This is a genomic window from Citrobacter sp. Cf116 (genome assembly GCF_030336505.1).
Lineage (GTDB): Bacteria > Pseudomonadota > Gammaproteobacteria > Enterobacterales > Enterobacteriaceae > Citrobacter > Citrobacter freundii.
On record NZ_JAOWEQ010000037.1, the window covers coordinates 693,759 to 750,293 of the forward strand.

Annotated in this window: 58 protein-coding genes and 1 pseudogene (2 of these 59 running past the window's edge); 24 read left to right on the plus strand and 35 right to left on the minus strand. The window is 50.3% G+C overall.

The window, feature by feature from the left end; all coding sequences use genetic code 11:
• Together OGV74_RS12725 and OGV74_RS12730 are read left to right on the plus strand one after the other, a co-directional pair.
• Positions 1-232 carry the final stretch of an ATP-binding cassette domain-containing protein gene (locus OGV74_RS12725; protein ID WP_071697236.1) on the plus strand. Its footprint begins 401 nt before the window's first position, so only the last 232 of its 633 coding nucleotides appear in the window; its start codon lies off the left edge, out of view; the stop codon is at positions 230-232.
• 88 nt (positions 233-320) lie between these two features.
• Positions 321-1,628: a sulfurtransferase gene (locus tag OGV74_RS12730; protein ID WP_003840887.1), complete on the plus strand. Its 1,308-nt coding sequence runs from the start codon at positions 321-323 to the stop codon at positions 1,626-1,628.
• A gap of 44 nt (positions 1,629-1,672) precedes the next feature.
• On the opposite strand, the gene OGV74_RS12735 is transcribed toward OGV74_RS12730, so the two are convergent.
• The gene (locus tag OGV74_RS12735; protein ID WP_086504248.1) at positions 1,673-2,296 is read right to left on the minus strand and encodes a CDP-alcohol phosphatidyltransferase family protein; all 624 of its coding nucleotides are present in this window, start codon (positions 2,294-2,296) and stop codon (positions 1,673-1,675) included.
• Positions 2,289-2,858 (minus strand): carboxymuconolactone decarboxylase family protein, encoded by a 570-nt coding sequence (locus OGV74_RS12740; protein WP_286520896.1) that lies wholly within the window; start codon positions 2,856-2,858, stop codon positions 2,289-2,291. The genes OGV74_RS12735 and OGV74_RS12740 overlap by 8 nt, the downstream gene beginning before the upstream one ends.
• A 79-nt stretch (positions 2,859-2,937) precedes the next feature.
• Between OGV74_RS12740 and OGV74_RS12745 the strand changes: the two genes are divergently transcribed.
• Positions 2,938-3,351: a pyrimidine (deoxy)nucleoside triphosphate diphosphatase gene (locus OGV74_RS12745; RefSeq protein ID WP_003840884.1), complete on the plus strand. Its 414-nt coding sequence runs from the start codon at positions 2,938-2,940 to the stop codon at positions 3,349-3,351.
• On the opposite strand, the gene OGV74_RS12750 is transcribed toward OGV74_RS12745, so the two are convergent.
• Positions 3,311-3,586, minus strand: coding sequence for a YnjH family protein (locus OGV74_RS12750; RefSeq protein ID WP_003840883.1), 276 nt, complete (start codon positions 3,584-3,586; stop codon positions 3,311-3,313). The genes OGV74_RS12745 and OGV74_RS12750 overlap by 41 nt on opposite strands.
• A gap of 237 nt (positions 3,587-3,823) precedes the next feature.
• Here OGV74_RS12750 and gdhA point away from each other — a divergent pair, with 237 nt between their 5' ends.
• Positions 3,824-5,167, plus strand: a complete 1,344-nt coding sequence (gene gdhA, locus OGV74_RS12755) for an NADP-specific glutamate dehydrogenase (RefSeq protein ID WP_086504250.1) — start codon at positions 3,824-3,826, stop codon at positions 5,165-5,167.
• An 88-nt stretch (positions 5,168-5,255) separates the two neighbouring features.
• Here gdhA and OGV74_RS12760 read toward each other — a convergent pair whose 3' ends face one another.
• From OGV74_RS12760 to OGV74_RS12770, 3 genes are all read right to left on the minus strand, one after another.
• Positions 5,256-7,202: a DNA topoisomerase III gene (locus OGV74_RS12760; protein WP_086504251.1), complete on the minus strand. Its 1,947-nt coding sequence runs from the start codon at positions 7,200-7,202 to the stop codon at positions 5,256-5,258.
• A 4-nt stretch (positions 7,203-7,206) separates the two neighbouring features.
• Positions 7,207-8,250 (minus strand): selenide, water dikinase SelD, encoded by a 1,044-nt coding sequence (selD, locus tag OGV74_RS12765; protein ID WP_003840882.1) that lies wholly within the window; start codon positions 8,248-8,250, stop codon positions 7,207-7,209.
• A 116-nt stretch (positions 8,251-8,366) separates the two neighbouring features.
• Entirely contained in the window at positions 8,367-8,918 is a 552-nt protein-coding gene (locus tag OGV74_RS12770) for an NAD(P)H nitroreductase (protein ID WP_003030670.1), read from the minus strand.
• A 175-nt stretch (positions 8,919-9,093) separates the two neighbouring features.
• On the opposite strand from OGV74_RS12770, the gene sppA reads away from it, so the two are divergent.
• Genes sppA through pncA form a run of 3 tightly spaced genes read left to right on the plus strand, consistent with a single transcriptional unit; the run spans position 9,094 to position 12,672 of the window.
• On the plus strand, positions 9,094-10,947 hold the full coding sequence (gene sppA / locus OGV74_RS12775) for a signal peptide peptidase SppA (RefSeq protein ID WP_086504252.1): 1,854 nt from the start codon (positions 9,094-9,096) through the stop codon (positions 10,945-10,947).
• A 55-nt stretch (positions 10,948-11,002) separates the two neighbouring features.
• Positions 11,003-12,019: an asparaginase gene (gene ansA, locus OGV74_RS12780; protein WP_003030673.1), complete on the plus strand. Its 1,017-nt coding sequence runs from the start codon at positions 11,003-11,005 to the stop codon at positions 12,017-12,019.
• Between the two features lie 14 nt (positions 12,020-12,033).
• On the plus strand, positions 12,034-12,672 hold the full coding sequence (pncA, locus tag OGV74_RS12785; protein ID WP_003840880.1) for a bifunctional nicotinamidase/pyrazinamidase: 639 nt from the start codon (positions 12,034-12,036) through the stop codon (positions 12,670-12,672).
• Positions 12,673-12,709: 37 nt separating this feature from the next.
• Here the strand turns inward: pncA and OGV74_RS12790 are convergent, their stop codons facing one another.
• From OGV74_RS12790 to OGV74_RS12825, 8 genes are all read right to left on the minus strand, one after another.
• Positions 12,710-14,068, minus strand: coding sequence for an MFS transporter (locus OGV74_RS12790; protein WP_086504253.1), 1,359 nt, complete (start codon positions 14,066-14,068; stop codon positions 12,710-12,712).
• Positions 14,069-14,208: 140 nt separating this feature from the next.
• The gene (locus OGV74_RS12795) at positions 14,209-14,967 is read right to left on the minus strand and encodes a DeoR/GlpR family DNA-binding transcription regulator (protein WP_003030679.1); all 759 of its coding nucleotides are present in this window, start codon (positions 14,965-14,967) and stop codon (positions 14,209-14,211) included.
• A 136-nt stretch (positions 14,968-15,103) separates the two neighbouring features.
• Positions 15,104-16,087 carry an NADH-dependent methylglyoxal reductase gene (gene ydjG, locus OGV74_RS12800; RefSeq protein WP_008320453.1) on the minus strand — a complete coding sequence of 328 codons (984 nt, stop codon included), beginning with the start codon at positions 16,085-16,087 and terminating at the stop codon, positions 15,104-15,106.
• Positions 16,088-16,096: 9 nt separating this feature from the next.
• Complete coding sequence (locus tag OGV74_RS12805; RefSeq protein ID WP_057064641.1) at positions 16,097-17,044, minus strand: carbohydrate kinase family protein; 948 nt, start codon at positions 17,042-17,044, stop codon at positions 16,097-16,099.
• A gap of 4 nt (positions 17,045-17,048) precedes the next feature.
• Positions 17,049-17,885 (minus strand): ketose-bisphosphate aldolase, encoded by an 837-nt coding sequence (locus OGV74_RS12810; protein WP_048219048.1) that lies wholly within the window; start codon positions 17,883-17,885, stop codon positions 17,049-17,051.
• 24 nt (positions 17,886-17,909) lie between these two features.
• Positions 17,910-18,953, minus strand: coding sequence for an NAD(P)-dependent alcohol dehydrogenase (locus OGV74_RS12815; RefSeq protein WP_003030683.1), 1,044 nt, complete (start codon positions 18,951-18,953; stop codon positions 17,910-17,912).
• Between the two features lie 17 nt (positions 18,954-18,970).
• A complete protein-coding gene (locus tag OGV74_RS12820) occupies positions 18,971-20,350 on the minus strand; it encodes an MFS transporter (RefSeq protein WP_286520901.1) in 1,380 nt (459 codons plus the stop codon).
• Between the two features lie 26 nt (positions 20,351-20,376).
• Positions 20,377-21,453, minus strand: a complete 1,077-nt coding sequence (locus OGV74_RS12825; RefSeq protein ID WP_003030686.1) for a zinc-binding dehydrogenase — start codon at positions 21,451-21,453, stop codon at positions 20,377-20,379.
• A 296-nt stretch (positions 21,454-21,749) separates the two neighbouring features.
• Between OGV74_RS12825 and chiD the strand changes: the two genes are divergently transcribed.
• Both chiD and yajD read left to right on the plus strand, forming a co-directional pair.
• A complete protein-coding gene (gene chiD / locus OGV74_RS12830; RefSeq protein ID WP_086504254.1) occupies positions 21,750-23,003 on the plus strand; it encodes a chitinase ChiD in 1,254 nt (417 codons plus the stop codon).
• Positions 23,004-23,097: 94 nt separating this feature from the next.
• Positions 23,098-23,442: an HNH nuclease YajD gene (gene yajD, locus OGV74_RS12835; protein WP_003030690.1), complete on the plus strand. Its 345-nt coding sequence runs from the start codon at positions 23,098-23,100 to the stop codon at positions 23,440-23,442.
• Positions 23,443-23,492: 50 nt separating this feature from the next.
• Here the strand turns inward: yajD and OGV74_RS12840 are convergent, their stop codons facing one another.
• Together OGV74_RS12840 and msrB are read right to left on the minus strand one after the other, a co-directional pair.
• Positions 23,493-23,768, minus strand: a complete 276-nt coding sequence (locus tag OGV74_RS12840) for a YeaC family protein (RefSeq protein ID WP_003030693.1) — start codon at positions 23,766-23,768, stop codon at positions 23,493-23,495.
• A 42-nt stretch (positions 23,769-23,810) separates the two neighbouring features.
• Entirely contained in the window at positions 23,811-24,224 is a 414-nt protein-coding gene (gene msrB / locus OGV74_RS12845; RefSeq protein WP_003030695.1) for a peptide-methionine (R)-S-oxide reductase MsrB, read from the minus strand.
• A gap of 341 nt (positions 24,225-24,565) precedes the next feature.
• Between msrB and gapA the strand changes: the two genes are divergently transcribed.
• Positions 24,566-25,561: a glyceraldehyde-3-phosphate dehydrogenase gene (gene gapA, locus OGV74_RS12850; RefSeq protein WP_003030697.1), complete on the plus strand. Its 996-nt coding sequence runs from the start codon at positions 24,566-24,568 to the stop codon at positions 25,559-25,561.
• An 83-nt stretch (positions 25,562-25,644) separates the two neighbouring features.
• The gene (locus OGV74_RS12855) at positions 25,645-26,529 is read left to right on the plus strand and encodes a D-hexose-6-phosphate mutarotase (protein WP_003846660.1); all 885 of its coding nucleotides are present in this window, start codon (positions 25,645-25,647) and stop codon (positions 26,527-26,529) included.
• A gap of 105 nt (positions 26,530-26,634) precedes the next feature.
• Here OGV74_RS12855 and OGV74_RS12860 read toward each other — a convergent pair whose 3' ends face one another.
• Positions 26,635-27,489: an aldo/keto reductase gene (locus tag OGV74_RS12860; RefSeq protein ID WP_086504255.1), complete on the minus strand. Its 855-nt coding sequence runs from the start codon at positions 27,487-27,489 to the stop codon at positions 26,635-26,637.
• A gap of 160 nt (positions 27,490-27,649) precedes the next feature.
• Positions 27,650-28,396 carry a MipA/OmpV family protein gene (locus tag OGV74_RS12865; RefSeq protein WP_003030706.1) on the minus strand — a complete coding sequence of 249 codons (747 nt, stop codon included), beginning with the start codon at positions 28,394-28,396 and terminating at the stop codon, positions 27,650-27,652.
• Positions 28,397-28,829: 433 nt separating this feature from the next.
• Between OGV74_RS12865 and yeaG the strand changes: the two genes are divergently transcribed.
• Together yeaG and OGV74_RS12875 are read left to right on the plus strand one after the other, a co-directional pair.
• On the plus strand, positions 28,830-30,764 hold the full coding sequence (gene yeaG / locus OGV74_RS12870; protein ID WP_003030707.1) for a protein kinase YeaG: 1,935 nt from the start codon (positions 28,830-28,832) through the stop codon (positions 30,762-30,764).
• A gap of 121 nt (positions 30,765-30,885) precedes the next feature.
• On the plus strand, positions 30,886-32,169 hold the full coding sequence (locus OGV74_RS12875; RefSeq protein WP_286520904.1) for a YeaH/YhbH family protein: 1,284 nt from the start codon (positions 30,886-30,888) through the stop codon (positions 32,167-32,169).
• Between the two features lie 65 nt (positions 32,170-32,234).
• Here the strand turns inward: OGV74_RS12875 and OGV74_RS12880 are convergent, their stop codons facing one another.
• Positions 32,235-33,005 carry a class I SAM-dependent methyltransferase gene (locus tag OGV74_RS12880; protein WP_032949093.1) on the minus strand — a complete coding sequence of 257 codons (771 nt, stop codon included), beginning with the start codon at positions 33,003-33,005 and terminating at the stop codon, positions 32,235-32,237.
• Positions 33,006-33,169: 164 nt separating this feature from the next.
• Here OGV74_RS12880 and dgcJ point away from each other — a divergent pair, with 164 nt between their 5' ends.
• The 3 genes from dgcJ (at position 33,170) to OGV74_RS12895 (ending at position 35,792) form a co-directional block, all read left to right on the plus strand.
• The gene (dgcJ, locus tag OGV74_RS12885) at positions 33,170-34,660 is read left to right on the plus strand and encodes a diguanylate cyclase DgcJ (protein ID WP_003030710.1); all 1,491 of its coding nucleotides are present in this window, start codon (positions 33,170-33,172) and stop codon (positions 34,658-34,660) included.
• A 43-nt stretch (positions 34,661-34,703) separates the two neighbouring features.
• Positions 34,704-35,207 carry a YbaK/prolyl-tRNA synthetase associated domain-containing protein gene (locus OGV74_RS12890; protein ID WP_086504256.1) on the plus strand — a complete coding sequence of 168 codons (504 nt, stop codon included), beginning with the start codon at positions 34,704-34,706 and terminating at the stop codon, positions 35,205-35,207.
• A gap of 138 nt (positions 35,208-35,345) precedes the next feature.
• Positions 35,346-35,792: a DUF441 domain-containing protein gene (locus OGV74_RS12895; RefSeq protein ID WP_003832453.1), complete on the plus strand. Its 447-nt coding sequence runs from the start codon at positions 35,346-35,348 to the stop codon at positions 35,790-35,792.
• On the opposite strand, the pseudogene OGV74_RS12900 reads toward OGV74_RS12895, so the two are convergent.
• Positions 35,775-36,567: pseudogene (locus tag OGV74_RS12900) on the minus strand (AraC family transcriptional regulator); the annotation flags it as partial. The gene OGV74_RS12895 and the pseudogene OGV74_RS12900 overlap by 18 nt on opposite strands.
• A gap of 99 nt (positions 36,568-36,666) precedes the next feature.
• Between OGV74_RS12900 and OGV74_RS12905 the strand changes: the two are divergent.
• Positions 36,667-37,854 carry a CynX/NimT family MFS transporter gene (locus OGV74_RS12905; RefSeq protein WP_003030718.1) on the plus strand — a complete coding sequence of 396 codons (1,188 nt, stop codon included), beginning with the start codon at positions 36,667-36,669 and terminating at the stop codon, positions 37,852-37,854.
• A 36-nt stretch (positions 37,855-37,890) separates the two neighbouring features.
• On the opposite strand, the gene OGV74_RS12910 is transcribed toward OGV74_RS12905, so the two are convergent.
• Positions 37,891-38,598 carry a CTP synthase C-terminal region-related (seleno)protein gene (locus OGV74_RS12910; protein WP_003846671.1) on the minus strand — a complete coding sequence of 236 codons (708 nt, stop codon included), beginning with the start codon at positions 38,596-38,598 and terminating at the stop codon, positions 37,891-37,893.
• Between the two features lie 177 nt (positions 38,599-38,775).
• On the opposite strand from OGV74_RS12910, the gene OGV74_RS12915 reads away from it, so the two are divergent.
• Positions 38,776-39,123 carry a DUF488 domain-containing protein gene (locus tag OGV74_RS12915; protein ID WP_003030722.1) on the plus strand — a complete coding sequence of 116 codons (348 nt, stop codon included), beginning with the start codon at positions 38,776-38,778 and terminating at the stop codon, positions 39,121-39,123.
• Between the two features lie 7 nt (positions 39,124-39,130).
• Here the strand turns inward: OGV74_RS12915 and OGV74_RS12920 are convergent, their stop codons facing one another.
• Positions 39,131-39,379 (minus strand): putative hemolysin, encoded by a 249-nt coding sequence (locus OGV74_RS12920; RefSeq protein WP_057064623.1) that lies wholly within the window; start codon positions 39,377-39,379, stop codon positions 39,131-39,133.
• 186 nt (positions 39,380-39,565) lie between these two features.
• Between OGV74_RS12920 and OGV74_RS12925 the strand changes: the two genes are divergently transcribed.
• Genes OGV74_RS12925 through yoaJ form a run of 3 tightly spaced genes read left to right on the plus strand, consistent with a single transcriptional unit; the run spans position 39,566 to position 40,814 of the window.
• The gene (locus OGV74_RS12925; protein WP_086504257.1) at positions 39,566-40,591 is read left to right on the plus strand and encodes a sensor domain-containing diguanylate cyclase; all 1,026 of its coding nucleotides are present in this window, start codon (positions 39,566-39,568) and stop codon (positions 40,589-40,591) included.
• Positions 40,592-40,638: 47 nt separating this feature from the next.
• Positions 40,639-40,737 (plus strand): YoaK family small membrane protein, encoded by a 99-nt coding sequence (locus tag OGV74_RS12930; RefSeq protein ID WP_032941789.1) that lies wholly within the window; start codon positions 40,639-40,641, stop codon positions 40,735-40,737.
• Between the two features lie 2 nt (positions 40,738-40,739).
• Positions 40,740-40,814 (plus strand): protein YoaJ, encoded by a 75-nt coding sequence (yoaJ, locus tag OGV74_RS12935; protein WP_099530266.1) that lies wholly within the window; start codon positions 40,740-40,742, stop codon positions 40,812-40,814.
• A gap of 49 nt (positions 40,815-40,863) precedes the next feature.
• On the opposite strand, the gene OGV74_RS12940 is transcribed toward yoaJ, so the two are convergent.
• Positions 40,864-41,112 carry a GlsB/YeaQ/YmgE family stress response membrane protein gene (locus tag OGV74_RS12940; protein WP_003030729.1) on the minus strand — a complete coding sequence of 83 codons (249 nt, stop codon included), beginning with the start codon at positions 41,110-41,112 and terminating at the stop codon, positions 40,864-40,866.
• 360 nt (positions 41,113-41,472) lie between these two features.
• On the opposite strand from OGV74_RS12940, the gene fdhF reads away from it, so the two are divergent.
• Positions 41,473-43,620 (plus strand): formate dehydrogenase subunit alpha, encoded by a 2,148-nt coding sequence (gene fdhF / locus OGV74_RS12945; protein ID WP_003030731.1) that lies wholly within the window; start codon positions 41,473-41,475, stop codon positions 43,618-43,620.
• 52 nt (positions 43,621-43,672) lie between these two features.
• Here the strand turns inward: fdhF and OGV74_RS12950 are convergent, their stop codons facing one another.
• From OGV74_RS12950 to OGV74_RS12995, 10 genes are all read right to left on the minus strand, one after another.
• On the minus strand, positions 43,673-44,317 hold the full coding sequence (locus OGV74_RS12950) for a hypothetical protein (RefSeq protein ID WP_003840864.1): 645 nt from the start codon (positions 44,315-44,317) through the stop codon (positions 43,673-43,675).
• A 216-nt stretch (positions 44,318-44,533) separates the two neighbouring features.
• Complete coding sequence (locus tag OGV74_RS12955) at positions 44,534-44,716, minus strand: DUF1869 domain-containing protein (RefSeq protein ID WP_003832433.1); 183 nt, start codon at positions 44,714-44,716, stop codon at positions 44,534-44,536.
• A 3-nt stretch (positions 44,717-44,719) separates the two neighbouring features.
• Positions 44,720-45,082: a DUF1971 domain-containing protein YeaR gene (gene yeaR, locus OGV74_RS12960; protein WP_003030735.1), complete on the minus strand. Its 363-nt coding sequence runs from the start codon at positions 45,080-45,082 to the stop codon at positions 44,720-44,722.
• Between the two features lie 174 nt (positions 45,083-45,256).
• Positions 45,257-45,895: a leucine efflux protein LeuE gene (gene leuE, locus OGV74_RS12965; RefSeq protein ID WP_016152793.1), complete on the minus strand. Its 639-nt coding sequence runs from the start codon at positions 45,893-45,895 to the stop codon at positions 45,257-45,259.
• A 139-nt stretch (positions 45,896-46,034) separates the two neighbouring features.
• Positions 46,035-46,685 carry a metal-binding protein ZinT gene (zinT, locus tag OGV74_RS12970; protein WP_086504258.1) on the minus strand — a complete coding sequence of 217 codons (651 nt, stop codon included), beginning with the start codon at positions 46,683-46,685 and terminating at the stop codon, positions 46,035-46,037.
• A gap of 89 nt (positions 46,686-46,774) precedes the next feature.
• Positions 46,775-47,365, minus strand: a complete 591-nt coding sequence (locus OGV74_RS12975) for an ATP-binding cassette domain-containing protein (protein ID WP_003030739.1) — start codon at positions 47,363-47,365, stop codon at positions 46,775-46,777.
• The gene (locus OGV74_RS12980) at positions 47,349-48,143 is read right to left on the minus strand and encodes an ATP-binding cassette domain-containing protein (protein WP_086504259.1); all 795 of its coding nucleotides are present in this window, start codon (positions 48,141-48,143) and stop codon (positions 47,349-47,351) included. Before OGV74_RS12980 ends, OGV74_RS12975 begins: the two co-directional genes overlap by 17 nt.
• Positions 48,137-48,949 carry an ABC transporter permease gene (locus OGV74_RS12985; RefSeq protein WP_086504260.1) on the minus strand — a complete coding sequence of 271 codons (813 nt, stop codon included), beginning with the start codon at positions 48,947-48,949 and terminating at the stop codon, positions 48,137-48,139. The genes OGV74_RS12980 and OGV74_RS12985 overlap by 7 nt, the downstream gene beginning before the upstream one ends.
• The gene (locus OGV74_RS12990) at positions 48,939-49,913 is read right to left on the minus strand and encodes an ABC transporter permease (protein WP_032950851.1); all 975 of its coding nucleotides are present in this window, start codon (positions 49,911-49,913) and stop codon (positions 48,939-48,941) included. Before OGV74_RS12990 ends, OGV74_RS12985 begins: the two co-directional genes overlap by 11 nt.
• Positions 49,913-51,535, minus strand: a complete 1,623-nt coding sequence (locus OGV74_RS12995; protein ID WP_071696952.1) for an ABC transporter substrate-binding protein — start codon at positions 51,533-51,535, stop codon at positions 49,913-49,915. Before OGV74_RS12995 ends, OGV74_RS12990 begins: the two co-directional genes overlap by 1 nt.
• Before the next feature lie 394 nt (positions 51,536-51,929).
• Between OGV74_RS12995 and OGV74_RS13000 the strand changes: the two genes are divergently transcribed.
• Positions 51,930-54,017: a TonB-dependent receptor gene (locus OGV74_RS13000; RefSeq protein WP_032936136.1), complete on the plus strand. Its 2,088-nt coding sequence runs from the start codon at positions 51,930-51,932 to the stop codon at positions 54,015-54,017.
• 424 nt (positions 54,018-54,441) lie between these two features.
• The gene (gene waaZ, locus OGV74_RS13005) at positions 54,442-55,218 is read left to right on the plus strand and encodes a 3-deoxy-D-manno-oct-2-ulosonate III transferase WaaZ (protein WP_086504261.1); all 777 of its coding nucleotides are present in this window, start codon (positions 54,442-54,444) and stop codon (positions 55,216-55,218) included.
• A gap of 31 nt (positions 55,219-55,249) precedes the next feature.
• Here the strand turns inward: waaZ and OGV74_RS13010 are convergent, their stop codons facing one another.
• Together OGV74_RS13010 and pdeG are read right to left on the minus strand one after the other, a co-directional pair.
• Positions 55,250-55,447, minus strand: coding sequence for a hypothetical protein (locus OGV74_RS13010; RefSeq protein ID WP_003846684.1), 198 nt, complete (start codon positions 55,445-55,447; stop codon positions 55,250-55,252).
• Positions 55,448-55,616: 169 nt separating this feature from the next.
• On the minus strand, positions 55,617-56,535 hold the 3' portion of the coding sequence (gene pdeG, locus OGV74_RS13015) for a cyclic di-3',5'-guanosine monophosphate phosphodiesterase PdeG (protein ID WP_086504262.1). The gene runs 605 nt beyond the window's last position; the window shows 919 of its 1,524 coding nt (coding positions 606-1,524); the start codon falls outside the window, past its right edge; its stop codon occupies positions 55,617-55,619.

Consider the following 56,535-nt stretch of genomic DNA (forward strand, 5'->3'; position numbering starts at 1 on the left):
CTCCGGCGGACAACGCTCGCGTGTCGCCCTGCTCCGCGCGCTACTGGCTCAGCCCCAGGCACTGTTACTTGATGAACCCTTTAGTCGGCTGGATGCGTCGCTACGCGACACCTTTCGCCAATGGGTCTTCACCGAGGTGCGTAAGTTGGGGATCCCGGTGGTACAGGTGACCCATGATGCGCAGGACGTTCCGCCAGCAGGCCGCGTACTTCAGATGGAAAACTGGGCGTGAATGTGGCGATATGCTGCGTTAACGCAAGGTTTTTACTTAATCGGCGGCACAGAATGTCGTCCTCTTTTTTTCAACGTCGGGCTATTCGATGAAACGTGTTTCTCAAATGACCGCGCTGGCACTGGCTTTAGGGCTCGCTTGCGCTTCTTCCTGGGCTACTGAAACAGCACAGACGCTCACCCTCGACCAGTTACAGCAAAAGCAAGGCGCGGCGATCGATACCCGTCAGAGCGCTTTTTACAACGGCTGGCCGCAGTCGCTTAATGGTCCTTCAGGACACGAACCTTCCGCACTGAACCTGTCTGCCGCCTGGCTCGACAAGATGAATGATGAACAACTCAGCGCCTGGGTTCAGTCACATCAGTTGAAAACTGATGCGCCAGTAGCGCTGTATGGTAGCGATAACGACATACAGGCTGTCAAAGCCCGCCTGCAAAAAGTTGGCGTTAACCATATCTCCACCCTCAGCGATGCGCTTACGGACCCAGCCCGCCTGCAACGTCTGCCGCACTTCGAACAGCTGGTGTACCCGCAGTGGCTGCACGACCTGCAGCAGGGTAAAAACGTAACCGCTAAACCGGCGGGTGACTGGAAAGTGATTGAGGCCGCCTGGGGCGCGCCGAAGTTGTATCTGCTCAGCCACATCCCTGGTGCGGGCTACATTGATACCAACGAAGTTGAAAGCGAACCGCTGTGGAATAAAGTTTCCGACGCGCAGCTCAAAGCGATGCTGGCGAAACACGGTATCCGCCACGACACCACGGTGATTTTATACGGTCGCGATGTCTATGCCGCCGCTCGCGTGGCGCAAATTATGCTGTATGCAGGCGTGAAAGATGTTCGTCTTCTCGACGGCGGTTGGCAAACCTGGTCCGACTCAGGTTTACCGGTCGAACGCGGCACTCCGCCAACGGTGAAACCAGAACCTGATTTCGGCGTGAAAATCCCTGCCCAGCCGCAGTTGATGCTCGATATGGAACAGGCTCGCGGTCTGCTGCATCGCCAGGATGCGTCTTTGGTGAGCATTCGTTCATGGCCAGAATTTGTCGGTACCACCAGTGGCTATAGCTACATTAAGCCAAAAGGTGAGATTGCAGGTGCACGTTGGGGCCACGCAGGCAGCGACTCCACGCATATGGAAGATTTTCATAACCCGGATGGCACCATGCGCAGCGCGGATGACATCGCCGCCATGTGGAAGCAATGGAATATCCTGCCGAATCAACAGGTCTCTTTCTATTGCGGTACCGGCTGGCGCGCTTCAGAAACGTTTATGTATGCCCGCGCGATGGGCTGGAAAAACGTCTCCGTCTACGACGGCGGCTGGTATGAGTGGAGCAGCAATCCAAAAAATCCGGTTGCCAGCGGTGAACGGGGCCCGGACGCCAGTAAGTAAGATTGTCATTATTGCCGGATAAGCGTATCCGGCAACGCAATACGCTACGCCTGACGCTGGACCGCTTTCAGTGTCAGGTATCCGCTCCAGATCCGGGTAAATGTCGTCATCCAGCACAGCGCGCCAAAGCCCCACGCCATCACGGCAAAATATTCCGGGAACAGACAACCCAACACAAATAGCAAAATCGTCTCAGTACCTTCGGTCAGTCCCCCCAGATAATAAAACGATTTATGCGCGTAGCCCGGGTTATCAATTTGATGTTTCGCCGCCAGCGCGGCAAAGGCCAGAAAGCTGCTGCCGGTTCCCATAAAGGCGAACAGCAGCCAGCCGCCAGCCAGCGAGTTAGCCGCCGGATCGGCGAGCATAAAACCGAATGGCACTAAGGCGTAAAACAGAAAATCGAGCGTGATATCAAGAAATCCGCCTGCGTCGGTTAGCCCTCTGCGCCGCGCCAGAGCCCCATCCAGCCCATCAAAAAACCGATTGAGCACAATGACCGCCAGCGCTGCCAGATACCAGCCTAACGCCAGAAATGGCAAGGCCAACACGCCAATGGCAAAACCGACCAGCGTAAGCCCGTCCGGGGTAATCGCCGGTTTATCAATAATGCTTACGCAGCGATGCAAAAGCGGTTTTAATCGCGGATGAATATGACGATCAAGCATGTGGGCGTCCTTTAAAGCTGTCGCACAGCCCCTGGAAAGGAATATCGAGAGCAGCATTAAAACGCGCAGAGAGATTTTGAAACGCAATCAGCGCGGTCATTTCCGTAATGACATCATCGGTAAAATGCTGCTTCATCTGCGCTTTCAGCGCATCATCAACCTGTGGAGGCGTTGCGGTCACCGCATCGGCATAGGCCAGAGCTACTCGCTCTTCTGCGCTAAATAGCGCCGATTCTTGCCAGTTGGCAACCTGTAAGACTTTATCCAGCGCGCCACAGCGTTCAGCCAACCGTAAACTGTTGGCATCAACGCAGAAAGCGCAGTGGCACACCTGAGAAACGCGGGTCATCAACAGCGCGCGCATCACCGGCGTTAAACGCGCCTTTTTACGCTCCAGAAACCCGACAAACAGCGCCACCAGCCAGAACAGAAACGGCGTCCGCCCCCACCAGCGCGTGGGATGCAGCACATCGCCATAATGTTTTTTCTGCGTAGCAACGAGCGGTTTTAGACTGGAAGGGATACGCGTTAACGGCTTTACCCACGACTGAGGTTCGTTCAACGGTGGCTCCTGAATACTTTAGATAAAACAAAGATAACGATAGTATGTCATTTTCTGCTGTTAGATCTTGATGAATATAATGAAAACCCTCGACGTGGTCGCCGCTATCATTGAACGTGATGGCAAAATTTTACTGGCTCAGCGTCCGCTACATGCGGATCAGTCAGGCATGTGGGAGTTTGCCGGCGGTAAGGTTGAATCGGGCGAAAGTCAGCCCGAGGCGCTGTTCCGTGAACTGCGTGAAGAGTTGGGCATTGAGGCAGTCGTGGGGCGCTACATTGCCAGCCATCAACGCGAGGTTTCGGGCCGACTGATTCACTTACATGCCTGGCATGTACCGTCATATCAGGGGGAACTGAAGGCGTATGAACATCAGGATATCGTCTGGTGTTCACCCGAAGAGGCGCTGCGTTATCCGCTGGCGCCTGCCGATATCCCACTACTGGAAGCGTTTATTCTTTTACGCGACGCCAGACAAGCGGATTTGTGCTGATCGTTTTCTCATCGCGTTGGCACTGAAGCAAGACGCCGTCAGCTTTAATCACTGCCCCTTCTGAATAGTTTTGATCCTGATAAATACAGCACTGGCTACAGGGCTGCGCCCGCTGACCGCTGGAACTGAACACTTCCGGCGGTACGTTAACCTGCACATCCGGGCGATAAGGCTGATTTGCCAGCGTCGCGCTGGACACCAGGGCCAACACGCCTGCCACGATTAAACGGCGCATACTCTTTCCTTTTTAACTGACAATTATGCTCAGTATAACGGTATAAATCGGCAGAAACTTTAGCCTCTTCGATCATCGTTTTTGGTTATGACCCACGACGCAATATTAATTTACTTAGCGGGGTTAATTTTTTCTTGCGTCGCGTCACAGTGCTGATGGTATAGTCAAAAACTGCACAACACTTAACACAAAAATCAAAAATATAACCATATCAATACATAAGAGGTTCTTATATCTATGGATCAGACATGTTCTCTGGAGTCATTCCTTAACCATGTGCAAAAGCGCGACCCGAATCAAACCGAGTTCGCGCAAGCCGTTCGTGAGGTAATGACCACGCTGTGGCCTTTCCTTGAGCAAAACCCGCGTTATCGCCAGATGTCATTGCTGGAACGTCTGGTTGAACCGGAGCGCGTGATCCAGTTCCGCGTAGTCTGGCTGGACGATCGCAATCAGGTGCAGGTCAACCGCGCATGGCGCGTGCAGTTTAGCTCAGCCATTGGCCCATACAAAGGCGGTATGCGTTTCCACCCTTCCGTGAACCTGTCGATCCTGAAATTCCTTGGCTTCGAACAGACGTTTAAAAATGCCCTCACCACCCTGCCAATGGGCGGGGGTAAAGGCGGGAGCGATTTCGATCCGAAAGGGAAAAGCGAAGGCGAAATCATGCGTTTCTGCCAGGCGCTGATGACCGAACTGTTCCGCCATTTAGGTCCCGATACCGACGTTCCGGCGGGCGATATCGGTGTGGGTGGCCGTGAAGTCGGCTTTATGGCCGGGATGATGAAAAAACTCTCCAACAACAGCGCCTGCGTCTTTACCGGTAAAGGTCTCTCTTTCGGCGGCAGTCTGATCCGCCCGGAAGCCACCGGCTACGGTCTGGTGTATTTCACCGAAGCGATGCTCAAACGCCATGGTCTGGGCTTTGAAGGCATGCGCGTAGCGGTTTCTGGCTCCGGTAACGTGGCGCAATTCGCCATTGAGAAAGCCATGGAGTTTGGCGCGCGGGTGGTTACCGCCTCCGATTCCAGCGGTACCGTAGTCGACGAAAGCGGATTTACCAAAGAAAAACTGGCGCGCCTGTGCGCAATCAAAGACAGCCGCGACGGTCGTGTAGCAGATTACGCCCGTGAATTTGGCCTGACCTATCTGGAAGGCAAACTGCCGTGGTCGGTTCCGGTCGATATCGCCCTGCCGTGTGCCACGCAGAACGAGCTGGATGTCGATGCAGCACGCGTATTGATCGCCAACGGCGTAAAAGCTGTCGCCGAAGGGGCAAACATGCCGACCACTATCGAGGCCACCGATCTGTTCCTCGAGGCAGGTGTACTGTTCGCACCGGGTAAAGCCGCCAACGCCGGTGGTGTAGCGACATCCGGTCTGGAAATGGCGCAAAACGCCGCTCGTCTGGGCTGGAAAGCGGAGAAAGTGGATGCGCGCCTGCACCACATCATGCTGGATATTCACCATGCCTGCGTTGAATACGGCGGCGAAAGCAAGCAGACCAACTACGTACGTGGCGCCAACATCGCAGGCTTCGTAAAGGTTGCCGACGCGATGTTGGGTCAGGGTGTGATTTAATATTGTCTCTGCAGGCCCGTAGGCCGGATAAGGCACGGGTGCCGCATCCGGCTATGCCTGATGCGCTATGCTTATCAGGCCTACAAACTTACAGACCCGCCTCTTCAGATGGCGGGCTTTTTTTCGCCGGACGTTTACGCGGCGCACCCTTTTTCTTATCGCCACCACTGCCGCCAGGTGCAGCAATTCCACGAAAGCGTCGTACCGGTGTGCTGCGCGCCTGATCGATAAGCTGATACAGCGTCCCCACCAGCGGCTGCATGAAATCCTGATAGCGACATTGCTTTTCGCTGATTTGGGTCAGGATAGATTCCCAGTGCGCGGTCATGTCCGGACGCGTCGCCATTTCTGGCAACGAGTGGAACAGCGCTTTTCCCGCGTCGGTAGAATGGATATACCGTCCTTTTTTCACCAGGAACCCGCGCTTAAACAGCAGTTCGATAATACCGGCGCGCGTCGCTTCCGTACCTAAACCATCCGTTGCGCGCAGGATCTTTTTCAGATCTTTATCCTGCACGAATCGCGCAATCCCGGTCATCGCTGACAGCAGCGTGGCATCGGTAAAGTGACGTGGTGGTTGAGTCTGACGTTCAACCACTTCGCCTTTTTCGCACAGCAGTTCGTCATCTTTTGCCACCACCGGCAGCGGCGTCCCGTCATTATCTTCGTCGCGCTCTTTATTGCCAAGCAGCGTGCGCCATCCGGCTTCCGCCAGAAAACGCGCTTTAGCGACAAACTTGCCTTTGGCAATATCCAGCTCAATAATGCACTTCCTGAATACCGCATCTGCGCAAAATTGCATCAGATACTGACGGGCAATCAGGTTGTAAATTTTCGCTTCGTTGTCATTCAGATTGATGGACGAACTGCGCGCGGTAGGAATGATGGCATGGTGCGCATCCACTTTTTTGTCGTCCCAACAGCGATTTCGCGTATCGGGATTGACCGCCGGTTGCGGGAGCAGATCCGGTGCATGGACGCTAATCGCGTTCAGTACCGCATGACGTCCGGCAAAGTGCTCTTCCGGCAGATAACGGCTATCCGAACGCGGATAGGTAATCAACTTATGGGTTTCATACAACTTCTGGCAGATATCCAGAACGTTTTGCGCACTTAAACCGAAGCGCTTCGCCGCTTCAATCTGCAACGCCGACAGCGAGAACGGTAACGGCGCAGATTCTGATTCCCGTTTATCGTTATAGCTGGTGACTATCGCCGGTTGACCGTTAATTCGGTTCACCACGTGTTCAGCCAGCGTGCGATTCAGCAAGCGCCCTTCTTCATCCTGATACGGCTCACACGCTTCACTCGGCTGCCAGATAGCGGTAAACCGCTCATCGGCGGGCGTTACGATATGCGCTTTCACTTCAAAGAAGTCTTTGGCGACGAAGTTCTCAATCTCTTCATCACGACGCACAACCAGCCCGAGCACCGGCGTTTGTACGCGCCCGACCGAAAGTACGCCCTGATAGCCCGCGTTACGTCCGAGAATGGTGTAAGCGCGCGTCATATTGATACCGTACAACCAGTCCGCACGCGCTCGCGCCAGTGCCGACACGCACAGCGGAATAAACTCACTGTTGGCGCGCAGCCGCTCAATAGCCCGCTCAACGGCCTGCGGGTTGAGGTCGTTAATCAGGCAACGCTGCACCTTCTGGCGCTTTTCAGGCGCCAGTTGCAGGTAATCCAGCACTTCATCCACCAGCAACTGCCCTTCACGATCGGGGTCACCGGCGTGAATAACTTCGCTGGCCTCATGCAAAAAGCGCTTAATGACGTTGAGCTGTTTGGTCACCGAGGGGCGCGGTTGCAGTTGCCACTTTTCCGGGACAATCGGCAGATCGACCAGACTCCAGCGAGCATAACGACTGTCGTAGGCATCCGGCTGCGCCTGTTCAAGCAGGTGACCAATACACCAGGTCACCACTTGTCCATTTCCGCATTCGATAAAACCATCGCCTTTGCGATGCGGCTTTGGCAGCACATCGGCGATAGCACGCGCCAGACTTGGTTTTTCGGCAATAAACAACCGCATCGAGTTAACGAATCTCAACCATGGCGCGACCGCCACGAGCTTCCACTAACTCACCAATGGCGGTGAGATCGATACCGAACTGCGCCGCTGCCGCTTTCACTTCGGCTTCAGCTTCCGGCGTTACCGCCAGCAGTAGGCCACCGGAAGTTTGCGGATCACACAACAGATCGCGTACCGATTGCGGCATTTCACCCATCAGGTGTCCGTAGCTGGCAAAGTTACGTTGGGTACCGCCGGGTACCGCACCTTGCGCGATGTATTCTTCAACGCCAGGCAGCTTAGGAATATCCTGGTAGATAATTTGCGCCTGAACGCCTGCGCCCTGACACATTTCACTCAGATGCCCCAGCAGACCAAAACCGGTAACGTCGGTCATGGCTTTCACGCCGTCGATATCGGCGAATGCCGCACCGGCAATGTTCATCCGACACATCACTTCTGTCGCCAGTCCTTTGTGTTCTTCCTTCAGTAGTGATTTTTTCTCTGCTGTCGTCAGAACGCCAATCCCCAGAGGCTTGGTCAGGAATAACTTACACCCTGCCTCTGCGGTGCTGTTTTTCTTCACGCGTTCGGTCGGCACAACGCCAGTTACCGCAAGGCCAAAGATAGGCTCTGGGGCATCGATAGAGTGGCCGCCCGCCAGCGCAATACCCGCCTGACGGCAGGCAAAACGTCCGCCTTCGGTGACTTCGCGGGCGATTTCCGGCGCCAGCTTATCCAGCGGCCAGCCCAGAATAGCAATTGCCATAATCGGTTTGCCGCCCATGGCGAAAATATCGCTGATGGCGTTAGTGGCGGCGATGCGGCCAAAATCAAACGGATTATCGACAATCGGCATAAAGAAATCGGTGGTGCTGATAACACTGGTGCCGTTTCCCAAATCGTATACGGCCGCGTCGTCGCGAGTTTCATTACCCACCAGTAAGTTCGGATCAACAAACTTCGCCTGCTCGCTGTGCAGGATGGTTTCCAGCACTTTTGGGGAAATTTTACAACCGCAACCGGCTCCGTGGCTGTATTGCGTTAAACGAATAGCTTGCTCGCTCATGGACATCTCCTGTCATTGCAATCCGGATATGGTAGCGCTCATTCCATGATGTGGTAAGAGTGACTGTCTGAATTCGAGTGTCTTTGCTCAGAATCCAGACAGTTTTGCCGTTGATATCAGAAATAACGGACGAATGCGCTCGGATCGGCAAGGTTGATCGTCGTGGATGCTTTTAGCTGCGGTGTACCCAGATAGAGGAAACCGACGATTTTATCTTGCGGGCGACAGTCGAATGCTTCACGAACGACCGCACTTTCGGTTAATGCACCACTGCGCCAGATACCGCCAAAGCCCTGGGCAATTGCGGCCATCTGCATAGCCATCACCGCACAACCGGCAGACATTTCTTGTTCCCACAGAGGAACCTTGTCGTTTTCTTCACATTTCGCCACCACGGTAATAATCAGCGGCGCGCGAAACGGTGCGTTGCGCGCTTTTTCCTGAGCTTTCTCATCGCTACCTGCGGCAATCGCGCCTTTCTCAAGTACGGTGCTAAAGCGTTCACGCCCTTCACCCTCAATGACATAGAATTGCCACGGTTGCAGCGTTTTGTGGTCCGGTGCGCGCATTCCCGCCCGCAGAATGTTTTGCAGTTGCTCTCCGGCCGGGGCCGGCTCGACAAGACGAGAAGCGCTACGACGGGTGATAAGTAATTCGAGTGCATCCATTTGCTTAACTCCAACAATGAGATTTGTTCACAAAATTAACACGTGAGCGGATTTTGTTACAGCACAGGCGGTGATTCCTGCTGACAAGTGCCTGTCTGGTCATTACGATAGCCTCATCTTATCGCCTTTCTCCGGGATTTCGGGATGGCGTGTTGTTAATCGGTAGGGAGAATACATGCGAACCCTGTGGCGATTTATTGCCGGATTTTTTAAATGGACGTGGCGATTACTTAATTTCGTCCGTGAATTTGTGCTTAACCTGTTCTTCATCTTCTTGGTGCTGGTGGGCGTGGGTATCTGGATGCAGGTCAGCAGCAATACCAGTGAACACGCTGAGCGAGGCGCACTGCTGCTGGATATCTCGGGGGTGATTGTCGATAAGCCGTCGAGCACCAGTCGCTTAAGCGTTATTGGTCGTCAGCTGTTTGGTGCCAGTTCCGATCGCCTGCAGGAAAACTCCCTGTTCGATATCGTGAATACTATTCGCCAGGCAAAAGATGATCGCAACATCACCGGCATTGTGATGGATCTGAAAAATTTTGCCGGGGCCGACCAGCCTTCCATGCAGTATATCGGTAAAGCGCTGCGGGAATTCCGCGACAGCGGCAAACCGGTCTTTGCCGTAGGCGATAACTTCAGCCAGGGGCAGTACTACCTCGCCAGTTTCGCCAATAAAATTTATCTTTCTCCACAGGGTTCCGTTGATCTGCACGGCTTTGCCACCAACGGTTTGTACTACAAGTCCCTGCTCGACAAGCTGAAAGTTTCCACGCACGTGTTCCGTGTCGGGACTTATAAGTCTGCCGTAGAACCGTTTATCCGTGATGATATGTCTCCTGCCGCGCGTGAAGCCGACAGCCGCTGGATCGGCGAGCTGTGGCAGAACTATCTCGATACGGTTGCTGCCAATCGCCAGATCCCTGCTCAGCAGGTGTTCCCGGGCGCACAGGCCATGCTGGACGGTTTGACAAAAGTCGATGGTGATACCGCGAAATATGCGCTCGACAACAAACTGGTGGATGCACTGGCCTCCAGCGCCGAAGTCGAAAAAATGCTGACCAAACAGTTTGGCTGGAGCAAAGCGGATAAAAATTATCGCGCTGTCAGCTATTACGATTACTCACTGAAAACGCCAGCGGATACTGGAGACAGCATTGGCGTTATCTTCGCCAATGGCGCGATTATGGACGGTGAAGAAACCCCTGGGAATGTGGGCGGTGACACGACTGCCGCGCAGATCCGCGAAGCCCGTCTTGATCCGAAAGTGAAAGCCATTGTTCTGCGCGTGAACAGCCCTGGCGGCAGCGTCAGTGCCTCCGAAGTCATTCGTGCTGAGCTGGCTGCGGCAAAAACGGCGGGTAAACCGGTTGTGGTGTCCATGGGCGGCATGGCGGCATCCGGTGGGTACTGGATCTCCACCCCAGCAAGCTACATTGTGGCGAACCCCAGCACGCTGACCGGTTCAATCGGCATCTTTGGCGTGATCAACACCGTGGAAAACAGTCTGGATTCCATTGGCGTACACACCGACGGCGTGGCGACATCCCCACTGGCGGATATCTCCATCACCAAAGCGTTACCACCAGAAGTGCAGCAAATGATGCAACTGAGCATCGAGAACGGCTATAAGCGCTTTATCACACTGGTCGCAGATGCGCGTAAGACAACGCCTGAGCAGATTGACAAAATCGCGCAGGGCCACGTCTGGACCGGCCAGGATGCGAAAGCCAACGGTCTGGTAGACAGTCTGGGTGATTTTGATGACGCCGTGGCGAAAGCGGCTGAGCTGGCCAAACTGAAACAATGGCACATTGAGTATTATCAGGACGAACCGACATTCGTTGATATGGTGATGGACAGCATGTCAGGCTCCGTTCGTGCCATGCTGCCTGACGTCATTCAGGCTATGCTCCCACCACCGCTGGCCTCTGCGGCCAGTGCAGTAAAAGCCGAAAGCGATAAGCTGGCCGCATTCAACGATCCGCAAAACCGCTATGCGTTTTGCCTGACCTGCGCCAACGTTCGCTAACTATTGACCCCTCTTCGGGATGAAGAGGGGTTTTCTTTGAGACAGAAGAAAAGTCATGCAGAAAAAATCAATTTACGTTGCCTATACCGGCGGTACCATTGGTATGCAGCGCTCAGAACAGGGTTATATTCCCGTTTCCGGTCATCTGCAGCGCCAGCTGGCATTGATGCCTGAATTCCACCGTCCGGAGATGCCAGACTTCACCATCCACGAATACGCCCCGCTGATGGATTCCTCCGATATGACGCCGGAAGACTGGCAGCATATTGCGGAAGACATTAAAGCGCACTACGACGATTACGATGGTTTTGTCATTCTGCACGGCACTGACACCATGGCGTTTACGGCTTCGGCGCTCTCTTTTATGCTGGAGAATCTGGGCAAGCCGGTCATTGTGACAGGGTCACAAATCCCATTGGCAGAGCTACGTTCTGACGGACAAATCAATTTGCTGAATGCGTTGTACGTTGCAGCAAATTACCCGATCAATGAAGTTACCCTGTTTTTCAACAATCGATTGTTTCGCGGCAATCGGACCACTAAAGCGCATGCTGATGGTTTTGACGCGTTTGCCTCACCCAACCTTGCACCACTGCTGGAAGCCGGGATCCACATTCGTCGGCTGGGAACTCCGCCCGCACCTCACGGTACAGGTGAGTTGATTGTGCATCCTATCACTCCGCAACCGATTGGCGTGGTCACCATTTATCCTGGGATCTCCGCTGATGTAGTACGCAACTTCCTGCGCCAACCTGTAAAAGCATTAATTTTGCGCTCCTACGGCGTGGGGAATGCGCCGCAGAATAAAGAGTTCCTGAAAGAACTTGAAGATGCGAGTTCGCGTGGCATTGTGGTGGTGAACCTTACGCAGTGTATGTCCGGCAAGGTGAACATGGGGGGCTACGCGACAGGCAATGCGCTAGCGCATGCTGGCGTGATTGGCGGCGCGGATATGACCGTCGAAGCCACACTCACCAAACTGCACTATTTGCTGAGTCAGGGACTGGATACGCAGACGATCCGTGAAGCGATGACGCAAAATCTGCGTGGTGAGCTCACGCCTGACGATTAAAGGAGTCTATGCCCATGGCCCGAGCCTTACTGTTGGTCGATTTACAAAATGACTTTTGTGCCGGTGGTGCCCTCGCGGTCCCACAAGGTGACAGCACAATCGATATTGCCAACCGTCTGATTGACTGGTGTGCCTTACGCGGCGACATGGTCGTTGCCAGTCTGGACTGGCACCCGGCTAATCACGGCAGTTTTGCCAGCCAGCATCAGGTCGAGCCCTACAGCCAGGGACAACTCGATGGACTGGCGCAGACATTCTGGCCCGATCATTGCGTACAAAACAGCGCAGGTGCAGCCCTGCATCCGCTGCTGAACCAGCGTGCGATAACTCAAACGTTCACTAAAGGTGAGAACCCGCTGGTCGACAGCTATAGTGCGTTTTTTGATAACGGTCGTCGTCAGGCTACCGCGCTGAATGCATGGCTACTCGAACGCCGCATTGCCGAGCTCATCATCATGGGTCTGGCAACCGACTATTGCGTTAAATTCACCGTACTGGATGCGCTCGATCTTGGCTACACCGTCAGCGTTATTACCGACGGCTGCCGTGGGGTTAATATTCAACCCCAAGACAGTGCAAACGCCTTTATAGAAATGGCGGCGGCGGGTGCAACGCTGTATACGTTGGACGACTGGCTGGAAACCCAACCGTAAGCGATGCCGACAGGGTCACTCCTGTCGGCGCGTTATCTCAGGCCAGCGCTGAAATCTCTTCCAGCGATACTTTGCGTGTTTCGATGCCAAAACAAAAAAGAATCAGCGCGCATAGAACCAACATTACTCCTAACACGATAAAGACCGTAATGGATCCATAGCGGGTCAACATAATAGCGACGCCATAGGGCGTAAACACAGCGACAATCCTTCCCACCGCATTAACAAAACCTGATCCTCTCAATCTTAGGTGCGTGGGCCATAGTTCTGGGACATAAACTGCAGAGGCAAAGCAGACATACATATACAGAAAAAAAATCATCACCAGCCCGTAGCTCAGAATGGCCCACTCTTCAGTTTGAAGTGAATAGAAATACCCGAGCAATGCGATAATAATCAACAAGAATGAGCCAAACAATCGCCGTGGAAAGCGATCGATAATTAACGCGGCAATAAATATCCCAACTGGCGCGCCAATCATAATTATCGCGGTCATAAATATGGATTTCGTTACATCGATTCCCGAATTAACAAATATAGTCGGGATCCATACCGTAATGGTGTAGAGCGAAATATTCATTGCGATAAGCACCGTGATCGCCACCAGTGTACAGCGCAACATTGGCCCCTTAAACAATAGCCAAAATGAACCACTTGCCGTGCTTAAATCCGCCGACGGGCATTCGTTCCGGCAGGATGGTAAAGTGATGTTTTTTTCTAGCTCAATTTGCGATTCAACCTGCATAAGATGTTTTTCAGCTTCGCTTCTCTTCCCTTTACCAGCCAGCCAACGTGGGGATTCAATATAGTATTTTCCTGACAGATACCAGGCCAACAGCATTGCCATGCCACCGAGCAGAAACATCACCCGCCAGCTTAAAAGTGCAATGATCACGACGCCAATTGCCGCAGATAGCATTGGTGCCCAGTTGCCGACAAATGACAGACGGGCAGACCATTTCCCACGTACCGCGGGTGGAATGAATTCTGTAAATGAGGCATAGCCCACCATAATTAGCGCCCCCATTCCAATCCCCATCAGACAGCGGAAGAAGATAAGCCAGTACATGTTGGGCACAAACGTTGCAGCGCAGGCTGAGGCCCCGACGATTAACAAATTGATACGGAACGCTTTGCGTCGACCGAGATAATCACCAATAAAGCCGCCGGCTAGTGAACCGATAAAGTAGCCGAACATCAGCGCTGAGGTAAACGCGGCATTTAGATAATTGTTTGACCAGCCAGTGTTGACTAATTTTGCTAATACCACATTCCCGGAATAGCTGAGAAAACCGGTTGTTAACAAACTAAAACTAATAATGCCGAAAATACGAAAATGAAATCGAGATAAAGGTAAGCGATCTAATCTTGCGCCGATAGGGTCACATTGTTCCATCTGGATGCCTCAAATTCAGCTAAATAGAAAGTATGGCGATCGCGGCAGAAGCAATTTTGCCGCGCCATCCATCATCATTAGATTCTTATGGCATTTCCCAGGTGCAAACTAGAATAATATCGACACAACCCTCGCTATAGTTAATAAACGAGTTGAATATTATTCTCTTTGCAAAATGCAATCCACTCTGCACCCGGTGCCTTATTGGTTATTAGGTAATTAATATGGCTAAAGTCCACTAGCTGAACGAAAGCTTTACGATCAAACTTTGAGTGATCAACTAACAAGGCCACCTCAGTCGCCTGGCGGATCATGGTTTTTTTGATTTCCGCTTCCGCTTCATTAGAATCAAGCGCCCCACTCTGCATATCCAAACCTTTGCAGCTCATCACCATGATATCAACATGATAGCGGCTGATAATCTCCTTGGTGATTCTTCCCTGCAGCGACAGCGTATTCTTATTCAGCTCACCGCCAGTAGAAACCACGTTAATTTCTGACTGCGCCAGCTCATGAAATGCTTCAGCCGAATTGGTAAGCAACGTCAGATCGTTTCTTTCCTTCAACAGCTTTAATAATTCCATCGCGGTACTGCTGGAGTCGGCAGCCATTGTGGTCTTATTTTTAATAAACGGTAATGCATTACGTGCAATGATCTGCTTTTCTTCGAAGAAAGATTTTGCACGCTTATAAAAATGAATATTGTCGGACAACGCGGTGGTATTGAGCACTGCACCACCATATGTTCGGGTCAAAAAACCTTCATCTTCCAGTTTTTCAAGATCGCGGCGAATCGTTTCCTCAGTCACCTGAAAGATTGAACTTAAATTAGATACCACCACTTTCTTATCGTTAGCCACCATTTGCTTAATGGCCTGAATCCTGTCTTTTGCCGCCACGATGATACCTCTGTTTCCTGCAAAGTAATAATAAGACCCTAGTATCTCACAGGCTATATTTATTTTCAAAAGAACATGTCTGAATCACAGATTTTAATACTCTTTTACACAGAAACAGAGGTCAATCCTATCTGAATTAATTTATATCCAACGCTTCCGCCATTCGCCTCATCAATAATGAATCATCATCTGTCAGGGGAATGGTTAACGCCTCGACATTCTCGCGAACCTGTTCAGGTGCGGTTGCGCCACTCAGTAAGGTGATCAAATCGCTTTGCTTTAAAATCCACGCCAGAGCTAGTGCGGGGATTGTGCAGCGGTATTTTTCACACAGCGGCTGCCACTGCCCTAGCATATCAATCACCCGCAGCATATTTTCCCGCTGAAACCAGACCTTGTTAGCCCGCGCGCCGCCAGGAACATAATCTCGGGCGATAGTACCGGTCAACAACCCCTGCTCAAGCGGTGAATAGACCTGCACGATGATGCCATTCTGCTGGCATAGCGGCAGCAGTTCAGCTTCCAGCGCCCGGTCAAGAATGCTGTACTTAGCCTGGATAATATCCAGCTCACCGTGTTTGAGATACTCCCTGATATGCCCGGCATTGACGTTCGCCGCACCAATCGAACGGATTTTCCCCTCTTTTTTCAGTGCGTTCAGCGTGTCTACGGTTTCCGCAATCGGCGTAAAACAGGGTTCGACCGACTGCCAGTGGGTCATATAGATATCAATACTGTCGATGCCCAATCTTTGCAGGCTGGCATCAACCTCTTCGCGAATAGACTCAGGCGTAAGGTTTTTATACAGCTGGCGATCGCCCACTTTGTTAAACAGGCTGCCTGTTCGCTCCCAGACGATGCCGCATTTGGTTTCAACCACTACCTCGCTGCGCGGCAGCTTTTTCAGCGCCTGACCGACAATCACTTCACTGTTGCCAAAGTTGTAGCCTGGCGCGGTATCAATCAGATTGATACCGCAGCGATACGCCTCAACAATGGTATCGATACAAATCTGCAGATCGAGATCACCATTCCATGCCGGACCACCGCCAATAGCCCATGTGCCTAATCCCATGCGGGAAAGCGTAATATCCGTACTTCCTAAAGGAATCATTTTCATCTGCCGCTATTACCCTTCGTATTCGTCAAGAAGTTGTTCAACCAGCTTTCTGTTCTTCACACCCGTCGTGGCACCCACGCTCAGTACCGATATTGCCGCCGTTGCATTAGCAAACAGCGCGCAGTCACGAAGCGGTTTGCCTTCTAGCAGCGCGGAGATAAATCCTGAAGCAAAGTTATCCCCCGCGCCGATGGTGTCGATGGCGGTAATTCCTGACACCGCCGGGACCTCCATTTTCATGTCAACACGCTTGATAAAACAGCCTCTCTTGCCGGTCTTAATCACGACGGTTTTCACGCCACAGTTCAGAAAACTGTCGGCAATCTCATCCAGCGTCTCTTTCCCAGTGAGCAGTTTTGCCTCTTCAAAATTGGGAAACAGATAATCCACGTAGCTCAGCGCTTCACGGATATCGTCCAGCGTTTCATTCAGTCGCGGTTTAATCATATCCGCGCAGATAATGAGCTTATGCGCTTTCGCCTGCGTGAAAATTGCCGTCAGTGCATCGCCATCCAACAACGGGCTATTAAAAATACTCGCCAGCGACAGCAGCTTTGCTTGAGAGAAACGGTCAAAATCAACATCGTTTATATTCAGTTTCCATAAGCTGCCGTTACGGTTAGTCACAAAGGTGCGTTCACCATCAGCGGTGACTAAACCCACGTTAATGGAAGTATCAATATCAGCATCCTGCTTCAGGCTTATAATATCAATATTCTCCTGACGGCAGTGGTCGACAATAAAATGCCCCGCAGCATCGTCACCTACCCGGCCAATTAACGCCGTGCGATGGCCGAGGCGAGAAATAATCGTCGCCTCATTAATAGCGTCACCTCCCGTGGTCATAGCTATTCGTTCTAATGGATAAGATTCAACATCAAAGATATTTTTACTCACTGGTTGCAAGGGAATATCAACAATTGCCGCCCCTATACAAATAACCTCGATATTATCCATATTGTCATTCCGCTTTACCGTCTGAACCAAACAATTTGATTTTCTCCAGCGCGCGCTCTTTTACGGCTTTACGTACTTCACGTTCAACGTGCAGGAACGGCTGGTCCTGGTTCTCCTGCACCGCCACCATTGCGGCCTGGCACAGTTCGGTGTGAATATTGATTTTCGAAATGCCTAATGAAATGGCTTTTTTGATATCCGCGTCGCTAATGCCGGACGCGCCGTGCAGCACCAGCGGAACGGATACCGCCTGACGCACTCGTTTAACCACGTCAAAGTTCAGTTTCGGTTCGGAGGTGTAGACGCCGTGCTGGTTACCAATCGCTACCGCCAGCGAGTCACAGCCGGTACGCTCGACAAACTCAGCCGCCTGGCTTGGGTCAGTGTAGTGATAACCCGCCAGCGCCTCTTCGTAGACCGTTTCATTACCCACATGGCCCAGCTCTGCTTCGATGGGAATACCCAGCGGGTGGAAGAAATCGACCGCCTCTTTGGTCAGGCGAATATTCTCCTCGAAATCAAAAGCGGAAGCATCACGCATCAGTGAATTCATGCCGTGGGCCCATGCGTTATGGATTATCTCCATGCTGCGTCCGTGATCCCAGTGGGTAATAACCGGCACCGAGGCTTTTTTCGCCATAGAAACCATCATATGCGAAAAATCTTCAAACGAGGTATTACCCACAAAGCCGGTACCGAAGGAGATAATTACCGGCGATTTAGATTCTTCCGCCGCATCAATCACTCCCATTAACATTTCCGCATTCCACACGTTAAAGTGGGCAATTGCATAATGTTTATTTTGAGCATCATTTTCCCAATATTTAATATCTGCCAGCATGGTTATTTCTCCCATTTCAATAGATTAATAATTTACTTTAATAACGCCTTTGATAATTTCACATTTGTTATTAACGGATTCATCAAACGCGCGCTGAACATCTTCATAATCGTAAATATGCGTCACCATCGACTTCACATCAAAACGCCCTGAGGAGATGGCTTCAATCGTGACCGGGTAGCGGTTGGCATAACGGAAAACGGTCTGAATAGACACTTCACGGTTAATTTTGAGGAAATTAATCGCTGAATCACCAGGTACAGTACCCACGATCATGATTTTCCCGCCGCGCATTACCAGATATGGAGCCTGCTTAACAGTGATCGCTGAACCTGCGGTTTCAAAAACAATATCGGCCCCCATATCTCCGGAGAACTGCTGGCAGCGGACAACGGTGTCCTCTTTCGCCCCGTTGATCACGGTCGTCGCGCCAAGTTGCTCGGCCATGGTCAGACGCTTTTCCAGGACATCAACCACCGCAATGTCGGTAGCACCCAAACATTTACAGGCTTGCAGGGTCATTAAACCAATACAGCCCGCCCCCAGAATGACGATTTTCTTGCCCGGTTTAACGTCCGCCAGCATTGCGGCATGCATCCCTACCGCCGCGGGCTCTACCAGCGCGCCTTCCATGGTGTCCATATTATCGGGCAACTTGTAAGTGAAGCTCTCCGGATGGCACAGATAGTGGGTTAGCGCGCCGCGATAATTAGGCTGCGTGGCCATAAAGTCAACATCAGGGCAGATGTTGTATTTCCCTTCCAGGCAGTAGCGGCAGTGACCGCACGGCACGCCCGGTTCGATATTCACCCGGTCGCCGGGTTTAAATTTAGTCACACGGTTCCCTACTGCCACCACCGTACCGGCGCATTCATGCCCCAGACCAATTTCCTGATTGGGATCTTTCGGCGGAATAAAAGGACCCGATTCAAAACCATGAACATCTGACCCACAAATTCCAACGTATTCCACTTTAATCAGCACTTCGTGCTCTTTTGGCACCGGGATATCGGCGGCAATAATTTTCATCGTGCCCGGCGTTTTTAATATCGCTTTTGAATTTTTCATTTTATTTCCCATCAATATTATTTGCTGGTAACTGCATCAATACCGAGACTTTCGACAGCGACGCCTTTGGTTTCAATTCCGATGGTAGCAATGGCGACAGCGACAATAATGGAGACCGCACCCAGCAGTACAAATACACCCGTCACTCCATAACCGTTAAGCAATACCGCGACCGCATAAGGCGCAGCGATACCACTGATACGCCCTACTGCATTCGCCAGACCAGAACCGCGGAGTTTCGCTTCGGTTGGCCATATTTCCGGAACATAGACTGCCGAGGCATAGCAAACGTACATATAGACAAAAGTAATCAGGAAGAAACCAATTAGCGTAATCAGCAGCATGCTGGTTTGCAGTGAATAGATATATCCCAGCACGGCAATTAACACTAATAACCCTACACCCATGGTCTTTCTCGGAATTTTATCCATTACCAGCATGGCGATAAAAATCCCAAACGGCGCGCCGAACATACTCATGGTATTTAAGACAATGGAGTCTTTCAGATTAATGCCCTGCGTCATAAATATTGTCGGTAGCCAATTAATTAAGGTGTACTGGACGACGTTCATGGCAATCAGAACAAAGGAACCCAAAATAACCCGCTTCAGTAACACCCCTGTTAATAATGCGGAGTACGGAACAGAACACGGTTGTTTGCCATCATCATCTATTACGACTGGTGGCAGCGGCCTACCGGTCTGTCGAATGACACCTTCCTCAATTGCCCGCATCACCTTTTCGGCTTCCTGGTAGCGCCCGCGAGACTCCAGCCAGCGAGGCGACTCAGGGAAACTGCGCCAGGCAATAACCGTTGCTATGAGCGACAGCACCGCAGGAATCAACAACTGTACACGCCAGTTCCATTCCGCGCTGATAAGTGGCGTCAGCCCCATCGCAATCAGCGAACAGAGTGGATAAGACCAGTTGCCGATAAACGAGACCCGACTCGACCATGTACCACGATTTCTGCCAGGCATATATTCGGTAAACCCGGCAAATAAGGTCACTAACAGCGCGCCTAATCCAACTCCCATTACAAAACGGCAGGCGATCAGAAAGGTCATATTGGGTGAAAACGCACCCACGATCATAGAAATAATATGAATCGCTTCATATAGAATAAATGCGTTTTTACGCCCGATTTTATCGCCAATAATTCCCCCACCGAGCGCGCCGAGAAACATTCCAGCCGTCGTAATGGCAGAGAACGTGGCGGTGGTGGAATTATCAGTCCAGCCAAGTTCTTTTAACTGCGCGAGAATTAATCCGCCGACGGCATTACTCCAGCAAACCAGTAATCCGAAGGCAACCATCGCAAACATTGACGTATGCCAGCGACAGTCAGGTAGCCTGTCCAGTCTGGCGCCGCAGTGCGGTTTTGCTATTTGTTCCATGCGATAACGTCCTTTTAATAAACATGTTATTCATCAAAGTCGTAAGTCATGATGACTTTAATCGCGGTTTTATTGACCATGGCGTCAAATCCTTCGCGCCATTGCGACAGGCCGATACGGTGAGTGATCATCGGTTTGACCTTGATCGCTCCGCTGGCCAGCAGGCGTATGGCGTTGCGCCAGGATGTAGAATCGTAGGCCATATGACCAATGATGCTTTTGTTCCACGCGGTGATGTCGTTGATGGAGAAATCGAGAGGTTTAAAGCCCATGCCGACGCGAACGACTTCACCATTCGGGCGCAGCATTTCGATCGATTGTTTCAGAGCGATATTGGCACCAGAGCATTCAATGACTAGCCCCAGATTGTCTTTACCGCAGATTTCCTGGCAGCGTGCAACCACATCTTCGGTCGAACCGTTAACGACAGCTGTCGCCCCCAGCTCTTTGGCGATCGGGAAGCGTACGGCAACGTCCTCTTCCAGCCCGACCATTACGATATTTACGGCCCCCATGATGCGCGCCATTTGCACGGAAAAGAGCCCTAATGGGCCGGTGCCGAAAACCACGACGTCCTGGCCGGGAAGGAATTTGGATTGCTGAGCAATAGATTTGTAGGCGTTACAGATAGGATCCAGCACCGCCGCTTCTTCATAATCAACTCCTTGTGGGATTTCCCACAGCGCATGGCGGTGAATTTTGAGGATTTCCCCCGGCACCAGGCAATATTTAGAGAACCCTCCGCCCCATGTGTTATTGTCGAGACCTAAGTTCACTTTTTCTGTACAACACAGAAAATCGCCCTGTTCGCAGGCCGGGCAAACACCGCAGACATGTCCACTATTGTCAGAAACCACCCGCTGACCGACTTTCCAGTCCTTAACTTTGTCGCCAACGCGGACAATTTTACCGGCGAACTCATGGCCGCGGATGGAGTTAAATTGATCAGAACCGCTATCAACATTGTAGTGTTTCATGTCCGCGCCGCAGATAGCCGCCGCTTTGATTTCAATCACGATGTCATCCGGGCCACAAACCGGTTCCGGTACATCAATCATCTTATAGCCGCCAAAGGCCTTGCCAAATCTTGCCAGTGCTTTCATTGAATTTTCCTTTGTGTTCAGTTTTGCATCAGTGACAATCATACTTATCCATATAATTTTTGAGGTCAACATCAAATCTTTAAAACACAGATTATTATCTGCATTTCACAACCAAGATCACAAATAAATGCAAAGATGAATTGAAAACCAAGTGAACCTGGCAGCCGCTTCGCTAAAATGGCGTGAACCCCTTCGCATTTTTCCTGTTATGAAACTGTTAACCTGCGGATGCTGTTTTTTTCGCCACGCCATTTCCGTGGCGTGTTTACTTGTTTAAATGTCAAAGAGGAACACCGATGAAACTATTGCCTTTGTTGGCAGCATTACCCCTGCTCTGCGCCAGCGTTGTTTCCGCCAATACACTGATGTCAGTTGGCTACTTTAATGGCGGTGGCGACGTCACTGCCGGTCCTGGCGGCGACATCAATAAACTGGATGTTCGCCAGATAACCCATCTCAACTATTCGTTTGGCCTTGTCTACAACAACGAAAAAGACGAGACCAATGACGCCTTAAAAGACGCCAGCAAACTGCATCAAATTTGGCTTTCACAGAAAGTGCAGGATGATTTGCTGAAAATTCCACAGCTGCGTAAACAAAATCCAAACCTGAAAGTGTTACTTTCCGTCGGCGGCTGGGGAGCGCGTGGATTCTCTGGTGCGGCGGCAACGAAGGATACGCGCGCAGTGTTTATTCAGTCTGCGCAAGAGATAATTGCGAAATATGGTCTGGATGGCATCGATCTCGACTGGGAATATCCGGTTAACGGCGCCTGGGGACTGGTCGAAAGCCAACCGGCTGACCGCGCTAACTTTACCGCGCTGCTAACAGAACTGCGGGCCGCATTGGGGCATAAAAAACTGCTGACCATCGCCGTGGGCGCAAATGCAGAAAGTCCGAAAAGCTGGGTAGATGTAAAAGCCATTGCACCATCGCTCGACTACATCAACCTGATGACCTATGACATGGCTTACGGCACCCAGTATTTTAACTCGAACCTGTATGATTCGACGCAATGGCCGACGGTCGCCGCGGCGGATAAGTACAGCGCCGATGTTGTGGTCAGTAACTATCTTGCTGCCGGTCTGAAACCGAGCCAAATGAATCTGGGCATTGGCTTTTATGGACGCGTACCAAAACGCGCCGTTGAACCAGGCATTGACTGGAGCAAACCTGACGCGCAGAAAAATCCTGTTACCCAGCCCTATTTCGAGCCTGCGCAAATTGAGTTGTTCAAATCACTGGGCGTCGACCTGAGCAAAGATACCTACGTGAAGTACAACGATATCGTGGCGAAGTTGATCAACGATCCGCAAAAACGCTTTAGCCAACATTGGGATGATGAAGCGAAAGTGCCGTGGCTGTCGGTGCAGCCTGCAGATGGAAAAGCACTTTTTGCCCTCTCCTATGAAAATCCGCGTTCGGTGGCGATCAAAGCCGACTACATCAAAAGTAAAGGATTGGGAGGCGCCATGTTCTGGGAATACGGTGCAGATGACCAAAACCAGTTGGCGAAGCAGTTAGCCGATTCGTTAGGCATCAAACACTGATCCCAACGCCTGGCACAATAGGTTATGATTAGCCCATTCTGCTGCGTCAACCTTTGGCGCAGCTCTTCATTTTCTACTGGAGGCATGCGCTTTTATGGCTTTTATCCCTAAAAATTACGCCCGTCTGGAAGTCGGATATCGGGAAAAGGCGCTAAAGCTCTTCCCTTGGGTTTGTGGACGTTGTTCCCGTGAGTTCGTGTATTCAAATTTGCGCGAGCTGACAGTACATCACATCGATCACGATCACTCCAATAACCCGGAAGACGGTAGCAACTGGGAGATGTTATGCCTATACTGTCACGATCATGAGCATTCGAAATACACTGAGGTGGATCAGTATGGTTCTACCGTAGTGGCAGGGGAAGATGCGCAGAAAGACGTCGGCGAGGCGAAATACAATCCGTTTGCCGACCTGAAGGCGATGATGAACAAGAAATAACAGCAACTGCGGGCCCGACACCGATGTTTGTGTTTGCCGGGCCAGGTTAATCAGGATTTAAACGTCGCAATCGGTTCGGGCGTAATACCAAACTCAACCTTCAACTGCTGCTTGCTCTTCATCACCATCTCACCGTTGGTATCAATCGTCATATGCTGCGCGTCAATATTGTTTCGCGCCTGCCATAACATTACCAGCTGTAAGCTGTTCTCTTTTTGTTCTGCCGTTAGCGCTACGCCATCCGGCCATTTTCCGAGCTCAACGGCAGTCGATAAGCGCTGATAAACTTCCGGCGTCATACTGTTGATCATCTCATCAAGATTCATGTTAAATCCACTCTCCGTAGAATAATTTGCTGAATCGTTTCTTCAACCCTTGGTTTGCTCACCGTTTTCACTATCGGTGAAGTTCAAAGACGCTGAGTTAACGCAGTACCGTTCACCGGTAGGTTTCGGACCATCCGGGAAGACGTGTCCCAGGTGCGCATCACAGTTTCCGCAGCGGATTTCTATGCGCTGCATGCCGTGTGACGTATCTTTTATGTAATGGATAGCCTCATCGCTGACAGGCTCGTAAAAGCTGGGCCAGCCGCAGCCAGAGTCATATTTTGTCTCGGAACGAAATAGCGGTTTATCGCAGATCAGACAGTGGTAGATGCCGTCACGCTTGTTATGCAGCAAACGCCCGGTAAATGGCGGTTCTGTCCCGTGATTCTGCGTCACGTAGAACTGCATTTCGGTTAAATTTTTTTTCAGTTCTTCTGGAGAAGGTTGATTAGCCATTTGCTCACATCTCGCTTTATCTAAACTCACATCGCGAGACAGATTCTAACAAAACATTAACACCGGAGTGCGAACTTTTGTTCTAAACTTGATCCTTGCGAAATGGCAGCCTGCAATTCGTGATCAGAGTCACGTTTTTATCTTGATTGCCCTTTAAAATTCGGGCCGCCGACCCCATGTGGTTTCAAGCCCAAAGGAAGAGTGAGGCGAGTCAGTTGCACAAAGCTTAGGCAGCAGATTGATTTGTCGCAATGATTGACACGATTCCGCTTGACGCTGCGTAAGGTTTTTGTAATTTTACAGGCAACCTTTTATTCACTAACAAATAGCTGGTGGAATATATGACTATCAAAGTAGGTATCAACGGTTTTGGCCGTATCGGTCGCATTGTTTTCCGTGCTGCTCAAGAACGCTCTGACATCGAGATCGTTGCAATCAACGACCTGTTAGACGCTGACTACATGGCTTACATGCTGAAATATGACTCCACTCACGGCCGTTTCAACGGTACCGTTGAAGTGAAAGACGGTCATCTGATCGTAAACGGTAAAAAAATCCGTGTTACCGCTGAACGTGATCCGGCTAACCTGAAATGGGACGAAGTTGGTGTTGACGTAGTAGCTGAAGCTACTGGCCTGTTCCTGACAGATGAAACCGCTCGTAAGCACATCACTGCTGGCGCGAAAAAAGTGGTTCTGACTGGTCCGTCCAAAGATAACACTCCGATGTTTGTTAAAGGCGCTAACTTTGACAAATACGAAGGTCAGGACATCGTTTCTAACGCTTCCTGCACCACTAACTGCCTGGCTCCGCTGGCTAAAGTTATCAACGACAACTTCGGCATCATCGAAGGTCTGATGACTACTGTTCACGCAACCACCGCTACTCAGAAAACCGTTGATGGCCCGTCTCACAAAGACTGGCGCGGCGGCCGCGGCGCATCCCAGAACATCATCCCGTCCTCTACCGGTGCAGCTAAAGCTGTAGGTAAAGTACTGCCAGAACTGAACGGCAAACTGACTGGTATGGCGTTCCGCGTTCCTACCCCGAACGTATCCGTTGTTGACCTGACCGTTCGTCTGGAAAAAGCTGCTTCTTACGAAGAAATCAAGAAAGCAATCAAAGCTGCTTCCGAAGGCCCGATGAAAGGCGTTCTGGGTTACACCGAAGACGACGTAGTATCTACCGATTTCAACGGTGAAGTTTGCACTTCCGTGTTCGATGCTAAAGCTGGTATCGCACTGAACGACAACTTCGTGAAACTGGTATCCTGGTACGACAACGAAACCGGCTACTCTAACAAAGTTCTGGACCTGATTGCTCACATCTCCAAATAAGTTGAGATGAGTATCTGATCCAAAAAGGCGACTTCGGTCGCCTTTTTTTATGACCAAAATATTCACATACCAAGGATTGCATCATGATTAACAAAATTTTCGCTCTCCCGGTCATTGAACAGCTTACCCCTGTCCTCTCCCGCCGTCAGCTTGATGAGCTTGAGGTTCTTGTTGTCGATCACCCCCAGGTTAAAGCGTCTTTCGCGCTACAGGGCGCACATCTTCTTTCCTGGAAACCAAACGGCGAAGAGGAAGTCCTGTGGTTAAGCAACAATACCCCGTTTAAAACCGGCGTAGCGCTGCGTGGCGGCGTACCAATTTGCTGGCCGTGGTTTGGTCCGGCTGCTCAGCAGGGCCTGCCTTCGCATGGTTTTGCCCGTAACTTGCCATGGACGCTGAAAGCGCACAACGAAGACGACAATGGCGTGGTGTTGACGTTTGAACTGCAGAGCAATGCCGAAACGCGTCAGCTTTGGCCGCACGAGTTTTGCCTGCTGGCCCGTTTCAAAGTGGGAGCCACCTGTGAGATGGAGCTGGAAGCTCACGGTGAGTTTGAAACCACCTCGGCACTGCATACCTATTTCAACGTTGGTGACATTGCGGCAGTGAAAGTTAGTGGTCTCGGCGATCGCCTGATCGATAAAGTGAATGATGCTAAAGAAGATGTGCTGGCTGATGGTATCCAGACCTTCCCGGACCGCACCGATCGTGTCTATCTGAATCCGGAAGCGTGCAGCGTGATTCATGATGATGCGTTGAATCGCAATATCGACGTTGTCCACCACCACCACCTGAATGTCGTGGGCTGGAACCCTGGCCCGGCGCTGTCCGTCAGTATGGGCGACATGCCGGATGATGGCTACAAAACGTTTGTTTGTGTAGAAACGGCTTACGCGACCGCTCCGCAGAAAACCACCGAAGAAAAACCATCTCGCCTCGCGCAGACTATTCGTGTTGCTAAACGCTAAGACAACTCTGCGCATCATGCCGGATGCGGCTAACGCCTTATCCGGCCTACAAACCACACACAGCCGTTGGCCTGATAAGCTGCGTGAGCATCGTCATTTGGCAAATCAGGCCATATCCAGCGCTGTTTTACCTTTTGGCGCCGGATACACCTTATCTAACTGCTTCAGCTCATCCACAGAGAGCGTTATCTCCAGCGCGGCGGCATTTTGTTCGACATGCGCTACGCTTGCGGCTTTCGGAATTGCTATTACACCCGACTGACGAATCACCCACGCCAGCAAAATCTGTGCAGCACTAACATTGTGCACGCGCGCAATGTCATTCACCACTGAATTAGAAAGCAAATCGCCACGCAGCCGTCCCGCCTGGGCCAGCGGACTGTATGCCATGACCGGCATCTGCTGCTGCTGGCACCACGGCAGTAAATCATATTCAATACCGCGCGAGGCTAAATGATAAAGCACCTGGTTAGTTGCACACTCCCGTCCACCGGGTACCTGCCATAACGCCTGCATATCATCATAATCGAGATTTGAGACGCCCCAACGGCGGATTTTCCCCTGCGCAATCAGTGTTTCCATGGCATCGACGGTCTCTGCAAATGAAAAATCGCCCATCCAGTGCAGCAAATAGAGATCCAGATAATCAGTTTTCAGTCGACGCAGGCTGGCTTCGCAGGCGGCAATGGCTTTCTGTCCACCGGCATTCCATGGGTAAACTTTCGAGACTAAAAAAGCGCTATCACGCCGTCCCATTAATGCTTCACCCACCACCTCTTCCGCTGCACCATCAGCGTACATTTCTGCGGTATCAATCAATCGCAGACCGAGATCCAGTCCGGCCTGCAGCGCAGACACTTCATCCCGGCGTCGGCTTGGATCCTCGCCCATGTACCATGTTCCCTGCCCAATAGCAGGAAGCGATACCTGGTCTGTAAACGTCACCTGTTTCGCTGTCATCGCACCCTCCTGTGTTAATGCACCACAGTAAAGCAAAACAACGTGCATGTGTCCTGTTAGGGTGCACAAATTGCACCATCATGATCTGGGGGTTGTCTTAATTTTAATGACGTAAAAAAGCCCGCATATCGCGCGGGCTTGAGTTTGACACCGAGTAGTATCAGAACTTGTAGGTCACACCTACCGAGAAGATGCCAGACCAGGACTTATCGACCATCGGGCTGTCTTTCACTTCATCACTCAAACGCACATAACGGCCAGTGCCGTACACGTTCCAGTTGCCAAGGAAGTTATAGCTCGCGGTCAACTCCAGGTACGGATCCCATCCATCGTCAGCGTTGTAGCTATTCAGACCACTGCGGCGAGACTCGTGATTGGACACACCATAATAGTAGTCGTTGTAGTTTTCGCTGCTGTACTGCACACCGATACCCGGCGTCAGGGTCAGACCACCATTGGTGTAACGGTAGAGCCAGGCCAGATCCCAGATAAAGCCGTTGCTGTTATCCAGGGTATCACCCGCCAGTGCGGTACGCAGGAAACCATACTGGGTGTTATGTACATATGATAGACCAGCCATCAAGCTGCTTTTACGCTTGTCGAGTTGGCGTAAAGCATGGCTATCGCTATCACCCGGCTTGAAATGCGTCGGATCATAGTACGCCATGATGGAAAGCTTATCTGCCGTATCATTCCACAAATAGTAACCGCCACCCAAGCCGCGGAACCACACATTATCGCCTTCATAGGTGACAACCGGAACAGGGTAAACATCGCGGTCATACTGTTTGTACGGGCTGTTAATCACACCAACACCCGCGCCAACAGTCCACTGACTTTCCGCCTGTGCGGTGCTAACTGCGGTTGCGGCAAGGACGCCAAGTGCCAGAAGTTTGAGTTTGGTCACAATCCATAATTCCTTATTCAAATGTGTAGCGGTCAAAGTGTAACCGCCAATACGCTTCAGCCCAACTATTTTACGTATTCACCCCAGAATGTAACCCCCTAATTTCTCAGCGAGTGATGACATTTTGCTTGCAGCACGGTGAACACCGCATGAATCCCGCTCCAATTCTTTACATAAGATGTGCTTTTTTTGCTGATGAGTTATTGATATGCCATTGAAATTCATTTGCGCACACAGGCAAGTTTTGCAAATGCCATCTACGCTTAATTTTAGAAGGTGTATCACCGAATACGTTGATCTCCTGACCACTAAAATGGCATGAGAGTTGCTTATTTCTTCAGCAGCGACGTCGTTCAGTTTACCTCTTCAGGGGCCTCTACTATTCATATGAACGGCTCTTAACATGTGCTAAAAAACGAAAGGACGGCATACCATGAATATATTCGATCACTATCGCCAGCGTTATGAAGCTGCCAAGGACGAAGAGTTCACGCTGCAGGAGTTTCTTACCACTTGTCGGCAAGATCGCAGTGCTTATGCCAACGCGGCAGAGCGGCTATTAATGGCTATTGGTGAGCCTGTCATGGTTGACACTGCCCATGAACCTCGACTTTCTCGACTCTTTTCGAATCGGGTAATTGCACGCTATCCCGCTTTTGAAGAGTTTTACGGCATGGAAGACGCCATTGAGCAGATTGTTTCTTATTTGAAGCATGCGGCTCAAGGTCTGGAAGAGAAGAAGCAGATTCTGTATCTGCTGGGGCCTGTGGGAGGGGGGAAATCATCTCTTGCTGAGCGGCTGAAGTCGCTGATGCAACGAGTACCGATTTATGTCCTGAGCGCCAATGGCGAACGTAGCCCGGTCAACGATCATCCGTTATGCCTGTTTAATCCGCAGGAAGACGCGCAGATCCTGGAAAAAGAGTATGGGATCCCGCGTCGTTATCTCGGTACGATCATGTCGCCGTGGGCTGCTAAACGTCTGCATGATTTTGGCGGGGACATTACAAAATTCCGCGTCGTCAAAGTCTGGCCGTCTATTCTGGAGCAGATCGCTATCGCTAAAACGGAGCCTGGTGATGAAAACAACCAGGATATTTCTGCGCTGGTCGGGAAAGTGGATATTCGTAAACTCGAACACCACGCCCAGAACGATCCTGATGCCTACGGTTATTCGGGCGCACTGTGCCGCTCAAACCAGGGGATTATGGAGTTCGTTGAGATGTTTAAAGCACCGATTAAAGTGCTGCATCCTCTGCTGACCGCCACCCAGGAAGGAAACTACAACGGGACAGAAGGTATCTCCGCCCTGCCGTTTAACGGGATTATTCTTGCCCACTCGAACGAGTCTGAATGGGTAACGTTCCGTAATAACAAAAACAATGAGGCGTTCCTTGACCGTGTTTACATCGTCAAAGTGCCTTATTGCCTGCGGATCTCTGAAGAGATCAAAATTTACGAAAAACTGCTTAACCACAGTGAGCTGACCCATGCGCCTTGCGCACCGGGCACGTTGGAAACGCTCTCTCGCTTTACCATTCTTTCTCGCCTGAAAGAACCTGAGAACTCGAGCATTTACTCGAAGATGCGCGTTTACGATGGCGAAAGCCTGAAAGATACCGATCCAAAAGCGAAATCCTATCAGGAGTATCGTGATTACGCCGGGGTTGATGAGGGAATGAACGGTCTGTCCACGCGTTTCGCGTTTAAGATCCTCTCTCGCGTATTTAACTTTGACCATGCTGAAGTGGCAGCTAACCCGGTTCATCTGTTCTACGTACTGGAGCAGCAAATCGAGCGTGAACAGTTCCCGCAGGAGCAAGCTGAGCGTTATCTTGAGTTCCTGAAAGGCTATCTGATCCCGAAATATGCTGAATTCATCGGCAAGGAGATCCAGACAGCTTATCTCGAATCCTATTCCGAATACGGTCAGAACATTTTCGACCGTTATGTCACTTATGCGGATTTCTGGATTCAGGATCAGGAGTATCGCGATCCAGATACCGGTCAGCTGTTTGATCGCGAGTCACTGAACTCAGAACTGGAGAAAATTGAGAAGCCGGCGGGTATCAGTAACCCGAAAGATTTCCGTAACGAGATCGTCAACTTTGTTCTGCGTGCCAGAGCGAATAACAGCGGTCGCAATCCAAACTGGACCAGTTACGAAAAACTACGCACGGTTATTGAGAAGAAGATGTTCTCCAATACCGAGGAGCTGCTGCCGGTCATTTCGTTCAATGCTAAAACCTCGACTGACGAGCAGAAAAAACACGACGATTTTGTCGACCGTATGATGGAAAAAGGCTACACGCGTAAACAAGTGCGTTTACTGTGCGAATGGTATTTGCGCGTACGTAAATCGTCTTAACATAAGTGCCCGGTGGCGCATGCGCTTACCGGGCTTGCAAAACAATGTTCCGTAGGCCGGATAGCGTCAGCGCCATCCGGCACTTACAGACATGGCGAACAGTTGGCAGTACGGGGGGCTTATGACCTGGTTTATTGACCGGCGTCTTAACGGCAAAAACAAGAGCACGGTAAACCGCCAGCGCTTCTTACGCCGTTATAAATCGCAAATTAAACAGTCGATCTCCGAGGCCATTAACAAGCGTTCGGTGACTGATGTGGATAGCGGCGAATCTGTCTCTATTCCGACTGATGATATTAGCGAACCAATGTTTCATCAGGGACGTGGTGGCCTGCGCCATCGCGTACATCCGGGTAACGACCATTTTGTGCAGAATGACCGCATTGAACGCCCACAGGGCGGCGGTGGCGGTTCAGGAAGTGGACAAGGCCAGGCCAGCCAGGATGGTGAGGGTCAGGATGAGTTCGTCTTTCAGATCTCTAAAGATGAATATCTTGATCTGTTGTTCGAAGATTTAGCACTTCCTAACCTGAAGCAGAATCAGCAGCGTCAGTTAACGGAGTATAAAACACACCGGGCAGGTTTTACCTCTAACGGTGTGCCTGCCAACATTAGCGTGGTGCGATCCCTGCAAAACTCACTGGCGCGCCGTACGGCGATGACAGCGGGTAAGCGTCGCGAACTGCATGCTCTCGAAGCGGATCTGGAAACCATCGCGAAAAGCGAACCAGCGCAGTTGCTGGAAGAGGAACGGTTACGCAAAGAGATTGCCGAACTGCGGGCAAAAATCGAACGCGTGCCATTTATCGACACCTTTGATTTACGCTACAAAAATTATGAAAAACGCCCCGACCCTTCCAGCCAGGCGGTGATGTTCTGCCTGATGGACGTCTCTGGTTCGATGGATCAGTCGACCAAAGATATGGCTAAACGTTTTTATATCCTGCTGTATCTGTTCTTAAGCCGGACCTATAAGAACGTGGAGGTGGTTTATATTCGCCACCATACCCAGGCGAAAGAAGTGGATGAACATGAGTTCTTCTACTCTCAGGAAACCGGGGGGACCATTGTCTCCAGTGCACTGAAGTTAATGGATGAAGTGGTGAAAGATCGCTACAACCCTGCCCAGTGGAACATCTATGCTGCACAGGCATCGGACGGTGATAACTGGGCAGATGATTCACCGCTGTGTCATGAGATTTTGGCGAAAAAGCTGCTGCCAGTGGTACGCTATTACAGCTATATCGAAATCACTCGCCGCGCCCACCAAACCTTATGGCGTGAATACGAACATCTGCAATCAATCTTTGATAACTTTGCGATGCAGCATATCCGCGACCAGGATGATATTTACCCGGTATTTCGCGAACTGTTTCATAAGCAAAGTACGACCAGTAACAATTAACCTAAACAAATCAGTCAGCGCGTAGATGTGCTGACTGATTTTATAAATAGTGCCCCATCCTGTTTTTATTTTCCCTTAACAGAGCAGCAGGCAATGTAGTTTAGCTGATGACGTTGCGAACGGAAGAAGCGAAACATTTTCAGGAACCGACGACGATTTTCGCTCGTGCGTAAGCCGTTAAACACAATTTTAACTGCCCCTGTAAGCCCTTCATCACGAATTAATCCGCGCGGTGACATCAGCGACATGTTGCCATTCTGCTGCAAAACCTGTTCGAACCCGCAGTTAAGAAACAAATCACGCCAGCCTTGTCTGGTCATTGGGCTAACGTTTGATTTCACCACATCGACAAGCAGGCCCTGATCGCCCGCGCCCAGTTTTTGGGTGGTGAACATAATATCGTGGGTGAGCAGACGCCCACCGGGCTTCAACACGCGATAATATTCGGCAATTAACTTCGCCTTCGCTTTATCGGCATACATTGTCAGCATGGCTTCGTTAATCACAACATCGAAACTGTTATCCGCAAAAGGAAGAGTGTTGGCGTTTGCCGCCATCACATGAATGTGATTTTCCAGACCATTTTCCGCCACGTTATTCCTTGCGTTTGACAGTGCGGTTTTATCCATATCAATGGCGTATACCTTACAGCCATAGCGTTGAACTAACTCTATCGCCGTCGTGGCCATGTTGCACGCCACTTCAAGCACCTGGCTGCCGGGCGTCAGCTGTGACTGGCTAAACAACCATTCTGTTGCTTCAACGCCGCCCGGACGCAGACGGGTTTTGCCCAGGCTGGCTAAAAATGTATGACCCGCTTTTTCAGTCGCGCTCATTGGCCTGTCTCCTTTTTATAAGTTGCATTATAAATACAACATTAAAGGTTAAAGGTGAAGCGCGCGAATGATTTTTATTACAAAATGTCCTTGCCCGTAGCGTTAGAGCGGATGTATGCCGTGTGATAGACTGAATTATCAGACTTACAGGGCTGTAAATCATTATGAAATTGCATCATAAAGCGCTCAGGCTCTTTATCTCCGTCAGCGTAATTGTTTTGACGTCTTCTTTTTTGGTTTATGAGCTCATTGCCAGCGATAAAGCAATGAATGCGTACATGCGCTATATCAATGAGAAAGCCGACTCATCGTTTCTCTATGATAAGTACACAAATCAAAGCATCGCAGCCCATCTGATGCGCACATTTTCGTCCCCCCAGGAGCCAGCCTCTCTCGAACAGCAAAAAGCACTTTGCACCGCTTTCGACAGCGTTAACGGCACTCATGGGCTCAACCTTACTAAGCACAACTATCTGCCATTACACGGTACGTTGCAGACCACCTCAACAAAATGTAGTGAACAGCTTGATGACATTTTTCTGCTGCCTTCTTTTGACCGGGCGGTCAATGTTAATCGTCAGCAGAAAGATTACGGTCAGGGATTAGGGACGTTAGAGTATAAATTTCGATATTACGTCGATCTCAAAAATAACTACGTCTATTTCTATGATTTGATCGACTCGCGGAAATTTGCGATACACAACTGGTCGTTTTTGCAAAAAGGTACGCTGGGAATCGACCAAAATGATATTGATGGTATTTTCACCGGCCGCACGGTGATTTCCAGTATTTATGAAGATAACCTGACCGAGAAAAAAGTGATGAGCTTTTTAACACCGGTCTACTACACCGGTAAGTTAAAAGGTGTGGTGATGGTAGATATTAATAAAGAGAATTTACAGAATATTTTCTATACCAGCGACCGCCCTCTCGTCTGGCGCTATCTTAATGTAACGGTCTCGGATACCAGCTCCGGTAAAGAGATTCTCGTTCATAAAAGTGAAACCGATCTGTTCCGCTATGTTCACTATGAGAAGGACATACCCGGTGGTATACGCATCACACTCTCACTCGATGTTATGTATTTTATTGTCTCGTCCTGGAAGATATTCGCATTCTATTTACTGGCAACAATATTACTGCTGAATATGGTCAGAACGCATTTTCGGCTGTATCACAACGTCACGCGGGAAAATGTTAGTGATGCGATGACCGGGCTCTACAACCGTAAAATTTTAACGCCGGCGCTTGAGCAGCGTTTGCAACAGTTGGTGAACACGGGAACGCTCGTCACCTTTATCGCCATCGACTGCGATAAACTGAAAGTCATCAATGACACGTTAGGGCATAAAGAAGGCGATCGGATTATCACTCATCTGGCCAAAGCCATTCAAAGCTCTATTCGCAAAAGCGACTACGCCATCCGCCTCGGCGGCGATGAGTTTTGTATTATCCTCATCGACCACCCCAGTGATTTAACGCCCCGCCTGCTGGAGAGAATTCGCTATAACTTACAAATTATTGCGCATGATATATCCATCAGCTTCTCCGCCGGGGTTTATAATATGCAGCCGAACGACACTATTGATGATGCTTACAAAGCATCTGATGCACAGCTCTATCTGAACAAACAGAAAAAACACGCCGGTGCGTGATTATTTTTCTGCAGGATTTTCATTGTTGTACCAGGAGTAAGTCATGACGGAAGTGAACAAAGGTATCGCAACGCATCAGCGTTTAATTTCGCTGTTGTCAGAGCAAGGCGCAACGTACCGCGTGGTAAGCCATGAAGCCGTCGGCAAATGTGAGGCAGTTTCTGAAATTCGTGGTACCGCACTGGGCCAGGGAGCAAAAGCGCTGGTCTGCAAAGTAAAAGGCAACGGCGTCAATCAGCATGTTCTGGCGATCCTCTCTGCCGATCAGCAGGCCGACCTGAGCCGGTTAGCCAGCCATATTGGCGGGTTGAGAGCGTCTCTTGCCAGCCCGGCGGAGGTAGATGAACTGACTGGCTGCGTATTTGGCGCTATCCCACCGTTCAGTTTTCATCCTAATCTCAAGCTGGTCGCTGACCCGCTATTGTTTGAGCGTTTTCATGAAATTGCGTTTAATGCCGGGTTGCTGGAAAAATCCGTGATCATGGATACCGCAGATTACCTGCGTATCGCGCAACCTGAATTAATCCCTTTCCGCCGCGAACAATAATGGTCTGCGTTAGCAGTAAAAAACGTCGCATCGTGCGTTAGCCCAAAAAAAATCATAATCATTAAAAAAAGCCTGTTCCGTCACGCATTTACGCGTACAGTAAGCAGGCTTATTTTTTCTTTTGGCAAGGAAACTACGATGTTTGATGTCACTCTGCTGATCCTCCTCGGACTGGCAGCTCTGGGCTTTGTCAGCCACAACACCACTGTCGCTGTTTCAATTCTGGTGCTGATCATTGTCCGTGTTACCCCTCTGAATACTTTCTTCCCCTGGATTGAAAAACAGGGCCTGACCGTCGGGATTATCATTCTGACCATTGGCGTCATGGCACCGATCGCCAGCGGAACGCTACCGCCCTCCACGCTCATCCACTCCTTTGTAAACTGGAAATCACTGGTCGCTATTGCCGTCGGGGTATTTGTCTCATGGCTCGGCGGACGCGGCGTTACGCTCATGGGCAGTCAGCCCCAGCTTGTTGCCGGATTACTGGTGGGCACGGTACTGGGCGTGGCGCTGTTTCGCGGTGTGCCGGTGGGGCCGCTTATTGCGGCAGGCCTGGTCTCGTTGATTGTTGGGAAGCAGTAGCCAGCCCGTTCAGATAACGGCCTGGCGTCTGCCCCAGGCCTTTTTTGAACATAGTGATAAATGCCGTGGTCGAATCGTACCCGAGCATTTGCGCGACCTGTTGTACATTGCGGCCATCGATCAACGCCTGCAGCGCCAGAATCAGCTGGAGCTGGTGACGCCAGCGGCGAAAACTCAACCCCGTTTCTTTGACGACCAGACGAGCAAGGTTACGTTCACTCATCGCAAATACGCTGGCCCATTGTCCCAACGTCTGCCATTGTGCAGGCTCTTTCGCCATCGTTGCGACCATTCTGCGAATTTTCGGGTGATCGGAAACCGGTAACTGCATCTGCTCCTGGGGTTGCTGCGGGAGTTCATCAAACAACACTTGCGTCAGCCGCTGAGTTGCCGGCTCCAGTCGCTGAGCATCCGATTTGGACGCCAGCGCCAGAATGAGTTCCCGACATAACGGGGCGATTTTCAGCGTGCAGCAACGTTCAGGCATCACGACAGCCTGCGGCTCAATAAATAGAAAACACAATTGCGCGCCCACGGTAACGTGGTTGCTGTGTGGAATTTCGCCAGGGATCCACACCGCATATTGCGGAGGCACCATCCACATAGCGTTTTCAACTTCACAGGTGATCGCGCCATGCAGCGCCAGGATCAACTGCCCCTTACGGTGCTGATGCAGCGGACTGAAAAGTTCATCTTCCCGAGCCTGAATACAAAATGCGACCGCCGCATCGTGGTGCAAATCGGGCTCATATCCATCCAGTCTCAGCCCCAACATAAGAATGTCCTATTTTAGCGATAATCTGTCATTTTAGCTTGATTCATCCATAGTGTAAAAACGCTAAAGTATCGCCTCGCCTGACGATATGAGAACAAAATGATTACTACACCTTCCTCCCGTGGCAAAAACGCAGCGTTGCTGATCGCGGGGATCCTGATGATTGCCACCACACTGCGCGTCACCTTTACCGGCGCAGCCCCGTTGCTGGATGCCATTCGCGCCGACTACGGCTTGAGTACCGCCCAGACTGGGCTTCTGACTACCCTGCCGCTGCTGGCCTTCGCGCTGGTATCCCCCCTGGCTGCCGCTGTTGCGCGCCGCTGGGGCATCGAACGTAGCCTGTTTGCCGCGATGCTGTTGATTTGCGTAGGTATTGCGATTCGTTCGCTGCCTTCGTCAGGGTTCCTGTTTAGCGGTACCGCCATCATTGGTTGCGGAATCGCGTTGGGAAATGTGCTGTTACCCGGATTGATTAAGCGTGATTTTTCCCAGCATGTGGCGAAACTCACTGGCGCATACTCGCTGACCATGGGCGCGGCGGCGGCACTGGGCTCGGCAATTGTGGTTCCGTTGGCACTAAATGGATTTGGCTGGCGCGGTGCGTTGATGGTGCTGATGGCCTTCCCGCTGCTGGCGCTGATTATCTGGTTGCCCCAATGCCGCCAGACTGCTCATGCCAGCCTGAGTAACTCGCGCGCCTTGCATTCCCGCGCGATCTGGCGCTCTGGCCTCGCCTGGCAAGTAACGCTGTTTCTGGGGATCAACTCCCTTGTCTATTACGTCATCATCGGCTGGCTACCCGCCATTTTAATTAGTCATGGCTACAGTGAATCTCAGGCCGGTTCGTTGCATGGTTTACTGCAGCTGGCGACTGCCGCGCCGGGAATATTGATCCCTCTCGTCCTGAACAGATTTAAGGATCAGCGCGCCATCGCCGCTCTGGTTTCGTTAATGTGCGCCGTCGGCGCGGCGGGATTCGCCATAATGCCCGACCAGGCATTGCTATGGACCATCCTGTTTGGCTTTGGCTCAGGCGCGACGATGATCCTTGGCTTAACCTTTATTGGCCTGCGCGCAAGCTCAGCGCATCAGGCTGCTGCTCTCTCCGGCATGGCACAGTCTGTCGGATATTTACTGGCCGCCTGCGGGCCACCGCTGATGGGGAAAATTCACGACCTCAACGGTAGTTGGCTGATTCCATTAACGGGTGTCGCCGTGTTAGCGATGCTGATGGCGGTGTTTGGTTTGTGCGCGGGGCGCAATCGGGAGATCGCGAGCGCATAATGCAGAGGGCAGGTTCGCGGACAACCTGCCCAATATTTATCCGCGCGCGGCGCGCAGCATCGCCTGAACCAGAGGTACGGGTTTTCCCGCCAGCGCTCCGCGTTCATGCTGAAAGAGCGTGCCGACATAAAATGGATGTGTCACCAGCTCAATGGCACGAATATCACCAGCCTCATCCCAACCGGTCACACGGAGATCGCCGCGCTCCAGCTCAGCGGCAAAATCTTCCGATACGCCGTAGTTGCAGTGATATCCCTCCGAGATAACATCCCGCCCGTAGGCTTTGGCAATCAGCGTATTGGCCCGAAGCTCAATATCATCCGTTTTTTCTACCAGCGAGCAGGTCAATGGTGCTATCACCATCCGACCCGTGGTGTCCGTCTCCGCATGGGCAGCGTCGATCCAGCCCAGCACGTTGCGGGCATACTCCAGAATGGCATGTTGAAAGCCGCCACAGGTACCCAGGAATGGGATACTGTTTTCACGCGCATAGCGTATCGCGATCAGCGCCCCTTCCAGGTGGCGATAAGGACTGCCTGGAACGACCCAAATGGCATCATAACCTACCAGGTCCTCACTGCTGCTGATATCAGATGTGGTTAGCCAGTCATAATCAGCCACTAATTCCAGGACGGCAGCGGCATCATCAATGGCAAGAGGAATAGCCTGATGCGCCACAATATCGGGGTTGTAATCGCCCACCAGCGCAATGCGAAGCGTATCTTTAATCGGGGAAATTTCCATTAAACTTTCCTTATGTCCAGACAATGAGGGACACTATAAGGAGCCTCAGCCTACCGATTTTTTGTTGGTATCACAATCCCTTAAATTGGGAGTCAGGGCTGGCGGAATGCTATAATGGTCACGTTTTACGATCTTATTTAACCGTAATAGCGATAGCTTAATGGAGCGGATGAAGAGATGAATATTCAGTGCAAACGTGTGTATGACCCGGCAGAAAAAAGCGATGGTTACCGCGTGTTGGTCGACCGGTTGTGGCCTCGCGGGGTGAAAAAGAGCGATCTTATTTTCAACGAATGGAATAAAGCACTTACCCCGTCATCTGATTTACGTAAGGCATTCCACGCAGAGTTGATTGATTTCTCGCATTTTTCTGAGCAATATCGCGCTGAACTGGCTCAACAGCAGCAAGAAGGAAAGCGCCTCGCGGAGATTGCCCGACAGCAAACCTTAACGCTACTGTATGCGGCGAAAAATACCCAGCAAAACCACGCGCTGGTGCTCGCTGAGTGGCTACGTCAATGCTGACCGCGTATCACTTGCCCGTTGTCGGATGATCTCTACGCCAGAGCGCCCATTCATCAATCACTTCCCCACCGGGTAGTTTGCAGTCTGACCTTACGCCTTGCGGAGTCTGCACCGCAACCAGCGTACCTCCCTTTTGTTCGCAATACACCGATGCCGGATTCGCCATGCCGATTTTTGGTGGTTTAGGGGCATCAGGCTGCGTGGTACACCCCGCCATCACCAGCAAGCCGGGCAAAATAATAGACGCAAGTTTCATCTCTACTCCTGTTTAAAAGCATTGTTCCGGCAGGTTACCCCGACTTCCCTTCTATCTCCATGTTTTACGTTCTAATTTCAATTTTATGATTACATTTCAGCCAGAAACACGTGTTTCATCTTGCTCCCTGATGTTCTATCATGCGCCCACGCCAGCCTTGTCATCACTCAGGAGTATTTACACCTCATGTCGGACATGATCCTTGCCAGAGTCTCACAATCCTTAGCCACGGAGCAGTCAGTTGAGAGTCTGGTACGCCAACTTCTGGAAATGCTGGAAGTAGTGACTGAGATGGAATCTACATACTTGACCAAGGTCGATCTGGATGCCCGTCTGCAGCATATTCTGTATGCGCGTAATAGCTGCCAAATGCAGATCCCCGAAGGGCTGTCCGTACCGTGGGATGAAACGCTGTGCAAACGCGCTATTGAGGAAAACTGTCTGTACAGCGACAACGTGCCCGCACGATGGCCGGAATGTACCGCCGCTCGCGCACTGGACATCACCACTTTTCTGAGTACTCCCGTTCATCTTCCGGACGGAACGTTTTACGGAACGCTCTGCGCCACCAGTCGCCGCCAGCAAGCGTTAAGCGAACGTGGTGAACAGGTGTTGCATCTGTTTGCCGGACTAATCGCCCAGTCTATTCAAAAAGAGTCGCTGGTTGCTCAGTTACGTGAAGCGAACGCTGCGCTGATTGCTCACTCCTACACCGATGCCCTGACCGGATTACCGAATCGGCGCGCAATTTTTGAAAATGTAGAGACCCTTTTTTCGCTCGCCCGCCACCTCAGGCAGAAGATAGTTGTCGCCTATATCGATTTGGATGATTTCAAATTGATCAATGACCGCTTTGGTCACGAGGTTGGCGACCAGTTCCTGATCCAGATTGGCCACCGCCTGCTGCGTAAATGTAGTGATAATGACATTCTCGGTCGACTGGGCGGTGACGAATTTTTAGTCGCTCGCCTGTCGCCGGAAGATGACAGAGAGCAACGTGTTCGTCTGCAGCAGGTGAAACATCAGTTGCAGCAGCAAATTTGCGGCGACTATCACCTGGGCGATATTCATCTGTTTTATCCTGGTGCCAGTCTGGGCGTGGTGGAAATTGATCCGCTGGAGACTGATGTAAACTGTGCGCTTCATCTCGCAGACAGCGCAATGTACAAGGATAAAAAGCGTCAGGATAAAACCGCTTTTGTCGTACATTAACCCCTGCTATGCTGACTCGTCTTTAAATAACTCTGGTAGATAATCGTATGCGACTCGGTATTATTTTCCCTGTCATTATTTTCATTTCCGCTGTCGTTTTCTTATCCTGGTTTTTTATTGGCGGTTACGCTGCGCCTGGAGCATAACGATGAAAAAAACAACGCTTATTATGATTGGCGTGGCTATCATCGTCGTTCTGGGCACGGAACTGGGGTGGTGGTAACCAAAGAAAAAGGCCACTTATCAGTGGCCTCTATTGTCTGCATGTTTACTTAACTTTTGACTTTTCGATAGATAAACAACACCACAATCGCACCGATAACCGCTACGACAAAACTGCCAAAGTTGAAACCATCAACTTTACCAAAACCAAAGAAGGTACTGATCCAGCCACCCACTACCGCACCGACAACCCCTAAGATGATGGTCATAAAGAATCCGCCGCCATCTTTACCCGGCATAATCCATTTTGCCAAAATCCCAGCGATAAGACCGAAAATCACCCATGAAATAATGCCCATAATATCCCTCACTTATGTTTTTAAGTTAACGATTCGCTCGTTGTATAAAAGCATAGCATAGCGCTGAAAAATTAAAATTTGTGATCGGTATCACCTGCTATTTTCATCTTTTTCTGATCTTTCATAAGGTTAAACCATTGGATGGCGACATTTTCCCTGACGTAGCTCGTCATTAATGTCGAATCGTCAGTCATTCTGCGTTACTCATTCGCCCTCAGTCCCTGCAATTACTGGGTTTTCACTTCTGGCACGATTTATGCTTAAACAGCCGGTCACTATGACAAATCGTAGTCCGCGATGCGTATCGCGCGGCTCCGTTTACAATTCGCGCTATTTCAGCATTTAACAGGTCTGTTATTGATGAAAAAAATCACCAGTGTATGCCCATACTGTGGGGCCGGGTGCAAGCTCAAGCTTGTTGTTGAGAATAACAAAATCATCCGCGCCGAGGCCGCAGAGGGTGTAACGAACCAAAATCAGTTATGCCTGAAAGGCTACTATGGTTGGGATTTTCTTAACGACACTCGCCTTCTGACTCCCCGTCTGACTCGCCCGATGATCCGTTATGAAAAAGGTGGAAAATTCACTCCCGTTAGCTGGGATGAAGCCATTCGTTACACCGCAAAACGCTTATCTGAAATCAAAAATACCTATGGCCCCCGCGCCATTATGACCACCGGGTCTTCACGTGGAACAGGGAATGAAACCAACTACGTGATGCAAAAATTCGCACGTGGCGTTCTCCATACCAATAATGTCGATTGCTGCGCCCGTGTCTGTCACGGCCCTTCCGTTGCCGGGTTACAGGAAACATTAGGCAATGGCGCCATGAGCAATTCCATCAGCGACATTGAAAACTCAAAATGCCTGCTGATCTTTGGCTATAACTGCGCCGACTCGCACCCGATCGTGGCTCGCCGGGTAATTAAAGCTCGCCAGAACGGCGCAAAAATCATTGTCTGCGACCCACGTCGTATTGAAACTGCTCGTATAGCTGACCAACATTTGCAGTTAAAAAACGGTTGTAATATGGCACTGGTTAACGCCTTTGGCCATGTCCTCATCGAAGAGCAACTCTACGATCGCGAGTATGTACAAAAGCATGCGGAAGGACTGGAAACATACTGGGAAACCGTGAAGGACTATGCGCCTGAAGCCGTTGAACATTTAACGGGTGTTCCCGCACAGCAGGTTCGTCAGGCGATGCGTACATTTGCCGCAGCGCCATCGGCAACCGTGATGTGGGGAATGGGCGTCACCCAGTTTGGCCAGGCCGTTGACGTGGTTCGTGGTTTGTCGAGCCTGGCGTTGCTGACCGGCAATCTGGGACGTCCTAACGTCGGCGTTGGGCCGGTGCGTGGGCAGAATAACGTGCAAGGCGCGTGCGATATGGGGGTACTGCCTAACCAGTTCCCTGGGTATCAGGACGTGACCGATTTCACCGTCAGGGAGAAATTCGCCAACGCCTGGGGCATTGACGTCAATCAGATGGATGACAAGGTTGGGACGCGCATCACCGAAGTTCCGCATCTGGCTATTGAAGGCAAAATTAAAGCCTACTACATCATGGGGGAGGATCCGTTGCAAACCGAGGCCGATTTAGGTCTGGTCCGCGAAGGGTTTAACGCGCTCGATTTTATTGTCGTGCAGGATATCTTCATGACCAAGACAGCGGAAATGGCCGACGTCCTCCTGCCGGCCACCTCCTGGGGCGAACACGGCGGCGTCTTTACCTGCGCCGATCGTGGATTCCAGCGTTTTGAAAAAGCGATTGAACCCTCAGGTGATGTCAAGCGTGACTGGGAGATCATCAGCCTGCTGGCCAGTGAAATGGGCTATCCCATGCGGTATCAAAGTAACCAGCAAATCTGGGATGAGATGCGCGAGCTGTGCCCGCTGTTCTACGGCGTAACCTATGAGAAAATGGGTGAAATGGGGCATGTTCAGTGGCCATGTCCGGAGCTCGATCACCCCGGCACACCTTACCTTTACGCGAACAGCCAGTTTGATACCGCCAATGGCAAAGGCAAACTGTTTGCCGCACAATGGCGAGCACCCGCAGAGGTTCCTGATGAAAAGTATCCGCTGGTCCTGTGTACCGTGCGTGAAGTTGGGCACTACTCCTGTCGTTCAATGACCGGCAACTGCGCAGCGCTGCAAGCCCTGGCAGATGAGCCTGGGTACGTGCAAATCAATACTCATGATGCAGAAAAACTGGGTATTCGTCATCGTGACCTGGTATGGGTCAGCTCGCGTCGTGGTAAGGTCATCAGCCGCGCCGATGTATCCGAGCGTATCAATGCCGGAACGGTGTATATGACCTACCAATGGTGGATTGGTGCGTGTAACGAGTTAACCCAGGATAACCTCGATCCTATTTCGAAAACGCCGGAAACCAAATATTGCGCCGTAAGTATTGAGCACATTAGCGATCAGGGATGGGCTGAAAAGTATGCCGCACAGACGTATAGCGACATGAAATCACGCTTGTGCGAGGCCATTGCGTAAGTCACCTCGCTAACCGCCTGAGTCTGGTCATCCAGACTCAGGTATTTTCTCGTTACTTCGCCAGCTGTGGTTCACTAAAGCGAATAGCAGCAGATTCTTCCTGCTTATCCCGCTGCATAAAACCGAGGTTCATCAGGAACAATCCTACCATAAACGGGAGTTCATACAGCTCTTCAATGAGATCGCCGTACTGCGCGTTGTGCAAAAAGACAGGGGCCAGCAGACGATGATGCTCTACCGTATCGGAGATCAAAAATGCACAGGTGGTGATCGCTAACAGCCATAGCGGCAGCGGTTCATTGCGTAAGCGACGGGCAATATCCTGGCGTAAGCGTTTTGATATCAGGACAGGCAGAATAATCATTGCAATCAATACCACTGAGATAACTCTGAACAGAAGTTTAGGGTGCTCCGGGAAATAATCACGGCCCCAACTGGTACTGCGACCCAGCAACACCAACCACCACACAGCCGCCCAAAGCCAAAATTGTTTCTCGCCTTCAGGACGTGATAAAGGCCGGATGTAGCTGAGAGTAAAAAGCGCTCCAAACAGCAGCCATAACGCCTGACCATTCTCAATCCATCTGACGACAGTACCGTTGAGCAAAGGTAGATTCCAGTTCGCAGTGAACGGGATCGCTACGATGATCAGTCCAAGAATGAAAGTGGGTAATGTTAGTCGGGTATTCAGTTTCATAAGCGAGGTTCTGTATTGTGACTGTTTCACGATCATAACCCCTGTGAATGATCCAACATTAGCAATCAATGCGGATTTCTTAAGGTATTCTTAAGAAATCTTTTTCCGGATATTTCCAGGTTTAACACGGATAAAAAAACCGCGCGGCGTCGTCAAAACGCAGTGCGGTTATTAGATTAAAATTCAGCGCATTCAATCAGTAGGAGTAATTAACGCCTACCATCCGCACACTTCATGCTCATTCTCGGTATCGTATGAACGTACGGTATTGACCAGATCTTTAACAACTTCTGCTGCCACATCCGGCACCAGTAACGTCATCGGCGCTTCAGTTTCATAATCGACTGACACGCCATTGCTGTTATTGGTCACTGTTACGGTATAGGTTGCTTTGCCCATGATTTACTCCTTGCCGGTACGCACGACTTTTCGTTGATTCGCGCTCTCCATCAGAACTTCCGGGGCAACGAAAAAATCGATATTAAAGTAAGTGTCGTCGGTCATCACTTCGATGTTATGCCATTTTTCCGGTGGAAAAACACCAAACTGACCGGCTTCAATAACCATCACCTCTACGGGCTCCGGGCTATGTTCATCTGCGTATCCGAGATATTTGACCGCCCCCTGCATAACCGAAAGTCGAGGATAAACCCCGGCACGGGTTCCTTTATCAAGGTGGCGTTCGAAAATTCCGGCAGGTGCCGTTTCTTTGTTCCAGAATGGAGTAGAGCGTGTATGGATATGGTTCTGTGGAATTTGAAGCATTTTTCTTCCCTTTTCCAGTCGACAACCAGCGAGTTTTTACTGAACCGCTGCTGTACACAGGGTACGCCTCATAATATTCATTTGAAATACCATTTATTGGTTATAACAATACAATTATAAATGAATTGCAGGGTGTAATATTGAAGGCCCGCCGTAACCAACGGGCCAATGGCGTCACGACTGAAGCGTGGCCAGACGAGCGGCAAAACCAACAAAAATCAGACCAATAAGGGAATTACCCACTTTGGCCAGCTTTTTCTTCGTACGGATATACTGCGTCACGAACGCGCCGGAGAAAATAAGAAAGCTCAGGTAGAAAAAGCTCACTATCTCAAGCGTAATAGCCAAAATAAAGAATGACAGCCCTGAGTGCGGCGCATTGACATCAATAAACTGCACGAAGAACGAAACATAAAACAAAATAGCTTTAGGATTCGTCAGGCTCAGAATTAACGCACGTTTAAAAATAGCGCCAAACGGGACTTCTTCAGGCGCGGCATCGCTTGCTTTTGATTTCAGTGTTGCATACAGGATCTTCGCACCGAGGTACAGCAGATAAAACGCGCCAAGATAGCGAACGATGTTGAACAAAACGGGCGTTGTTTTGATCAATGCGGCAACTCCGGCATAGGCCAAAAACATTAACACGGCATCGCCGATAAACACACCGCTTGCGGCGAGATAACCGCCCTTCACTCCCCGACCAACGCTGTTCTTCAACACAAATATCGTATTTGGCCCCGGTACCAGCACGATAAAAATAGCCCCCACCAGATACGTCCAGTAATTCAGAACTCCATACTCTGCGAACACGTTAACCTCTTCCTGAAAAAACACATGCACTTGCTGCGAGACAATATGCTAACGAATGCATCGGGTGATGGAAAGAGAAGGTTATGAATTAAAAAACCCGCCACTGGTGACGGGTGTGTACAGATAAGGTTAGCCCGGATTAATGGTGCAGCATCTCATCCACAACCTCTTCTCCCTTCAACTGGTAAGGGTAGTAGGTAGGCCAGTTTTCCATCTCTTCAAGCAAAGCTGCCTGCGAGGTATTTCCCATAAAGATATGGAAGTGGCTCGATTTACGCGGCGCGATAATATGATCGCTGAATTGCAAGTATTTAGGTGCTTTGCTGTTAGCGTCTTTACACTCAAACAGATAACGTACACCTTTCTTGCCTGACTTATAGAGCAGAATTTTATAACCGGCGTAGTCGTATTTACATGATGCAACCTGATTACCGGTGTGAAATTCCATTACGTCATTTTCGATGCCGATGGTGTCTACGTTGGTTGCATAACCTTTACGGTAGTAATCTTTAATTTGTTCTGCCGTTTTGCTTTTGTCTTTCTCCGCTTTCTTTTTGAAGACCGGATCAAGCTCGCCGCTGACCAGATACGGATAGACAGATTGCCACATGCCATCCCAGTCGGTCAGCGCCCTATTTTGCACCTGGTTATCATCAAAAACCCCTTCCGACGCCTTTTGTTCTGCTTCGCTCATCGGCGCACCATGGGAATGATGACCGTGCGCCATAACCGAACCACTGACTAAAAGCATCCCCAGAGCAATTGTCAGTTTTTTAATACAAATAGCCAAAATTTCACCCTCAAATCATTTGCGAGTGAAATGTTATAATATAACGTATCAATTTAATCAATAGACCAGCTACAAGCCTCTATCTCATTTCACGTTACAATGAGTTTGCTGGAACAAAGCTGATCAAGCAGGGCCTGCTGATGGCTGATAATCAGCATAGCCAACGGTCGACGCTGGCATTCTTCAAGCAGCAGCGCCCAGATATCCCGTTGAATGGAAGGATCGAGCTGGGCGGTAATTTCATCAGCAATAAGAAAACGTGTCCGCGGGTCCAGCGCACGAAGTAAAGCAATTCGCGCCAGTTCACCGCCAGAAAGTTGTCCGGGGCGGCGAGTTAACCACTCTGGGTTGATGTGAAGACGGGTAAGCATTTCAGCATCCGGTCGCCAGGCATCATGAACCGCATCACCGGTGCTGCGTCGGGGGTTAAAAGTTAATTCCGGATGCTGTGGCACCAGTTGCACCGGGCAATACTGGTGCATCGGCAACGGTTGTTCATCAACCAGAATGTCACCCGAAGTTGGTTTCTGCCAGCCCGCCAGCACGCGTCCCAGCGTCGTTTTGCCCGTCCCACTTGGCGCACAAATCCCAATACGTTCTCCAGGGTGTAGAGAGAAGGTCAGATTTTGCCACAGAACCTTTTCTCCCTGACGGATTGTTACATCACGACAGCACAACATCGCGCTCTCCAAAAAGTTGATTTCTTTCAGGCAGCGCCCGCCATTGTCGTTGCAGATGTTCGCTAATCTCTCCGCGTAACAGCTGTTCCCGGCTGACGTTATCCGACACCCTTCCCTGATGCAACGCGACAATACGATCCGCATGGCGGGCCGCCAGCGTGAGGTCATGCGTTACCCATAAAACGCCAGCCCCTTGCTCACATTGCTCACGCAACTGTTCAAGGAGTTGATTAGCCAGAGGTGCATCAAGCCAGGCGGTAATTTCATCCGCCAGAATATAGCCAGCCTGACTCAGAGACGCATGACAGGCCAGGACACGTTTCGCCATACCGCCTGAAAGCTGGCGCGGAAAAGCATCTAATACGCGACTTTCCAGTCGGCTACGCTGGAGCAATCGTTCAATATTTCCGGCATTCCATTGCTGGCCAGAAAGCTGGCATGCCCTGCGCAGATGCTTTTCAATCGAGAGCAGCGGGTTAAGCGCCTGAACGCCTTGCGGGACATAGCTGAAGGTATTGCCACGACATTGGCGAATATCATCGCTGTTCAGCGTTTTGCCCTCCAGCGTGATAGTGCCCTGGAAGCGCAAATTCTCCGGTAAGAGATCGAGCAGGCATTGCAGCAGCAGGCTCTTACCCTCCCCGCTTCCTCCCACTAACGCCACCATTTGACCCGGTACCACGTCGAAAGAGATATCCTGCAACAGCGAAGACCAGTTTCTCGCGCCGTACCAGCGATAACGCGCCACCTCCAGCGAGACCTGTCTTAAACTCAACATGCGTCACCTCGTAACCATAAACGATGTATCGCCCTTGCGAGCTGATCGAATAACATCACCAGACTGAACAGCATCAGTCCCGGAAACAGCACCAACCACCAATCGCCATGACTGATAAATCTCAGCGCATCCGCCAGCAGCAGTCCCAGTGACGGTTCATGCGGTGCCAGCCCAAAACCGAGGAAGCTTAACGCCGCACTGTGCAACACCGCGTGGGGAAACATCAGTAGTGTTCCCGTTAGCCATTGAGGTAATAAGGCGGGTAGATAGTGATGTCGCCAGCAGTAAAAATGGCCGTGCCCCAGACGCCAGGTCAGCGTCAAGTAGTCACTGTGGGCCACGCGCTGCGCTTCAGCACGCAGGATTAGCGCCAAACGCGGCCAGTGGGTCAGCGCAACCGCCATAATCACGCCGTTTTTCCCACCGCCCAGCGTAAAGCAGATCAAAATGAGCAACAGCAGATGCGGCATCGACAGCATGGCATCGGTAATCAGGCGCATAAGCACATCCAGACGCGGATGTATGCGCGAAACCGCCGCCATCACTAACGCAATGAAACCGCTGCACAACGCCGCACCAATACCAATTTGCAGACTGGTTAGTGCACCCTGAAAACAACGGATCCACAGGTCGCGACCAAGGTTGTCGGTGCCAAACCAGTACAGCGCATCAGGCGGTAAATGCCGGGCAAGCAAATTAACGCTCAACGGGTTATCCAGCATTGCGGCACCATACACTGCAATGAATAACAGGCAGCTAAATGAGAGCAAAAGACGAATCAGCGTCGGCGTCGGGTTATAGAGCATCAGGTCGTTCCAGAGCACGGTTCAACATACGGACAAGCCAGGTAGACAGCGAGTTACCAATAAACACCAATACGGTACTGAACAATACAATTCCCATCAGTAACGGCAGATCTCCACGTAATCCAGCATCAATAGTGGCCTGCCCCAGTCCCGGGTAAGCAAAGACTTTTTCGGCCAATAATGCGCCTCCCAACAGCTCCCCCAGCGAGGCAAACTGCAAACACAGCGCAGGCGTAATTGCATGACGCAGAACCTGATGGCGTAACAGTGACCAGCCTTTATCTCCCTGAGAACGCGCAAAACGGACAAAATCGCTTTTCATCACGCTGGCGATGCTTTCCCGTGTATGAAGCGTAATTTGTCCCAATCCCAGCAAACTGAGCGCGCAAACGGGAAGCACCAAATGGCGCAGACGCTCAGTCAGCGTCGCCATATCGCCGCTGTTGCCCGGCTCCCACGCGCAGCAGACCGGAAATACCGGCCAGCGCACGGCAAATAACGCCAGCAACAGCATGCCAATCCAGAAGGTCGGCAGCGAAGAAAGCAGATAACTGAGGCGACAGATTGCTTTATCCGGCCAGCGATTCAGATAGCGACCCGCGACAAACCCCATTGCCGTTCCCAATATGCCAGAGAGCAGCCACGCGCCACCAAGCAGCGCAAACGAGGTAGAAAAGCGTTCCTTGATCACGCTGGCAACCGGTGCGTTAAACAACATTGAATAGCCGAGATCGCCCTGTAATACACGGCCAAACCAGTGACCAAAACGCTCCCATAGCGGTTGGTCCAATCCCCAGCGAGCCGCGATACGCGCATATTGCTCCGGCGGCACATGCAGGAGATCGTTGCCGATATAAGCCCGAATCGGATCGACCGGAGAAAAGCTGAGCAGCATAAAAGTGCCAGCCGCAACCAGCACCAATAACACCATCAGCCGTAGAAAATGGCCCACAACAGACTTCATCAACGGCAGGTCCAGGTCCATTCGTCCAGATTATTGAGCAGTGACCAGCTACCGTGAATCTCCGGTGCGCCTTTACCTAAGTCAATACACGGATTTGCCAGGTAGGTATGCTGAATATTCAGCAGCCATGCCCAGGCCGCATCGCCCTGCACGCCAGCCCCTTGCTTGCCATCCCACTCAACTTGTTGCCAGAACGGCAACGCTTTTTGCCAGTCCGGAGCGTCAATAGCCTGTTTAAGATGCTGCTCAACGACAGGATTGCTGTAATAGCCTGGATTGTAGTATTCCACGCCCGCAGCCTGATTACTGTAGTGATGGAAAAGCTCCATCGGATCCAGACTTCCCCAGCCAAACAGCGTCGGGTTGGCATGCATATGCCGCTCAACAGTTTCCCAGCTCCCGGATTGCAGAGAAATCTGAATACCCACTGGCTCCAGCATCGCACGTACGGCTTCGGCTAAATCCCGGCGTGTACTGTCACCGCTGGCATACCACAACGTTAAGCGAGCCTCTTTACCGTCCTTCACGCGTACGCCGTCTTTACCCACTTTCCAGCCGGCTTCTTCAAGAATCGTTCGCGCTTTTTCGCTATCGCCATCTTTGAACGCAACTGATTGTCCCTGCCATGGCAGACCCTGAACCGCGCTATACGCCGGAATCGCATGACCTTCCATGACCTGATCGGCAAGCTGCTTACGGTCGATGGCGTAGTTGATGGCGCGCCTGATGGCAACATCGGCAGTGATATCGTTCCCAATCGGATAGCCATTGGCGTCTTTTTTACCTGCAGGAACCATCGGGAACACAATGCCGCGGTTTTCCACGCTGTCGCGTACCCAAAGTTTCAAATTTTTCTGCTGAGGAGCGACTGCCATCGATGGCGCGATACGTACGAGTCCCAGTTGGCCGCTGCGCGCTGCGGCATAAGCGTTATCTTCATCAAGGAAGACAAACACCAGCTTACTGAAATCATTTTTCTTACCGGCATACCAAGGGTTAGCCTCAACGATCAACTGCTGCCCCGGCTGAAAACTCACCAGTCGATACGGACCCGCGCCAATCGGATTTTTAGCGAATGTTTTTTCGTCATACCGTTTTTGCGGAACAATTCCTAATGAACCCAGCACGTTCACAAAGGTACTTTGCGGGCTACGCAACGTAATTTCTACCGTGCGGTTATCTTTCAGACTGGCATGGGTGAAGTTCCCCATATCAATTTTGCCGCCGCTTTTTGCTGCTTTGTTATAGGTGAACACCACGTCTTCAGCGGTTAGCGGCGAACCATCAGAGAATTTAAGGTCAGGTTTTAACGTCAACGTCCAGGTTTTGCCGTCTGCGCTGGTCTCTACTTTTTCCGTCAGCAGGTTTCCCCAGCTCATATCTGCATTTTGTTTTAATAATGGTGCATGCAAAAGCAGATAGCTGCCATGACTCCAGCCCAACATCGGGTCAAAACCTTCCGTTGGCTCCGGTCCAATTGCCAGTTTTAACGTCTGCCCTTCGCTCGCATTTTGCGCGGCGAGAAGTGGTGAGGTTAATGCGAGAGTCAATGCGCACGTAAGCAGTGCCAGCTTGCCTTTGATCATTATGTTATCCAGTTTTACGTTATTTTTATGCTGCATAACGATTTACAGTCGTTAAGCAGTCTCCTGGGGAAGGGATTATGGCGGACAGAAATGACGAAAAAAATGATGCGGCGCAGAAAAGTATGACGATTTTCTAAAATTATCATACTTTTTTCTGATACTCCGTTATGAGTACGATGTGAATCTCAGAATATAGATTAATCCCTCGCCATTTATTCAAAGAATATTAATCCCTATCTAATAATTACCCATGCGGACTATTTACCCTCCCCGCTATTCCCTTATCTAAAACTCATGACAATTTATGTATATTTATTCAAAAAAAACACCAGAAGTGACAAGTTATGTAAATTTGTAATGATAATTATTTGCATTATCATTACGATCACTTATCTTACTGCCTTTGATTTTTAACAAAGGAAGTTTGACTATGCGTTTAAAACCTGTTGCCTCTGTCGTTCTGTCCTGTTTAGGATTTTCCAGCCCCCTGGTATTTGCTGAAGATGTCATGGTGGTAACCGCTTCCGGTTACGAAAAGAAAATCACCAATGCCGCCGCCAGCGTCTCTGTTATTTCGCAGCAAGAGTTACAAACCAATAAATATAATGACTTAGGTGAAGCCCTGCGTTCTGTTGAAGGGGTAGATGTTGAAAGCAGCACCGGTAAAACTGGCGGTCTGGAGATCAGCATCCGTGGCATGCCCGCCAGCTATACCTTGATCCTGATTGACGGTATTCGTCAAAACGGCAGCAGCGACGTGACGCCAAACGGCTTCTCTGCCATGAATACCAGCTTTATGCCCCCGCTGGCGGCAATCGATCATATTGAGGTTATCCGCGGCCCGATGTCGACGCTTTATGGCTCCGACGCAATCGGTGGCGTGGTGAATATCATCACCAAAAAAAGCACCGATAAATGGAGCACTTCCATCAATACCGGCGTTAACCTGCAAGAGAGTAATAAATGGGGTAACAGTACGGTCGCCAACTTCTGGTCAAGCGGCCCGTTAATCGCGGGCGTACTGGATATGCAGGTTCGGGGGAGCACAACCCAGCGTCAGGGTTCCAGCGTCACTTCGCTGAGCGATACCTCTTCCACCCGCGTACCTTATCCAACCGAGTCGGAAAACTACAATATTGGCACGCGATTCGACTGGAAAGCCAACGAAAGCAATACGCTGTGGCTGGATCTCGACTCCGCCAGACAGCGTTATGACAACGATGACGGTCAGTTGGGTAACCTGACGGGAGGTTATGATAAAACGCTGCGCTATGAGCGTAACAAAGTGACCCTCGGCCACGATACAGCCTTAACGTTTGGCACCTGGAAATCCTCCCTCGGCTGGAATGAGACCGAGAACAAAGGCCGACAACTGGTCTCCTCCGCACTCACACCAGAGAACGCAGGTCGGGCCGGTGACGCGCGTGAACTGAAGAACACCAACGTCATACTAGACTCAGTGCTACTGACACCATTAGGTGATTCGCACCTCTTAACCCTTGGCGGGGAATACTGGGATGCACGAATGAAAGATGGTGTGGTGCTGGCCAATACCGGCGAGACGTTCCACCAAAAAACGTGGGCAGCCTATGCGGAAGATGAATGGCATATTCTCGATTCGCTGGCCTTAACCGCAGGAACACGCTATGAGCATAACGATGTCTTTGGCGGTCATCTCAGCCCACGAGCCTATATGGTCTGGGATGTTTCCGACGAATGGACGCTCAAAGGCGGCGTAACGACAGGTTATAAAGCACCATCACTGAGCCAGTTGCATAACGGGATCAGCGGCGTAACCGCACAAGGAACGGTGAATACGGTCGGGAACCCGGACCTCAAACCTGAGGAAAGCATCAGCTACGAAACCGGGCTGTATTACGAGAACAACGCCGGGCTTAACGCCAACATTACCGGCTTCTATACTGAATACAAAAATAAAATTGTCTCGTATTCTATCGATGATAATACCAACAGTTATACCAACAGCGGCAAGGCGAGGACCGATGGCGTTGAATTTGCCAGCACCTTCCCTCTATGGTCGGATGTGCTGACCTTATCTCTCAACTACACCTACACTCAGAGCAAGCAAAAAGATGGTGACAATAAAGGCGCGCCGTTAAGCTATACACCAAAGCATATGGCTAACGCCCGTCTGAACTGGCAGGCAACGGAAGATATGAACGCCTGGCTGAGCGCACGTTATCGCGGTAAGGCCCCACGCTTCACGGAAAATTACGACAATCTCAGCGCAGTACAAAAAGCCGTCTATGACGATAAAGGCGCTAATTTAAAAGCCTGGACCGTCCTGGACATGGGAATGTCTTACAAACTGACCAAAGATCTGACACTTAATACGGCAGTTAATAACGTGCTGGATAAAGACTTTAGCGAGGTTAAACTTTACCAGGTGGGCCGTAATAGCACCTACGCAGGTGATTATTATCAGACTGCACAATCTACCACCGGATACGTAAACCCGGGTCGTAACTACTGGGTATCGTTAAACTATCAGTTCTAATGTTGTTTTCCCTTCCTGACGGACTGGAATTGATAGCCCGTCAGGAATTATGTTACATCAAATAACAGGCGGATGATGTTATAAAATCGCACTCTTTATAAGGATATGATTAAAACACTCTCAGCCACCTGTAACTAAAAGTAACTAATTTTCATGTTAAATTCTTACCAGGCAAGAACACCAGAATCAGATTTATTCACACAACAAATGCCTGGATTTTAAAAATCGAAAAACAAAAGCCAACATCATCATATTTTTCTGAGTTACCAGACCTTACTCTCAAAAAAACATTTATCAAAATAATAATAAAAATACATTCACATAATCAATTCTTCAAGTTTGAAAAACAAAAAGAAACATCTTCTTTGATTTGGAACGGATACTCAATGTTATTATTTCAAAAATAACATCCACGGTAACCGCCATGCTCATCACACACGAAATACTTAATGGAATAATGGGTGAAAGAGTTTCCGATGATTGTATTATTTACTTGTCTGGACCTTCATCATTAGATACGCCCCTTGAGATAATGCGTAGTAAAAACTGCATTTGCGTAAATGGTAGCGCAGGCTATTTAATTAACAACAATGTCCCTGTATTTATCTATGTTGTTTGTGACGGTTCTTTTTATGAAAACAACAAAGAATTATTTTATAAATATAGCACCTATGCCCAGCATACCTTTATTAGTGAAGATGTTATTAAAAGAGCTGATTCAACAGAGGCAGGGAACTTGCTCAACACATGTTTTCTGTTAAAGGACATTTGCAAATCCAGAGGTGGTATCGGTAGAAAGATTCGCTATAAAATAAAAACAATGACTAACAGGAATCTTCGAATTAAATGCTCTGCATTCAGAAAAGTGAAAACAATTGCATTTTCAACTGATGTAACACATGGTCATTTTGGTAGTGCTACGGTCGCATTTAGCGCGTTACAAATAGCCATTAGTCTAAAATTTGAAAGAATAATATTTTCAGGTTTAGATTTGAAAGGTAGCTGTAAACGGTTTTACAATGAAGTTAACGCTCAACCCACGACTCTACCCACTGATCTTAGCTTTATATTAAGGTCATTTTCTTATGTAAGTAGCCACTATGACGGTAAGATCTACAATCTTTCTCCACAAACAGCTATTCCCTACGATGTTATTCCATTCATCAATACAGAAGAAGTAGCTTGTTCCACCTCCTACTAGCAATACACCAACGGTAAGAATATTTAAACAATTAATACAGAAACACCCCTTCTTGCGCCATGAGATACAATGCCAAAACAATAACCCCGACGACACCACCTAAAAACAGTACTGCGGCAATCGCAAGCTGGTTGCGGTTTGTGTACTTCGTATTGTTTCGCACATCCAACTCTTTTTTCGCTGCACTGTGACTTGAATCACGCTCCATCGCGAATGTTATATCTGCCATGCCATTATCCAGTTGCTGTATATGAAAACACAAATAACCACCACATCGATAAGGGTATAGATTTTAAATAACAGAATCTGAGATTTGTCTCACGATAAAGATAATCATCGGATTTTTACTCCCGAAGCAGATTTCATACCCCCTTTTCATCAATAAGGTTATCCTGTACTTATTCGACAAAAACCTTCACTTTAGGCTTTGCCAGCAGAATCATGACGAACTCAGTGAAGGTTACTGGTTTATAGAAATAGTACCCTTGCAGGAAAACAATGTTGTTTTTGTTGAGATAATCGAGCTGAGCCTTCGTTTCAACTCCTTCTGCAACGATGCTTAAAGACAGCTTGCGCGCCAGATCGAGAACACAATCCAAAATTCGGGTTGAATCGGGATGCTCATTAACCCTTCCCACAAAGCTCTGATCGATTTTAATGTAATCAATGTGTAGGTCATGCAAATAAGAAAGCCCAGAATAGCCCGTACCAAAATCATCAAGCGCAATCACAAAGCCATTTTCATGCAGGATATTGAGCCTCTGCACAAGTTCTTCATCTACATGTAATGGCTCACACTCAGTAACTTCAATCACCAGGTTGAGATCATGGCGGCTGAAGCTATCTTTGAATTTCAGACACTCTTCAACAAATGTAGGGGAAGTGATATGGGATGCGCTGAAGTTAATACCGACATGGAATCCAGATGGCAGTTTGTTGGCAATGGCGTTCATATTCGCCGCAACCTGCCTCATCAGACTTTGAGTTAGTGGCACTATCAGGCCTGATTTTTCGGCGACGGGAATGAAGGAGGCAGGAGAGATATATCCGGCTTTTGGATGTTTCCATCGGGCCAGCACTTCAACACCGCGTAACGTCCCTTCACGACCATTTACGATAGGTTGATAAAAAGGCACGATCTCTCCTTTTACTATCGCTCTGCGCAACGTTTCTTCTGGGGTATCGTTCTTATTTAGATATTTATCAATGGTATAAGCGGCTGCGAAAGATATTAACAGGATAAAAACCAGAATCCCTGAACCTTGTGTAACCAGCCTTTTTGCACTAAACAATGGCGGTTCATTATAAATAATGCTG

Excerpts from the sequence above, each read along its gene's own strand:
- OGV74_RS12855 (WP_003846660.1), top strand. The coding sequence starts at position 25,645 with ATGATTAACAAAATTTTCGCTCTCCCGGTCATTGAACAGCTTACCCCT.
- OGV74_RS12905 (WP_003030718.1), top strand. The coding sequence starts at position 36,667 with ATGATTACTACACCTTCCTCCCGTGGCAAAAACGCAGCGTTGCTGATC.
- OGV74_RS12815 (WP_003030683.1), bottom strand. The coding sequence starts at position 18,953 with ATGAAAAATTCAAAAGCGATATTAAAAACGCCGGGCACGATGAAAATT.
- OGV74_RS12980 (WP_086504259.1), bottom strand. The coding sequence starts at position 48,143 with ATGTTGAGTTTAAGACAGGTCTCGCTGGAGGTGGCGCGTTATCGCTGG.
- OGV74_RS12875 (WP_286520904.1), top strand. The coding sequence starts at position 30,886 with ATGACCTGGTTTATTGACCGGCGTCTTAACGGCAAAAACAAGAGCACG.
- pncA (WP_003840880.1), top strand. The coding sequence starts at position 12,034 with ATGGCCCGAGCCTTACTGTTGGTCGATTTACAAAATGACTTTTGTGCC.
- OGV74_RS13000 (WP_032936136.1), top strand. The coding sequence starts at position 51,930 with ATGCGTTTAAAACCTGTTGCCTCTGTCGTTCTGTCCTGTTTAGGATTT.
- OGV74_RS12920 (WP_057064623.1), bottom strand. The coding sequence starts at position 39,379 with ATGAAACTTGCGTCTATTATTTTGCCCGGCTTGCTGGTGATGGCGGGG.
- OGV74_RS12930 (WP_032941789.1), top strand. The coding sequence starts at position 40,639 with ATGCGACTCGGTATTATTTTCCCTGTCATTATTTTCATTTCCGCTGTC.
- OGV74_RS12750 (WP_003840883.1), bottom strand. The coding sequence starts at position 3,586 with ATGCGCCGTTTAATCGTGGCAGGCGTGTTGGCCCTGGTGTCCAGCGCG.
- OGV74_RS12820 (WP_286520901.1), bottom strand. The coding sequence starts at position 20,350 with ATGGAACAAATAGCAAAACCGCACTGCGGCGCCAGACTGGACAGGCTA.
- OGV74_RS12995 (WP_071696952.1), bottom strand. The coding sequence starts at position 51,535 with ATGCAGCATAAAAATAACGTAAAACTGGATAACATAATGATCAAAGGC.
- chiD (WP_086504254.1), top strand. The coding sequence starts at position 21,750 with ATGAAACTATTGCCTTTGTTGGCAGCATTACCCCTGCTCTGCGCCAGC.
- selD (WP_003840882.1), bottom strand. The coding sequence starts at position 8,250 with ATGAGCGAGCAAGCTATTCGTTTAACGCAATACAGCCACGGAGCCGGT.
- fdhF (WP_003030731.1), top strand. The coding sequence starts at position 41,473 with ATGAAAAAAATCACCAGTGTATGCCCATACTGTGGGGCCGGGTGCAAG.
- OGV74_RS12975 (WP_003030739.1), bottom strand. The coding sequence starts at position 47,365 with ATGTTGTGCTGTCGTGATGTAACAATCCGTCAGGGAGAAAAGGTTCTG.
- OGV74_RS12955 (WP_003832433.1), bottom strand. The coding sequence starts at position 44,716 with ATGGGCAAAGCAACCTATACCGTAACAGTGACCAATAACAGCAATGGC.
- OGV74_RS12825 (WP_003030686.1), bottom strand. The coding sequence starts at position 21,453 with ATGAAAGCACTGGCAAGATTTGGCAAGGCCTTTGGCGGCTATAAGATG.
- OGV74_RS12805 (WP_057064641.1), bottom strand. The coding sequence starts at position 17,044 with ATGGATAATATCGAGGTTATTTGTATAGGGGCGGCAATTGTTGATATT.
- OGV74_RS12745 (WP_003840884.1), top strand. The coding sequence starts at position 2,938 with ATGAAAACCCTCGACGTGGTCGCCGCTATCATTGAACGTGATGGCAAA.
- OGV74_RS12770 (WP_003030670.1), bottom strand. The coding sequence starts at position 8,918 with ATGGATGCACTCGAATTACTTATCACCCGTCGTAGCGCTTCTCGTCTT.
- OGV74_RS12730 (WP_003840887.1), top strand. The coding sequence starts at position 321 with ATGAAACGTGTTTCTCAAATGACCGCGCTGGCACTGGCTTTAGGGCTC.
- OGV74_RS12760 (WP_086504251.1), bottom strand. The coding sequence starts at position 7,202 with ATGCGGTTGTTTATTGCCGAAAAACCAAGTCTGGCGCGTGCTATCGCC.
- OGV74_RS12925 (WP_086504257.1), top strand. The coding sequence starts at position 39,566 with ATGTCGGACATGATCCTTGCCAGAGTCTCACAATCCTTAGCCACGGAG.
- OGV74_RS12810 (WP_048219048.1), bottom strand. The coding sequence starts at position 17,885 with ATGCTGGCAGATATTAAATATTGGGAAAATGATGCTCAAAATAAACAT.
- sppA (WP_086504252.1), top strand. The coding sequence starts at position 9,094 with ATGCGAACCCTGTGGCGATTTATTGCCGGATTTTTTAAATGGACGTGG.
- yeaR (WP_003030735.1), bottom strand. The coding sequence starts at position 45,082 with ATGCTTCAAATTCCACAGAACCATATCCATACACGCTCTACTCCATTC.
- OGV74_RS12860 (WP_086504255.1), bottom strand. The coding sequence starts at position 27,489 with ATGACAGCGAAACAGGTGACGTTTACAGACCAGGTATCGCTTCCTGCT.
- OGV74_RS12890 (WP_086504256.1), top strand. The coding sequence starts at position 34,704 with ATGACGGAAGTGAACAAAGGTATCGCAACGCATCAGCGTTTAATTTCG.
- OGV74_RS12950 (WP_003840864.1), bottom strand. The coding sequence starts at position 44,317 with ATGAAACTGAATACCCGACTAACATTACCCACTTTCATTCTTGGACTG.
- dgcJ (WP_003030710.1), top strand. The coding sequence starts at position 33,170 with ATGAAATTGCATCATAAAGCGCTCAGGCTCTTTATCTCCGTCAGCGTA.
- OGV74_RS12940 (WP_003030729.1), bottom strand. The coding sequence starts at position 41,112 with ATGGGCATTATTTCATGGGTGATTTTCGGTCTTATCGCTGGGATTTTG.
- OGV74_RS12880 (WP_032949093.1), bottom strand. The coding sequence starts at position 33,005 with ATGAGCGCGACTGAAAAAGCGGGTCATACATTTTTAGCCAGCCTGGGC.
- gdhA (WP_086504250.1), top strand. The coding sequence starts at position 3,824 with ATGGATCAGACATGTTCTCTGGAGTCATTCCTTAACCATGTGCAAAAG.
- yeaG (WP_003030707.1), top strand. The coding sequence starts at position 28,830 with ATGAATATATTCGATCACTATCGCCAGCGTTATGAAGCTGCCAAGGAC.
- OGV74_RS13010 (WP_003846684.1), bottom strand. The coding sequence starts at position 55,447 with ATGGCAGATATAACATTCGCGATGGAGCGTGATTCAAGTCACAGTGCA.
- ansA (WP_003030673.1), top strand. The coding sequence starts at position 11,003 with ATGCAGAAAAAATCAATTTACGTTGCCTATACCGGCGGTACCATTGGT.
- OGV74_RS12840 (WP_003030693.1), bottom strand. The coding sequence starts at position 23,768 with ATGAATCTTGATGAGATGATCAACAGTATGACGCCGGAAGTTTATCAG.
- OGV74_RS12915 (WP_003030722.1), top strand. The coding sequence starts at position 38,776 with ATGAATATTCAGTGCAAACGTGTGTATGACCCGGCAGAAAAAAGCGAT.
- OGV74_RS12790 (WP_086504253.1), bottom strand. The coding sequence starts at position 14,068 with ATGGAACAATGTGACCCTATCGGCGCAAGATTAGATCGCTTACCTTTA.
- waaZ (WP_086504261.1), top strand. The coding sequence starts at position 54,442 with ATGCTCATCACACACGAAATACTTAATGGAATAATGGGTGAAAGAGTT.
- msrB (WP_003030695.1), bottom strand. The coding sequence starts at position 24,224 with ATGGCTAATCAACCTTCTCCAGAAGAACTGAAAAAAAATTTAACCGAA.
- yajD (WP_003030690.1), top strand. The coding sequence starts at position 23,098 with ATGGCTTTTATCCCTAAAAATTACGCCCGTCTGGAAGTCGGATATCGG.
- OGV74_RS12735 (WP_086504248.1), bottom strand. The coding sequence starts at position 2,296 with ATGCTTGATCGTCATATTCATCCGCGATTAAAACCGCTTTTGCATCGC.
- gapA (WP_003030697.1), top strand. The coding sequence starts at position 24,566 with ATGACTATCAAAGTAGGTATCAACGGTTTTGGCCGTATCGGTCGCATT.
- OGV74_RS12895 (WP_003832453.1), top strand. The coding sequence starts at position 35,346 with ATGTTTGATGTCACTCTGCTGATCCTCCTCGGACTGGCAGCTCTGGGC.
- OGV74_RS12910 (WP_003846671.1), bottom strand. The coding sequence starts at position 38,598 with ATGGAAATTTCCCCGATTAAAGATACGCTTCGCATTGCGCTGGTGGGC.
- ydjG (WP_008320453.1), bottom strand. The coding sequence starts at position 16,087 with ATGAAAATGATTCCTTTAGGAAGTACGGATATTACGCTTTCCCGCATG.
- OGV74_RS12990 (WP_032950851.1), bottom strand. The coding sequence starts at position 49,913 with ATGAAGTCTGTTGTGGGCCATTTTCTACGGCTGATGGTGTTATTGGTG.
- OGV74_RS12985 (WP_086504260.1), bottom strand. The coding sequence starts at position 48,949 with ATGCTCTATAACCCGACGCCGACGCTGATTCGTCTTTTGCTCTCATTT.